This is a genomic window from Cribrihabitans pelagius (assembly GCF_048820915.1).
Lineage (GTDB): Bacteria > Pseudomonadota > Alphaproteobacteria > Rhodobacterales > Rhodobacteraceae > Cribrihabitans_A > Cribrihabitans_A pelagius.
The window spans coordinates 1-57,397 of record NZ_JBMERR010000006.1; the positions used below are offsets into that span (position 1 = coordinate 1).

The window sequence follows — 57,397 nt, forward strand, 5'->3', positions numbered from 1 at the left end:
ACCGCTTCCGCAGCCGGAACACCTGGCGGCGCGTCAGCCCCAGCAGGTTCGCGCCATGCGCACCCGTCAGCCGGCCGTCATCGACCTGTGCCAGCACTTCCACGCGGCACAGTTCGCGCTCGCTCATCGTTACTCGTCCCATGCCTGCTTCCGCAGCCTGTTCTCATTGCAGGCGAGTGTGCATTACAGCTTTGCGGGTACAGGGCCAGGAAGTCATAATGGGAGTTATGTTAAGACATCGGAGTGCGTGAACCCCGGGCGCGCTTGCGGCCCCGCCGCCGCTTCACCGCAAGGCCTTCTTTCCGATAGAGGCGGTAGAATGCCCCGCCCTGCAAAAGGTCTCCCGGACCTTTTGCTAAACGGGCTCCGACGTGGTGCATGATCATGCCTTTGCGCTCAATCAGCACCCCGATCCGCCCCTCTCGGCGTCGCTTGCGTCGCCTGCCGGGCAACGGGATCGTCGAACCGGCGGCGTTTGCCAGCGATCTCCGGCATCTCCTTGCGATCCCGGGATGGTCAGGCGGGCCTTCGCGCCGGACCGTCTTGGGGGCGGCACCGGCAAGCCGGCAGGCCCGGCGCGGCGGGATGCCGTGATTCTGCATCGCCCTGAGCGCTGCCTCCCGCCGCTTGGTCAGCGTCGTCAGTTCTTTCCCGGAAGATCCTTCAGAGCCACCCTCGCCATTGTCACTCGGACCAATGGCGTTCCAATGGCTCGATCCAGCACCGTATCCGGCAACAGCCGCTCCAGCTTGGCGTTCTCGTCCTCCAGGGCCTTCAGCCGCGCGGCCTCCGACACCTCCATGCCGCCATACTTGGATTTCAGCTTGTAAAAGGTTGCCGGGCTCAGGCCGTGCCGGCGGCACACCTCCGCTGTCGGCATCCCGGCCTCCTGTTCTTTGATCATCCCCCCTCTCGGCAGATTGCTTCGCAATCGCCTGCCGGGCAGCGGATGATTTGCGCCTCGGTGAAACGGCTCTTACGCCTTCGTCTGCTCCGGCATTAGCAGGGCAGACTCTACTTCATGGTGAGGGATTTTGCGGGGGGGGCAGATCACAGGCAACCTACTGTTTGCTCATTGAAAGCGCACGTCTGAACAAGGTCAACCGGCGCAGCTGCCTGAATTGGGTGGTGCAGGAAACCGAGCACATTCGCGGCGAGGTCGACTACGGTCAGCTGATGCCCTGGTACTGCCCGGTCGACCGGGTCGACGACTGAGGGGCAACTGCCGCCCCCGTTAACGGGGCGGTGACGCATCTCACACAGCTGGAATCCATTGCGGGGTTCCGGCCCAATGCCGTGTCCGGACAGTCTCCCGGTGAAACTTGCCAGTCTTCATAGCCTTAATCCGTGTTGCCCCGCGCCCGTCTGTTCGGGCTTAGGCAGAAACTGGAACGAGTTCAGCCGCAAGCTCCAGCACAAACCCGCTGACCGCCTCCCGGGCTTGATCCTGCGATTTCTTCCCCCGCAGCTTGCGGGCAAGCGCGGACCCGCGGGCGGAGGCTGCCTGCGCCAGCAGCAGAAAAGCAATTTCCCGCAGTTGATGCATGGCCAGATCGGCCTCGTCCTGCCCCAGCAGCCCTTCAAGCTCAGCCGGTGCCGCGCCTTCGGCCAGCAGGCGCTTCAGGGCGGGCCCGTATTTTGACGCCTCGGCCCGGGCAATGCAAATGTCGGTCATGCCTGCCATTTCGGAGCAAAAATCCGCCACCGGCAAACAGGCTGTCTGCCTGGAGTAGCCGGCCTGCCGCGCGACATGGAGGTCCCGCCGCGCCGGGTTATAGGACATCTCAAGCCCATGAATTGACACCTCCGACGCAACAGGGTGCCCGAAGCGCTTGCGCAGGCTGAGCGCTTCCGCGAAGAGCACCAGCTGCAGAAGGCCGGCCTTCGGCAGATCGCAGGAAATACGCTGGATGCCGCTGCGGCCGGCGTGCTTATAGTTGAGCGCGAGCCGGGCACCGCCGTCCTCCCGCGCCTCCATCGAAAATATCTTTGCAGGCATGGCGGGGGTTATATGGAAGGCTGGCGGACCTTCAAGCTGCGTCCGGCAAGTCCGGCGATGCTAGGCGGCTATGCGCAAAAGGTAAGGCGCGAATGGAGGGGACGCATCTGCAAAGGGAGTAACTTTGGCCATTCCGGAACTATTCAAGCCGCCCAGAATTACGAATGCGGCAAGGGGATTCGCCCAGGCCGTCATTGATGGAAAGGATGGTCTATTGCAGGCCTGCCAGCAAAAAATTCAGCGGACCAGTCTATTTCCGGGGTCGATACTCCGCTTGCGAACAGCTTATTTGTCACTGCCGGTCAGGTCAGCGATTATTTCGGCGCACGTGCATTGGTGAACAGCCTGCCAGGTGCCGATTGGCTGCTGGAAGATCGCGGCTGCGGCGCTGATTGGTACAGAGAAGCGCTGAGAGACAAAAGCATACGTGCCCGAATACCTGGCCGGAAACAACGAAAGACATTTACCAGATACGGCAAGCGCCGATACAAACGGCGCAACCGGATCGAAAACATGTCCGGCAGGCTCAAGGATTGGCGCCGGGCCGCAACCCGTACGACAGGTGTCCAAAGGTGTTCTTGTCTTCCATCGCTCCCGCCGCAACCGTCATGTTCTGGCTATGAAACAAGAACGAGGCCTGACCTTAGGTCAGGGGACAAGACGTTTGAAATTGCTGCAAGCGCACGGTTTACTCTGCGTTCCTGAAAAGCCGCCCTTTAATGAAATACAATTGCCGCTGTGCCTTCGGCCGGCATGGGTGCAAGAAGTCTCAGTCAGCTCTCCCGGGCCAGCGCCGCCTTCAGGCAGTGGCAAGAGGGATACTGGTTAAACTTTTCGTTTCAGCTAATTAATTGATTTTCAATGCGTGCTGTTCAGGATGGGAATTCAGTTCTAGTCTGCCGGAACTTGCCGCAAGGACATGACGCAACAACAAAACTCCGGACGCCACATGACCACGCAGCGTGTCACTCGAAGTTATCTCCGGCTGCGCAGCGGCATCGCGCTGGCAATCCTGCTGGCTGCCGCTGTGGCCGCTTTCTGTGTCACATTATACGGGCAGAGGAGCGTGGCCCAGCGGGCAGAAAACACCAGAGTGCTTGACCAGCTTCTGGTCTCCCTTGCCGAGCTGTCGCTGGCGTTCGATGAGTTGAAGGACGATCCGGGCAGCCAGAAGGCGTTGATTGCGCGCGGGCGTATCCGGCGCAGCGCAAGACCCGCCGCAGACTCGCTGGCAGAACTCACCGGCGCCGGCGCGCTTGCGGCATTTTCTCAGCCAGCGCAGCAGATCCTGTCCCAGCCAACGCTGAACCCAGTATCCGAACTCGAAGACATCATGTTTCTGACGAAGGTTCTGACAGACCCCGCTGGAAACCGTAAGGCCGCCGATTCAAAGGCGGCGGCGCTGGCGTCGAACCTGTCCAGGCGGCTGCTGCCGGTATTCATGAAGGCAAAGGAGGCCGAGGCCCGGACCGGCCGGAATGCTGCGGAAACGCAGCTGATTTATGCGCTGGTGGCTGTCGCCATCGGCGCGGTTGGCGTATATGTCGCCGCCCGGTTCGTGCATGTGCCAATGGAACGCTTTATCATCTCCGCGCAGTCTGAGATCGAGGCAAGCCGGCGCAAGGCGGAAGCCGCATCAGAGGCGAAATCGGTGTTTCTGGCGACAATGAGCCACGAAATCCGGACACCGCTGAACGGTGTGCTGGGCCTGGCGGAGCTGCTGAGCGATACCGAGCTTGATGACAAGCAGCGGCACATGATCCGCATGATGATCATCAGCGGCAAGTCACTGCTGAGCATCATCAACGACGTCCTGGACCTGTCCAAGGCCGAGGCCGGCAAGTTGGAAATGGAGGCAGAGGCGTTTAATGTCCGCGCGCTTTGCCTGGAGGTCATAGACCTGTTCTCCGCTCGAGCCCAGAATGCGGATATCGAGCTGAAGTTGCATGAAAGCACCGCGGTGAGCAACTGGCACGTTCTGGGATACAGCACGGCGATCCGGCAGATTGTCGCTAACCTCATCAGCAATGCGCTGAAGTTCACCGAAAACGGCTCGGTCGAAGTCAAGCTGCAGGAACTACAGTCAGCCCAGCACGGCACCCGGGTGATCCGGATTGCCGTCCAGGACACCGGAATCGGGATCCCGCCGGAAGCGCAGGAACGGATCTTTGAACAATTCGCGCAGGCCGACGCGACCACGACCACTCGGTTCGGCGGAACGGGGCTGGGCCTTGCCATCGCAAAAAACCTCGCCGGGGCGATCGGCGGCAGGATTTCTCTGCAAAGCGCGGAGGGCGAAGGTTCCGAATTCACCGTGGAGTTCCCGGTCGAAAAGGTTCCGCCCCCCGCCGAAGTTTCCGAGCCCGAACCGGCCGGCGCCTCGTTCTGCAAGAAGGTGCTTGTCGCTGATGACAATCGGGTAAACCAAATGGTAGCGGGCAAGATGCTGGAGCGTTTGGGGTGCACTGTGATGACCGCAGGAAACGGCGTTGAAGCGGTTAAGCTGGCCCGCAGCTGGGCGCCTGATCTGGTGCTTATGGATGTCCGGATGCCGGAAATGGACGGGCTCGACGCCACCCGGGCGATCCGGGCGCAGGAGCAGGACCTGGACCTGGCGCCGGTGCCGGTCATCGGCCTGTCCGCCAACGCAATGAGTGAACAGTGTTCCGAAGGCCTGTCTGCGGGCATGAACGACTACCTTTCGAAGCCCGTCAGCAAAGCGGCGCTCGCTGCCGCCTTGACCCGTCTCTGGCCGGCGGAAGCCGGCACCACCGCCGATGGGAGCACAAAATGCGCCTGACAACGAAGATTGCCGCAGCCCTGGCGGCCCTGGCGGCCCCGGCCGCAGCGGACCCCGGCCGGGTGTGGCTGTACAACTGGAGCGGCTATTTCGATCCGGGAACCGCCGAGAGTTTCCAGCAGGCCACGGGCACCGAGCTCGTCCTGGAAACCTATGGCGAAGCCGATGAGGCCGAAGCGCGGCTGGTTGCCCGCGGCACCGGTTACGACTTGGCGGTGGTGTCCTCGGAAACCGTGGGCCGTCTGGCGGCGGCCGGGGCGATCCGGCAATTCGGCTTGGCCGAAATTCCGAACGCGGCTGGCCTCGACCAGCGGCTGATGCAGCTGTACCTGGAAACCATGCCGCAGGCGGAGGGCTACGCGGTGCCGTATCTCTGGGGCACGACCGGCATCGCCTATGACCGCAGCGCGGTGCTGGAGCGCTTGCCGGATGCGCCGCTCGACAGCTGGGCGCTGGTGTTCGACCCCGACAATGCCAGCAGGCTCGCGGACTGCGGCATTACGATTGTTGACTCTGTTGAGGAGGTTGTTGCCGCCGCACTCGCGTATCTAGGCCTGGATCCGCAGTCGGAAGCGGAGCAGGATCTCGACGCTGCATTTGGCGTGCTGTCGGCGATTGCGCCTTATGTCCGCTCGTTTGATGCAGACCAGTACGATGCCCTGCTGGGCGGCGAAGTCTGCCTGGCCGTTGCTTGGAGCACGGACGGGCTGGCGCCGCTGCTGGAACAGGAAAGTGACAGGTATCACTACGTGGTGCCAAGGGAAGGCACCAATTTGTGGGCGGACCTGTTTGTTATACCGAGTGATGCCAGCAATTTTGAGGTGTCACACCAGCTGGTGAACCACGTGCTCCAGCCTGAGGAGATGGCTCGGGCAACGCTTTTCACCAATGCCACCAGTGGCGTGCCGGCCTCCCGTGCAAAAATCGGCGATCCCAGTTACGATATTCCTGCGCTGAATTTGCCGCAAGAGACCCGGGACAGGCTATACTTCGTTAAACCCCGCAGCGGTGAGGAAAAACGGGAACTCGATCGCCGCTGGAGGCTGCTTCAGATCGGGCTGTAGTGGCATCGGGCGCAGCATGGTTCGCTGGCAGCCTTTACCAAAACGAACATGGCCACGGCGGGGCTGCCCCGCCTTGATGCCGTTGACATCTAGGAGATGCCGTAACAGGGCCTGCGTCACTCACTGCCCGTTCCTGCTTGCCAGATCAGGGCAAAGCGGCTGCCGTTTCCGTATTCTTTCAATTTTGAGGACGGCGGGATAAGAGTAACCGCTGTCCGGGCCTCTCGTTTTGGGAGGGGCGAGTTCCTGGGTGGTGATACCCGTCACGTGATGGGGAGCGGTTTTCGCAATCTGGGCGGCAAACTCGGTTCTCAGATCGCTGGGGGCGAGATCTACGCGCCGGGGCGCCGGCGGTGCGGCCGAGTACGCCCTGCAGCTTGCCGGGCTGACGAACCAGCACCGTTCCTGTTTGCCGATATCGGCAAACAGGAAATGGCCGGAACCAAGATCTTCCGCATGAACGATCTCGCCCTGCCAGGTGTCCTCCGCCCCGGGCACGATCTCCATGCGCCTGCCTGTTCCACCGCGCCGTCGCGCAACACGAAGATCCGGTCGGCAAGCGTCATCGCCTTGACCCGATCATGGGTGACATAATTCATCGGCACCTCCCGCATGTCGTGGTGCAGCTGGGCGATCAGGAGGCACGGCATAATCCGCCAAGTGACCCGCCGGCAGGATCGCGGCGCGGATCAGGACGCGCTGGCCAAACTGTCTGCCGTCATGCTGCTGCCTTTCAGAGGTTCCAATTTCCTTTACCAGGGCGAGGAGCCGGGCCAGACAGGACCCGGGCTGGACTGCAGCGAGGTGACCGATCCCCAGGGGCTGCAGTTCTGGCGGCAGGACAAGGGACGCAACGGCGGACCCCGCCGACGGCTTGGGATCCAGAGGCGCCCAATGGCGGCTTTTCCACCGCCAGCCGCACCTGGCTGCGGATCAAGGATCCGCAACCTTCCCGCGCCGCCAGGGGACGGGACGGCCGCGGGCGTTCTGCAGGATAGTGCTCGCTTTGCGCCGCAACGAACGCGCTCTGAGCGAGGGGTAGACAGAGTTCCACGACACACCGGAGCACGATGTGCCGCTGTGAATGGCACCCGCTTGCATCTGCAGGGCAACCGGGTCCTGATCGGGGAACTGGCCGCCCGGTGTCCCGACCTGCCGTGCGACGCGAGGAACCAGTGCGCATGCCCGGCGTGCAGCCAGAACGGGGACGCCGCTTGATTTCCTGACCGGGGCAGCAGGTGAGACGCTTGCCGCGCCGTCCTTGCGTGCCGGACCGGGTCCGGGGGTGCCTTCAATCCTTCTGCCGCAGACGCGCTGCCATCCCGGAAAATCCGCGCCGTTCGGCGTGCTCGAGCGGAGCGAGGCCATTGGGGCCGGGCAGCGTCCGGTCCGCGCCGGCCGACAGCAGCGCGTCGAGCACGGCCTGGTGATCGGCGCCGCCGTCGCCCAGCACCACCGCTTCCATCACGGCCGTCCAGTGCAGGCTGTTGACGTGATCCAGCGGCGCGCCAGCCGCAATCAGGCGGCGCACCACCTCCACGTGCCCCAGATGCGCCGCGGCGATGAGCGCCGTCCCTTCGTAGGGACTGGTCACCAAACCTGGATCGTTGCCAAGCGTGATCGCGAGCGACATCAGCTCGGGGTCGTCCGCCACGGCGGCGATCGTCACCATGTCGTAAGCCTCGCCTTCAAGCGCGTTCATATCCGCGCCGGCCTCGGCCAAGGCGGCCAGCGCCGCGTCCTTCGAGGCGAAAGCCGCGGCATGGGCCGGGGTGCGCCCTTTCGGATCACGGGCATCGACATCGGCGCCCGCCGCGATTAGCCGCTTAATCTCCGCCACATTTCCCTCATGCGCTGCGCGGAACAGCGGGCCGGAGGCGGCGATCTCGCCGCTGGTGGGCGCGGTCTGGGAGGCGGCGGCCGTCGCGAGGCCGAGAAACAAGGCAAGCAGGGAAAAGCGAAGCATGGGAGGCCCCCGGGCAAAAACCTGAGAAAGGCGGGGGCCACGCGGCATCGCGCGGCCCCGCGAAGATCATTCGGCGCCGATGGCGTCGAGGCCACTTCGGGCGCACTCCGCGTCGGTCGCGCCGGAGGGCGCACCGCCGACGCCGATCCCGCCGACGAGCGCACCGCCGATCCGGATCGGCAGGCCGCCGGCCTGAACGACCAGACGCGGGTCCATGTCCCGGAGCCCGTTGTTCTGGGGATTGCCGGCGATGAACTCCGCGAGACCGGCGGTGTCGCGACCGAGGCTGGCGGCGGTGAAGGCCTTGCCGGTTGCACTCGGCCCGGTGTGTGGGCCCGACATGTCGGCCTTCAGGAGGACCTTGGTGGCGCCGTCCCGGGCGACGATCGCCACGCTGGCATTGTGGCCTTCGTCCGCACAGGCGGCGCGGGCGGCCTCCGCGGCCTCGACCGCGGCCGCGAGCGGCAGGTAGGGGCTGGTGGGAAGGTCCTGGGCCGCCGCGGCCAGGGGCGCGGCGAGGGTGGCGGCGATTGCAGTTGACCGGAACATCTCGGCTCTCCTCTGAGATTGACTGCAGGCAAGATAGATGCCGCGCCGCGCCGCCGCTATTCGTAGGGCCGCCGCGGCCCTGCGTAGTTCTACGGAGAGCCCTGCGCCTCGAGCCAGAGGCGGGTCATTTCCACCGGCGACGTGGTGCCGAGCTTGGCGCCGATCGCGGCCCTGTGGCTCTCCACGGTGCGGGGAGACAGGTCCAGGGCCGCGGCGATTTCCCGGGTGGTGAACCCGTGCGCGACCAGCGCGAGCACTTCGTTCTCCCGCTTGGTCAGGGCCGCAAGCAGCGCCAGAGTTTCCTGCCGCTCCGCCGCGGCCGCCGCGGATGACGCGAGCGCCGCCTGGCCCTTCTGGATCGCATCGATCAGATCCTGTTCGTCGACAGGCTTCGACAGAAAATCGACGGCGCCATTGCGGAATGCCCTGCGGCAGGCCTCGATATCGCCATGTCCTGAAATCACGACCGTCGGCCAGTCGATTCCGGCTTCGGCCAATTTCTCTTGCAGTTTCAGGCCCGAGATTTCCGGCATCCGGATATCGAGGATGAGACAGGCCGGCGGCAGTTTCGGAAGATCCTTCAGGAAGGCTTCCGGCCCGGAATAGGGCGTGGCCTCGATACCGACGGTCGAAAGCAGCAGGCACAGCGCCTCCCGCACGGCCGCATCGTCGTCCACCAGGTAGACACGCGCTGTCATTCCGCGGCCTCCGGCACGGCGTCCGCCAGCGGCAGGCTCAGGCGGAACCTGGCGCCTCCCGGCCCTTCGGCCAGCACCAGATCGCCGCCGGCACGTTCGGCGAGCCTGTGGCTCAGCGCGAGGCCAAGACCGGTGCCCCCGTCCCGCGTGGTGACGAAGGGCGTGAAAAGCCGCTGCCGCACATCGGGCCGGATGCCGGGGCCGGTATCGTTGACTTCGAGCCGCGCTGTGGCTTGATCCGCCGAGAGCGTGACCGTGACCGCTCGATCGCCCGCCGTGCCCGCCACCGCGTCCAGGGCGTTCCTTACCAGGTTGAAGATCACCTGTTCGAGTTCGACCTGATCGGCCAGAACCTGTACCGCCGCTTTCGGAACCTGAATGCAGAGGGCGGCGCCGGCCTCATCCGCGGATCGCTCCAACAGGCTCTGCGCCGTTCGGACACAGTCCCGCAGGTCTACGGGCCGCGGATGGCTCGAGGCGGGCCTGGTCCAGTTGCGCAGACGCTCGAGGATCGCAGAGGCGCGCCTGGTTTGCCCGACCACATCGCCGAGGATCGCCACCAGGCGGTCGGTCTCCCCGCGCGCCGCAAGATGCCGGGCGGCCTGCGTCTGGGCGAGAATGGCGGTCAGGGGCTGGGTGAGTTCATGGGCCATGCCACTGGCCATCTCGCCCAGGGCGTTCACCCGGCTGGCGTGGCCGAGGCGGGTCTCAAGGTCGCTGAGCTCGGCCCGTCGTTCCGCCGCCCGGACCCGCGCCCGCTGGCGCAGCGCCACTTGCGCGCCAAGGGCCGCCAGCGTGATCGCGGCCAGGATCAGCGCCACCCGGCCGGGAGGCAGGAGCGCTGCGGGAGTGATGGTGACGGCGCTTTCAAGCCGAAGCGGCTGGGTCCCGCTGTCGAGCGGTGCGGAGAACATCGGCGCGGGAAGGGGCGCGCTGCCCTGGGCGATCACGGTGCCATCCGGCATCGTCAGCCGGACGCTCGATGTCTCGCGGAGCCAGAAGTCGCTGTCTCCGGCCATGAGGGCGGCGCCGTCGATCACCAGTGCCAGGCCGTAGCGGGCCGACTCCTTGCTGGGGCTGCGCTTGACGATCAGATAGGCCCCCCGGTCGGACGGATGCCGCAACAGCACTGGCGCTCCGGCCGAGCTGCTGGCGGCGCGGCGCACGGCCGCGCCGATGTCCGCGTTTCCCTTCCCGGCGCTCAGGGAGGCCTCGGCCGGGTCGAGCGCCACCAGCAGGATACGCGTGATCCGCGGATAGAAGCGCATGATTGTTGCGGCGACCTCCCCGAACAGATCCGGGCCATCGCCCGCGCTTGCGATGGCCACCGCGGAGAGCGCCGTGAGATGGGCGTCGTGCTGGTCCGCGCGCTGGCTGACGGCTACGCGCAGGCGCTCGCTCTCGAGCGTCAATTCGGCAATCCGCGCGCGGTGCTCAAGAAACCAGATCAAGGCCAGCGCGACGCAGCAGGCGAGCATCCAGGCGCCGAGGCCGAGGCGGCGCGCGGGTCCATGTCCGGGTGCTGTGATGGTTCGAATCTTCACACGTTCGTTCCGGTTCTCCTAGGTCCGCCAAAGGTATCATGCCGCTGGCCGCATCATAGGAAAACAACCGGGGCCGGAAATCCGTAGGACTACCGGGCCGGACGGGACCGCCGGCAGCGCCCGCGGGGCAGAGCATGGGCATGGCTGCCGCCCGTCACCGTGCGCGCGATTTGCGGCACCCTCAGGCCCGAAAAGCCGGTCCTCCCGGAGGAGGCCGCCATCCCGGCGGCCACAAAAATTCCGACGCGGCACCGTGCAGCGGCGATCCCGGGGGCCGTGCCGGTCGGGTCACCGGTTGTCATCGCATTGACGGGCCGGCCATCAGGTTGCCCCGGGCCACCGCAGACGTAACGCTCGCGGACTTTCATCCGGCTGCGCACATGGCCGATACAGGCACGGCCGCGCGCAGGGCTGGGACGTTTGCCGCGGTGGCAAACACGGATGCCGTTCGAACCTGTGCTGCGCCCGGGATCGGAACCCCGCGGCGGATTCGCAGGAGGCAATTTCCCGCCGGAAAGCAGGCCCCCATCGCCCAGGCTGCGGTGCTTGTGGCGCAAGCCGGGCCAGCGGATGAACCAGGTTGAGCCTTCAGGGGCATATCGCGCGCATCCCTGGCCCCGGGAAGATCACCCTCTCCCTCGGGCTTCGTTCACGCTGATACGGCCATGGAGGTTTCCCGCCGCGAGCACGGAGGCGGGTGAACCCGGAAGCCGCCCGGCACGCGCTTGCAGGGGCATTAGAATATATGAAAAATCAACAAGTTAACCGCAATCACCCTTTCGCGATCGGAGCCCGCCCGCAAAGGCCAGGGTGTCGCCGCCGTGCGGAAATTTTATCTGATGGAACACACATTTTACCGCAAAAATATAAGGCCGGGTAAAGGAGAAAAATGCGCTCCTAATTGATTGTTGAACCATTTCGCAACCTTTGTCGGGCAAGAAAAATGCGTTCCACCAGTTTCGCCGTTTAGGAGGCGCATGTTATGAAATCAGGGCATTCAACTAATGAGAGAAATGGCCGCTGGCTTTTCTCCAATTGGAATACCAAGACAAAAGTTTTAGTGGCGACAGCAGCGCCCTTGGTGCTGACGCTCGGAATTGGAATCGTCGCGCAAACAAATCTCACGAAGATGTCGGAAACCTCCGGCCGGGTCGATCATACCGTGAAGGTCCTGAAGCAGGCCGACACCATCGTCGCAGCGGCGCTCGACATGGAGGCCGGCATGTGGGGCTATATGCTGGCAGGTGAGGAACACTTCCTGGCGCCCTACCAGAGCGGGGATGCGCGCGCCTTTTCCACGCTTAAGGCGCTGCGCCAAACGGTCAGCGACAACCCGCCCCAGGTAGACCGTCTGGCGCAGGCGGAAAAAGTCCTGAAGGAATGGCAATCGGAAGTCGCCGAAAAACAAATTTCGATGCGCCGTAGTATTGGAAATTCGAAAACTATGGTCGACCTTGCGCGCCAGATCCAAAACGCCGAAGGGAAAGCCTACTTCGACAATTTCCGGGGTTTGGCGGCCGAATTCATCGAAGTGGAAAAAAATCTCCTGGAACAGCGCAGCACAGAATTTTACCGGCTGCTCGACCGCGGTGAAAGCACGGCGGTGTCCATACGGAATGCCATGGGCATGGTGGATCATACCCATGAGGTGATCGAACAGGCGATGGGTATCGTGGCCGCCGCTGTCGACATGGAAACCGGGATGCGCGGTTTCCTTCTCGCCGGGAAGGATGAGTTTCTTGAACCCTACGAGGCAGGCCAGCAGTCGATTGAAACCCTGATCGGGGATCTCTCCCGGACCGTGAGCGATAACCCCGCCCAGGTGGAGCGTCTCCGCCAGATGCAGGACGTGATCGCGGAGTGGCGTACAAGGATCGTGGAACCTATGCTGGAGCTGCGCCGCGCCATCGGAAATGCCGAAACCATGGACGATATCGCGCGACTGGTCGGTGAAGAGCGCGGCAAGCAATTCTTCGACCGGTTCCGCGGCATCATGGGCGACTTCACGGCGATCGAGCAGGAGCTGATGGACGCCCGCAAGCAGGCGAACATCGAGACCTCCTCGGACACCAAGACCATGATCCTCGGCGCGGTAGCTGCCGCAGTGGTGATCGGGGCGATCGTGGCCTTGTTCATCGGCTCCAGCATCGGCAATGCGGTGCGTTCGGTTACCGCCGCGATGGGGCGTCTGGCCGAAGGGGATACCGGCGTGGAGATCGAGGGCCAGAGCCGGGGGGATGAAGTCGGCGCGATGGCACGTTCGCTGGATGTGTTCCGCCATTCCCTGATCCGCGAAAAGGAGCTGGAGGCGGAGCAGCGCGAGCGTGACAAACAGCAGGCCGAGGTCGTGCGCGAACTCAGCGGGCACCTGTCCGACCTGGCACAGGGGGACCTGACGGTGAATATCAGCCGGACCTTCCCCGAAGACTACGAACAGCTGCGCAAGGACTTCAACGGCACCGTTGCCACTCTCAGCCAGACCATGGCCCAGGTCATCACTGCCTCGGCGAGTATCAAAAATGGCGCGGCCGAGATCAGCCAGTCTTCCGAAGATCTGTCGAACCGCACCGAAGGGCAAGCGGCGACTCTCGAGGAAACCGCCGCGGCCCTGGATGAACTGACTGCAAGCGTGAAGTCCGCGGCCGAGGGCGCCCGCAGTGTCGAAGCCATCATGGGTGAAGCCAGGGCAGAGGCGGAGAACAGCGGCGTCATCGTTCAGAATGCGGTCTCGGCGATGACCGAAATCGAGGAGTCCTCCTCGAAGATCGCTCAGATCATCGGCGTGATCGACGATATCGCCTTCCAGACCAACTTGCTGGCTCTCAACGCGGGTGTCGAAGCGGCCAGGGCCGGAGAAGCCGGGCGCGGCTTCGCCGTCGTGGCGTCCGAAGTGCGCGGCCTGGCTCAGCGGTCGGCGGATGCAGCGACGGAGATCAAGACGCTGATCAACGACGGCAGCAAGCAGGTGACGCACGGCGTCGACCTGGTCGGAAAGGCTGGCCTGGCCCTGAACAGTATCGTCGACAGGGTCAACCACATCTCCCAGCTGGTGTCCGATATTGCCGAGGGTGCGGCCGAACAGTCCACCGGCCTGGGTGAGATCAACACCGGTGTGGTCCAGCTCGACCAGGTGACTCAGCAAAACGCAGCCATGGTGGAGCAGTCCTCGGCGGCCGGCCACATGCTCAGCGGCGACGCAACCAAACTCGCGGAGCTGGTCGCCCGCTTCAAGATGCCCGGGGCGGGCAGGCTGCAGGAGCCGTCCGGAAACCAGCCCTGCGCACCTTCTGCGCACGGGAACCACTGGGAGAACCGGGAGAACCCGCCCTTGCGTGCCCCGGTGAGTGTCGAAGGCAACCTGGCCAAAGACCAGTGGCAGGATTTCTGACGGCAAACTGCCAAGTCCCTGCCCGGCGGCGCGCCCCTGGCGCGTGGCTGGGCGCTGCTGGCCGCGCCCGCCTGTGCCGGCGCGGCCAAGGCAGCCCGGATCAGCGGGGAATGCCCCGAAGAGCCGGGCCAGCACCGAACGCTTCATAGAGGCCGGCGGCTGGCTGGTCGGGCAGCTGACGGGCCGCAAGGTGCGCAGCCTCGGCTTTGCCGCCTGCAAGGCGCGACCGGAGGCCGCGGCCGGCTATCTCCGGAGCATCGCGCCGGAGCTTGACGCGCGGCTGGACCCGCCTCAGCCGGCCGGCACCAGAGCGGGAAGCTGGCCGATGGCCGGATGTCACGCAGCGGAATCATCGGTCACTGCGCCGACGTGCTCGGCACCTTGGCGGTGCCGCTCTCATGCTGGCCCGCGACTACCGGCCCCTGCCCAAGGGCGTCGAAGGCTGCGTTCGACGGATCCATCCGCGGCCTGTGGTGTCATGAGGCCAGTCAGGCCAGTTCCGGCGAACTGCTTAGCCCGCTTGCCGAGGCCTTCCCGCGGGGCAGGACCGCAACGCCAAACTTTGCCTTCTGCACCGCGGCGGCGGCAAAGCTGCAACCGGACGAAGGCCGGCGTCTGGCGCTTGACTGGCGAAACGGAAACCGTGTGCTGCACGCAAACTCGGTGCTCAGCGTGTTGCTGGTCGCCTTGCCCCATCGGACCGGCCCGGTGGACATCTTCCGGGCTCCGCTCGAAGCGCATTGTTTCAACATGCGGCAAGTGTTCAACCTGCTCGAAACCGGCAGGTTCAGACCAACCGCGCCGTCATGACCAGCGGGCTGGCCTCGCGCAACCCGCTGCTGGTCCAGATCATGGCCGATGTGCTGGCCGCGATGTCCCCGGTATTGCCAACCCGACAGCTGCCGGCGCAGCGATACACGGCGCGGCGGCGGCCGGTCTGGCGGCGAATTTTGCCGAAGGTGCCGCAAGGTGCCGCAAGGTGCCGCAAGGTGCCGCAAGGTTCGGCGCGAAGGCCAGCCTGGTCAACACTCATGATCCACAAGCCCACGCGGACTATTCCCGGATATTTGGCCGTTGCGAACTGGGCGCGTCCTCTCGCAATATTGGCCAGACTAAGGCGTTAGCGGGCTGCGGCAACCTGACCATCGCGCCGAATCTGCTGGACGAATTGCAGAACGGCATCGTCGGCCTGCCCCGCATTTTGACACCCGGCATGACCAGCGGCGTATCGCCGAGCGAAGCGGTCCCTGTTTTCTGGACAGGTTAGCGGCTGATCTAGGTCATGTTGACAAATGGCGAAGCCAAAGGCGGATCGAGACGATGTCGACGAAACCGAGGAAATTTTCCGCCGCTTTGTCGTAGCGAGGTGCGGCACGGCGGGCGTTCTGGATCTTGTTGAAGCAGCGCTCGACCAGATTGCGCAGGCGGTAAAGCGAGCGGTCTACGGTAACGCGGATCTTTCGGGATTTTCGCATCGGGATGACCGGCAGAACGTGGCGCGCATCCATACTCACCGTGAAGCTGTCGCCGTCATAGCCGCGATCCGCAAGCAAAACGCTGGAAAGGGGCAGATTGTCGGCCATGACCAGATCGAAGCCCAGGGAATCCGACTTCTGGCCGAGGCCTTCAAGGCGTGGGCTGAGGCTTAGCTGGTGCGCATTCCGGGCACGGGCGATCTTGCCAAGGCCTTCCATTGTGGGGCGCCCCGCTGGCCCTCCTTCGAGCTCTTCTGCGAGGACGGGCGCATCGGTATCGACAGCAACCCGGCCGGGCGGGCCATGCGCCCAATTGGCGTCGGAAGGAAAAATTGGCTCTTCGCAGGTTCCGGCAGCGGCGCGGAAACCCTTGCCCGCGCCATGACGCTTGTTGAGACCGCGAAGATGAGCGGCATCGATCCGCAAGCCTGGCTGGCAGACGTGCCCTGCCGCATCCACGATTACTAGATCAATCGGATCGGCGAGCTTCTTCCATGGAACTCGGCGCCACAGTCATTACCCGCGGTATCAACCGGCCGGTTGCGGATGACACTTTGAAGATATGTAACGTTTGGGTTGGCCGCACTCGGACGTTCAATAGCCCTCGAAACCCGCCAACACGTTTACCGCATTCACTCCGATTTCTTCCACATCATATCCTCCCTCCATCACGAACAATGCCGGGAAGCAGTGTTTGGCAATATCCGCGCCACAGTGCGTGAAATCTGCCGTCTTCAGCTTGAAAAAGCTGATGGGATCGTTTTTGGATGTATCCACTTCGAGCGAGACGACCAGCGCGTCGGCGCCAAAGGCATCGATACGGCTCAGTCCTTCTGCAAGTGCCTGCCGCCAGACGCCAAAGGGGGTGCCGGGCGGTATCGGCAATTTCACGTTGAAGCCTGTTCCCCTGCCTTTTCCGATTTCGTCCGAATGGGTCAGGAAACGGGGATATGTGCCCATCGGGTCGCCATGCAGCGACACAAACAGAACATCATCGCGTTTATAAAGATATCCTGGGTACCTTTGCCGTGGCGGAAGTCCACATCCGGGATAGCGACTCTGTTTGCACCATTGTCCAGCTGGGATTGCGCTGCGACTGCCGCGATGGTCAGGAATCAGAAACCGCCGAACATGTTACCGGTTGCGTGGTGCCCCGGCAGATGGCACAGCGAAAAGACACCTTTTGACCTGCTGCAAGCGCTGCGCCCCGGTCAGAGCGGCCCGCGCGCTGGCATAGGCCGCCTCCCCAGCGCCTTCTGAAAGGCTGGCTTCGATTGCATTTGCGTAATTCCCCGGTATTCCCTCAATAATGCGGGGGCATTTTTTGCGTCATGCGCCGGGCTGGCAAAGCAGAGAGGATTGCTTCGCCCTTGAAGCCTTCGGCCGTCCATTCTGGCCAGGCAGCACGCAGGAAGCTGACGAATTCCGTGCGATGAATCGTGTGCTTCGGCTCGAGCCCGAAATCAGCAGGTTCTGAAACGTGACTTAAGCCCTCAGCATTGACACGGTCCGGAATGTACTCAGCCCGGCTTTGCCCCTCGCGGGGAGGGTCCAGCTCTCCGCCAAATAGTTCGGTTTCGGCGTCACGCAATTTGTGCTTTTCGGTATGGGTCGTTTCCATTGAACCCTCCGCAATGGGATGCGGACAGGTTGCGGACAGCACCGCAACCTGCGCCCCGGAATTCACTTCTTGAGGTTGGTCCAGATCCGGTCGTAAATGGACTGCGTTTCTTCATCGCAGACTTCAATAAAGACGCTGGCCCCTGCCTCCGCTGGCGGGTTGTTTTCAGGCTGAACTTTCAGATCGGCATCAAGGAATTCTTCCGCTCCCACGACGGCATTATTGTAGCGAGCGAAATTGGAAACCGCCGCAATATTTTCCGGCTCCAGCAGGAAGTCCACGAATCTCAGCGCGTTTTCCCGGTTCGGCGCGTCCTTCAGAAGCACCACATTGTCCATCCAGACCACATAGCCCTCCTTGGGGAAGGCATATTCCACATTGGCCCCCTCTGCTCGCGCCTTGGCGGCGAAGCCGTCATAGATCATGCCTGCGGCGGCGTCGCCGGAGACCAGCACCTCCTTGACGGTGTCGGAGTTGAACGAGGCCCAATGCTGCTTGGCGCCCTGCAGCATCGCGTTCAGCGCCTTCAGCTGGTCGCGGTCGGTGGAGCACTGCGGGATGCCCAGGTGCAGCGATCCCAGCGCCATTATCTCGCCCTGGCTGTCCAGCACGTTGATCTTGCCCGACAGCTCTGCCGGGGGCTCATTTGTTGCTGTCGGATTTACTGACGAAGTAGCTGATGGTGACCATCACGATTGAGACGCTCAGCAGCATGGTCGAGATCGCCATGATGTTGGATTTGATGCCCTGCTTGACCGAGCCGAAGATCGCGGTGGGCAGGGTCTCGACGCCCGCGCCCTTGACGAAATTGGTGATGATGAAGTCATCGAGCGACACGATGAAGGCCAGCAGGAAACCGGAGATGATGCCCGGCGCCATCAGCGGCATCAGGATCCGGGTGAAGGCCTGCCGCCGAGTCGCGTAAAGGTCCATCGCCGCCTGCTCGAAGCTGTCCTCGATCCCATGCATCCGGGCCGAGATCGGCAGATAGGCAAAGGGGATGCAGAAGGCGATATGGGCGACCAGAACGGTCAGATAGCCGCGGGTAAAGCCGATGGCGTTGAAGAAGATCAGCGTCGCCACCGCGGTCACGATCTCCGGCACCATCAGCGGGAGGCTGATCAGGCCAAAGGACACCGTGCGCAGTTTGAACTGGCCGCCGCGCACCATCGCCGTGGCCGCCAATGTGGCGATCATAGTGCTGGCGGTCGCCGCCATGATGGCAATGGTGAAGCTGTTGAAGGCCGCGCTCTTGAACTTGGCGCTCTCCGGACCGGTGAACACATCGGCGTACCAGCGGAACGAGATCCCTTCCCAGTTGGTGATAGATGGGGAGGCGTTGAAGCTGTAGATGGTGACGATCACCAAGGGGGCGTACAGGACCGCCAGACAGAGCAGTGTGATCGCCGGAAGCCCCTGTAGGTTTTGATGCTGTCATTCACATGCGCCATGACTCAGCCCCCTGCCTTGTCTGCCTTGGCCTGCTGGCGGGCGGAGAACATCAGGATGATCAGCACCATGGTCAGCAGGATCATCGAAGCAGCGGCCCCAAACGGCCAGTTGCCCGCGTTGCCCTTGAACTGCTCCTCGATCAGCGAACCGATCATGAAGTTCTTGGCCCCGCCCAGAAGATCCGGCGCCAGGAAGGAGCCCATTGAGGGCACGAACACCAGGATGCAGCCCGCCACCACACCCGGTTTCACCGCGGGCAGCACGATCCGCCGCAGGGTGGTCCATTTGCTGGCGTAAAGATCCGCGGCCGCTTCGGAGAGCGAGAAGTTGTAGCGCTCCACCGCGGCATAGACCGGCAGCACCATGAACGGCAGGTAGGAGTAGAACAGCCCCAGCTGCACCGCAAAGTCGGTGTTGACGATATGGAGCGGTGAATCGATCAGCCCGGTGCCGATCAGGAAGTCATTCAGCGGGCCTTGGTCGCGCAGCAGGAACTTCATGCTGACGGTGCGGATCAGCAGGTTCACCCAATAGGGAATGGTGATCAGGAACACCCAAAGCGGGCGCACATGCGAGGGCCTTGTGGCGATGAAATAGGCAGTCGGGAAGCCGATCAGAAGGCTCAGCAGCGTCGCCGCGCCGGCCTGCCAGATGGAGCGCCAGAAGATGGCGATATAGGTCCATTCGACGGTGGGCAGCTCATCCCCGAACAGCCCGCGGTCAAAGAAGAACTGGTCATAAGCCGCCAGAGAGAACTCCCAGATCACCCCACCGCGGAATTCCTTGGTCAAGAAGGAATAGACCAGCATCATGCAGACGGGCCCCAGCACAATGATGCCGAGCACCGCCCAGGACGGCAGCAGCAGCCAGCCGCGGGCTTCCTTGTATGTGTCTGCGCGGGCTGAGCCGCCGGTCGCTGCGCCTGCTGCCATCAGTCCATCAGGAGGCGCCCGGCCCCCAGCTCCATGTTGACGAAAATCTCGCTGCCCGGCTCAAAGATCCGCTTGTTGCCGCGGTCGGAATTGGAGGTGCGCACGATGAACTGCGGCCCCTCGGCCAGATCGACCAGCGTGCTGATGTCGGTGCCGGCGAAGATGTTCTCGGCGACCCGTCCCTTGAGGCTTTCGGCCTCCACCGGTGCGTCGGACATGAACAGCCGCTCGGGGCGCACCGACATATGCACTTTGGCGCCGGTCCCGACGCCCTCGACCGAATTGCAGGTCAGCGCCTGGCCGCCGCCCAGATGGCAGGTCGCGCGGCCGTTCATGACCTGATCCACTGAAACCTCCAGCAGGTTGGTCTCGCCGATGAAATCCGCCACGAACATGTTGCGCGGCTGCTCATAGATCTCGGCCGGCGTGCCCAGCTGCTGCATCTCGCCCGCCGACATCACCGCGATGCGGTCGGACATGGTCAGCGCCTGTTCCTGGTCGTGGGTCACGAAGATGAAGGTGATCCCGGTTTCGCGCTGCAGGTGCTTCAGTTCCAGCTGCATCTGATTGCGCAGCTTCAGATCGAGCGCCGACAGCGGCTCATCCAGCAGCAGGACTTTTGGTTGCGGCGCCAGCGCACGCGCCAGCGCCACACGCTGCTGCTGGCCGCCTGAGAGCTGAGACGGCTTGCGGACAGCGAATTGCGACAACTGGACCAGTTCCAGCATCTCCCCCGCGCGCGTGCGGGCCTCGGATTTGGACTTGCCGCGCATCTCCAGGCCAAAGGCGACGTTTTCCAGGATCGTCATATGCGGGAACAGCGCATAGTTCTGGAACACGGTGTTCACCGGCCGCTGATGCGGGGGGAGTTTGGCGATCTCCTCGCCAAACAGCAGGATCTCGCCTTCGGTCACATCCTCGAACCCGGCGATCATCCGCAAAAGCGTGGTCTTGCCGCAGCCCGAAGGCCCCAGCAGGGTGAAAAACTCATTGTCCGTGATGGTCAGCGAGATGCGCTTGAGGGCGGTGAAGTCTCCGTAACGCTTGACTGCGCTGCGCACATCAATCGCATTTGTAGTGTTGCCGGGCACTTGCGCCTCTCCTCTGCCGCATGACGTTTGATCCAGCATAGGAAGGTCCTGCGAAGGCGCTAAGAATTGTCTCCCTCAGCAAATGTTAGTCTTTGCCTAATCTTAGAAATACGATTAATTTCAACGATTTTCACGGCATCTCCCGCACAGGAGTGGCGCCCTTGTTCAGCCCGCCAGATCGTCAAGCAGGCGGTCCATCATCGCAGCGCACAGGTGCAACTGGCTCAGCTCCAGATATTCGTCCGGCTTGTGCCCCTGCCCCGCCATCGACCCCGGCCCGCAGACCACGGTGGGAATGCCCAGCTGGCCGAAAAATCCGGCCTCGGTGCCAAATGCGACCTTGGTGGTAGTGCTGCTGAGGGCGAGCTTTCCGGCGTAGGTGATAACCGGGCTGTCCGGCGGCACGAGGCCGGGATAGGCATTGTATTGCTCTACCTCGACGTACGCCTCCGGCGCCGGGAAACGGGCACTGACAGTTTCAGCCGCCGCTTGGATACGGGCCAGGATATCCGCGCTCCGGTCGGCGGCCAGATGGCGGTACTCCACTGTCAGATCGGCCCTGTCCGGCACGATGTTGAGCGCGGTGCCGCCGGACATTTTCCCTGCATGGACAGTGGAATAAGGGATGTCGTAGGCCGCGTCCCGCGCGCCATTAGCGGCGAAATCCGCCTGCAGCGCCCGCAGTTCATTCAGAAAATCCGCCGCCAGATGCATCGCGTTGGTGAACTCCGGCGCCAGGGCCGAATGGCCGCTTTGACCGTGGCAGATGGCGCGCAGCGCCGCCTTGCCCTTGTGGCCGGTTGCCACCTGCATTTCCGTCGGCTCCCCGACGAAGCAGGCGCGCGGGCTGCCGGTCAGCGGCACAAGGCGCTCCAGCATCTGCTGGATGCCAACGCAGCCGACTTCCTCGTCATATGAGAGGACAATCTTCAGCGGTTCTTGCAGCTCCGCCTGAGAGGCCCTGTCCGCCAGCGCCAAAATGCTGGCCACATAGCCCTTCATGTCGGTGGTGCCCCGCCCGTAAACACGGCCGTACTCGCGGGTCAGGCGGAAGGGGTCGCGGGTCCACTCCTGGCCGTCCACCGGCACCACATCGGTATGCGCCGACAGCAGAACCCCCGGCCCGGCCGGGCCCTTCTCGGCATACAGCCGGGTCTTGCTGCCATCCGGCGACGGCAGCCGCGTAACCGCAAATCCGCGGTCGGCCAGGAAGCCCTTCGCATAGGCGGCCAGGCTCAGATTGGAGTTGCGGCTGACCGTGTCGAAGGCGACCAGCCGCTCCAGGATCTCCAGCGTCCCGGCAGTGTCAGTCAAGCCGGAACCCGATCTTGAGCCCGACCTGGTAGTGCGCCACCTTGCCGTCTTCGACATGGCCGCGGATTTCGCCGACCTCGAACCAGCTGATGTGGTCGATGGTCTTGGAGGCCCTTGCAATCGCCCCGCTTACCGCGTCCTCGATGCTGCTGGCGGAGCTGCCCACCACATCAACCGTCTTGTAAATTGCGTCACTCATCACTTTTCTCCTCACTCTGCGGCCAGCTCGGTGATCTCGCGGCGGAACGGCAGCGCATCGCCGAGGTCCGGCCCGTCCAGCTCCCGCGCATAACGATGGCCTGCGTAAGTAGCCCACGCAATCGGCCCCGGCGCGTTCGCATCGCCAATCAGTTTGACCGATTTGATGCCTGCGTCCAGCCATTCCGCCTGGCGGCTGAGGAGATCTTCATAAAGGGCGTCGTTGCCGATGCGCGAGGCAACCATCACCACCGCGTCCGCCTCAATATTCCAGGTGCGGTCCGTATAGGTGCAGTTGCTGACCACGTGACCGGCGTGGATTTCGGTAATGCCCTGATTGAGCACGATTTCCACCCCGGCCTCGACCAGGCGCGGATGGATTGCCACCTGCTCCAGCGTGTTGTTGGTCCAGTCGCTGACATAGGCCGACGGCGTGACCAGCGTCACCTGCGCGCCTTTGGAGGCCAAGAGCTCGGCCAGAACCCCGCCCATGTAATAGTGGTCATCGTCATAAATCACCACGCGGCCCTCGGGGATTGTGCCGTCCATCAGGTCGTCAGGGGTATAGACCTTGGCGCCGTCTGCAATCGGCATCGGCACCACGTGCTGGCGGGAAACCCCGTCGCGGCGCCAGGCGGAGCCGGTGGCGATGCAGACGTTCTCAAACCCGAACTCCAGGATGCTGTCTGCGTCCAGCAGGCTTCCGTGGTAGATCTCCACATTCGAGCGCTGGCTCAGCTGGTAGTCGCGGTAGTCGACCACACGGCCCCAGGCGTTCAGCCCCGGCAGCTGGCGTTCGCTGGTCACACGCCCGCCGATCACATCCTTGGCCTCGGCCACCGCCACGTCGTAGCCGCGGCGGCAAAGCGCCCAGGCGGCTTCCAAACCGGCAGGGCCGGAGCCGACCACCAGCACATTGGAGCTGCCGCCCTTGGTGTTCATCTTCTCCGGATGCCAGCCCTTGCGCCATTCCTCCATGAAGGTCGGGTTCTGGGTGCAGCGGCTGATCGACATGGTCATGTCGCCGGTGATGCAGATGTTGCAGCCGATGCATTCGCGGATGTCCTCAACGCGGCCTTCCTCGATCTTTTTCGGCAGGAAGGGGTCGGCAATCGAGGGCCGCGCGCAGCCGATAAAATCGAGCGTGCCGGTTTTCACCATCTTGGCCATCACGTCCGGGCTGGTGAAGCGGCCAACGCCGACGATGGGCTTCTCCGTCAGCTCATGTATGCCGCGCACCAGCTGCTCCTGCGCCGCCTCCTCCTTGAAGCGGCTGGGGCCGGAGCAGTCCTCCCAGCTGCCTTGCGCCAGGTCCCACAGGTCCGGCAGGTCCTTGTTCATCTCGATATAATCGCGCACCTCGGCGTTGGAGAACCCCAGCTCGCCAATCGTCTCATCCAAGGAAACCCGCAGGGTGATCGCCATGCTGTCGCCCACCGCGTCGCGCATATCCCCGATGACTTCCTGGCTGAACCGCGCCCGGTTCTCGAGACTGCCGCCGTATTCATCCGAGCGCTGATTGGTGGCCCGGCTCAGGAAGTGCTGGAAGATGCCGAACCCATGCGCGCCATACAGGCAGATCAGGTCGAACCCGGCGTCCTTGGACCGCTTCGCCGCATTCACAAACCAGCGGCGCAGGTCCTTGATATCCTGTTTGTCCAAGGCACGCGCCTGCACCGGGTCATTGGTAAAGGTGCGGATCGGCAGCGCGGAGGGCGCCAGCGGCACCTCCTTGGAATAAAGGTTCGGACCGTTGATCCCGGAATAGGCCAGCTGGATACCGGCCAACGCGCCGTGCGTTTTCATCTTCTCCGACATCTTGCGCAGCTGCGGGATGTCCTTGTCCTCCCACAGGCGCAGCTCGATGAAGGGGGTGATCTCGCTGGTGTGGTGCATCTCGCACTGTTCGGTGAAAATCACGCCCCAGCCGCCTTCGGCCTTGATGCCCCGCATCTCAGCGGCGGCAGAGGGGTCACGGTAGCCGCCGCCGTTGCAGTGCGGTACCTGGTAAAACCGGTTCTTGGCAGTAAGCGGGCCGATCCTCATCGGCTCGAACAGAATGTCATAGCAGGGATCGCGCAATTTTCCTCTCCTTCGGTGCAACAGCCTCCAAAGGGTACAGGATTGGCCCGGGCGCTAAAGGTCAGCTTGCGGAAGCATTGATTAGCCTGCCGCTAAGCCGGCGGCCTGGCCCTTGGGCGCGGCGTTCAAGCCCGGCAGCGCGCCCGCCTTCACCAGCTCCGCGCAATGCTCGACAAAGGAGCGGATGGTGATCGAATTCTCCGAATCCGGCGCCATCAAGAGCCCCATCCGCATCGACCGCAAATCGCCCTTCAGCGGGATGAACTTCAGCGTCTTGCCGTCGGGGGACTGGTCGTTGAGGGGGCGGATATTGGCAATCGAATAGCCGTAGCCATTGGCCACCAGGCTGCGCATCACCGCCATGTCGCGGGTGCGCTCGGCCACATTGGGCTTGATCCCGGCCTCATGGAAGAACGACAGGAAATATTCCGCGCTGAACGGCAGATCCAGCAGCACCATCGGATGCTCGCGCAGCTCCTGCACCGTGACCTCCGGCAGCTCCGCCAGCGGATGCTCCTCGCCGACCAGCGCATAGGGCGGCAGCTCCGCCAGGGTGATGAACCGCAGATCCGCCGGGATATCCAGATTGTAGGTCAGCGCGATATCAATCTCCGCCCGCCGGATGCCGCTGAAGATCGCAGCCTGGTCCAGCTCGATCTGGCGCACATGCACATCCTTGTAGCGGTCCTCGAACACGCGCCGCACAGCGGGCAGCACCACCTGGGCAAAGGTCAAGAGGCAGCCGATGGCCAGCGGCCCCCGCACCTGGCCGGAGATGTCGCCGGCAATGTCCATCAGCCGGTCCGCCTCGCGCAGCACGGTGCGGGCCTGCTCCAGCATCACCCGCCCCGCCTGGGTCAGCGCCAGGCCTTGCGCATGCTGGCGCACAAATAGCGCCAGCCCGAACTCCTGCTCCAGCTGTGCAATCGCCGCCGAGATCGACGGCGACGACACGTTCACCTTTTCCGAGGCCAGCGCGATCGAGCCCACCTCCCCCACCGCCACGAAATACTCCAGCTGGCGCAGCGTGTATCGGACTGGCAAAGGCAGGCTCTCCCGGGTCTGGCGGATCAGGTTTGTACTTGATCCAGGTGGTTTTCAGGGCAGTGTACTTCTCCAGCGAGTGCAAGGACAGATCCCGCCCGAACCCGGACTGCTTCATGCCGCCAAAGGGCGTCTGCGCCGACAGCGCGTCCACCGTGTTGACCGAAACCGTGCCCACGTGCAGCCTGTCCGCCACCCGGCAGGCGCGGCTGAGGTTATCGGTCCAGACCGAGGCTGCAAGACCATAGATCGAGTCGTTTGCCATGGCGACGGCCTCTTCCTCGCTGTCAAAGGGAATGACCGACAGGACGGGGCCGAATATCTCATCCCGCGCCAGGGGGTTGTCGTGGCTGACATCATCAAAGACCGTCGGCTGCACAAAGCACCCCTTGCCATCGACGGTGACGCGCGCGCCGCGCGCCACCAGACTGGCCGACGCCTTGCCCGCCTCGACTAACCGCATGATGCCCTCAGTCTGCTTCTCATCGACGATGGCGCCCATTTTCGAGGCCGGGTCCAGCGGATCGCCGGGCTGGGTCGCCTCGGCGCGGGCGATCAGCTTTTCGACAAATTCCTGCTGAATGGAGCGCTCCACATACAGCCGCGAATTGGCCGAGCAGACCTCGCCCTGATTGAAGAAGATCCCGAAGGCGGCCATATCGGCGGCCGCGTCCAGATCCTCGCAATCGGCAAACACCAGGTTGGGGCTCTTGCCGCCGGTCTCGGGCCAGACCTGTTTCAGGTTCGACTGGCCGGAATACTGCATGAACTTCTTGCCGGTGGCGGTCGATCCGGTGAAGGCGAGGCAATCCACATCCATATGCAGCCCCAGCGCCTTGCCCGCGGTGGCGCCATAGCCCGGCACCACGTTGAACACCCCGTCCGGCACCCCGGCCTCGGCCGCCAGCTCCGCCAGCCGCAGCGCGCTGAGCGGCGACTGCTCGGCCGGTTTCAGCACCACGGAGTTGCCCGCCGCCAGCGCCGCCGCCGCCTTCCAGGTCGCCATGTCCAGCGGGAAGTTCCAGGGCGTCACCGCCCCCACAACCCCCAAGGGCACGCGGCTGACCAGCGCCAGGTCGCCCGGCCCGGTGGGTGCCATCTCGTCATAGACCTTGTCGATGGCTTCGGCATACCACTGGAAGAAATGCGCCGATCCGGGCGCATCCACCGTCACCGCATCGGTGACCAGCTTGCCCATGTCCAGACTGTCCAGCAGCGCCATCTCTGCCAGGTTCGCCCGGATCAGCTCGGCCAGCCGCAGCAGCACCGCCTTGCGGCCGCCCGGCGCCATCCGCGACCAGCGCCCGTCCTCAAACGCCCGACGCCCCGCCGCCACCGCCCGGTTCACATCCTCCTCGCCGCATTCCGCAACTTGAGCCAGAACCTCTCCCGTCGCCGGGTTCACACTTGTAAATGTCCTGCCCGAGGCCGCATCCGAAAACTTGCCGTCAATGAATGCCTGCGCCCTAAAGGACAGCGCCGCGGCGCGGGATTTCCAGTTGTCGTAGGTGTAGTCCAGCATGTCTTTCTCCCTGCTCCGCCGCGCTCATTCGTCGCCGGGCACGCCGTAGGACGGCGCCGCGCGCGGGTCGAGCGCGCGCTGCACATAGGCGTCCAGCTGCGGCTTGTAGATTTCCCAGACGGTGGCCACGGCCTCGATCGGGCACTCTTCGGTCCAGTCGCAGCGCAGATCCGCCACCGGCCAGCTCACCTTGTCGACGAGCTTTAGCCCTGCCGAATGCACCGGCCCGGCCTCGCCGCCCGCCGTCAGCCCGGCCCGCATCGCGGCAATCAGCCGGTCGCCGAGATGGCCCTCAAGTGCCTGAAACCCATCCACAATCGCCTGGCACACCCCGTCATTGGCCAAAAGATTGCCGCCCGAGGCCACATCCTTGCCCTCCGCCTGCGTCCAGATCCCCAGTGAATTCGGCCCGGAATGGATCGCGGTGCCGCCAATGCTGTCCACCGCCAGCACCTGCCGGAAGTCGATGAACCGCCCGATCTCGCGCACCTTGGCGACCGCGGCGGCAGCAGTCATGCCCTGCTCCATCAGGTCCAGCGCCAAGGGGCCAAGGCTGGGATCGGTCACATTCTGGCTGGCCACCGCGCCAACCCCCGCGCGCGCGAAGGAACACCGCGCCGCCACCGCAGGCGAGGAAGACGATATCGCCACCCCGAACATCCCTGTCTCCGCGCAGCGTGCCACCAGCGAAAATGTCATTGTCTTCCCTCCACATCAGCCGCAGGCGCTGGATCCGCTCTTCTTCCTGCCAAAAATATCCTCGGGGGAGCGCGAGGGGGCAGACAGCCCCCTCGTTCCCGCCCTTCAATCCTGGGCTCAGTCCGGAATGACGGCAGTGCCGTCGATCTCCACCAGCCACTCGGGCCGCGCCAGCGCCTGCACCACCAGCCCGGTGGACACGGGATGCACGCCTTTGATGTACTCGCCCATGGTGCGGTAGACCGCCTCGCGGTGGCGCACATCGGTGATATAGACCACCACCTTGACCAGATGCTCCATCGAGCCGCCGCATTCCTCGATCAGCTGCTGGATGTTCTGCATCACCTTATGGGTCTGCTCGGCGGGATCGTGGCTCTCGATGTTCTTCGCATCGTCCAGGTTCTGCGGGCACTGGCCGCGCAGGTAAACGGTCTTGCCGCCGGTGGTCACCACTGCCTGGCACAGGTCGTTGTCCAGGTTCTGTTCCGGATAGGTGTCAGACGTGTTGAACTTGCGGATGCGGGTGTGGGCCATGGTGTCCTCCTGGCATGGCGGGATGGGGGGCCGCCGGGCGGGATGGCCCTGCGGTGCAGCGGTTCAGGCCTGGTCCGCGCGGCGCCCGGCCGGGCCGCGGTAGGCCTCGTAATCGCGCTGGATGGCAATCTGGTCGGCCACATGCCTGGCATCATGCCAGACCCCCCAGATGAAGGTGGAGCCGCGGCGCGACTGCCAGGGCAGGCCCAGGAAATAGATCCCCGGCTCCACCGACACCCCGCGCTGATGCTGCGGGCGGCCCTGCGCGTCAAAGGCATCGACCTTCATCCAGCTGAAGTCCTGGCGGAAGCCGGTGGCCCAGAGGATGGTGGTGATCCCGGCCTCCGCCATATCCAGCGCCCGGACCGGACGGGTCAGGCTTCCGGGGTCCGGGTAGGCCTCACGCGCCTGCGGCTCCTCGGGCAGATCAATACCGGTGCGCGCCACATAGGCATCGGCCAAATCCAGCATCTTCAGGTAATCGGCGTCGCCTCTGGCGATGTTGTCCTGCAGGTCGCCGGCAAAGTTCAGCACCCCGTCCTCATAAGACTCGGTCAGGCCCAGCAGGGTCACGCCTTCGCTGCCCAAGCGGCGGAAGTCCATGGTCCGGCCGCCATAGGCGCCGCTGACCGAGATTGTCACATGCTCCCTGCCCGGCTCCATCGCTGCCTGGTCCCAAAGGCCCAGCACCCCCAGCCACCAGACAAAGTCGCGGCCCCGGTACATCCGCGGCGGCCGGTCGTGCGGGCCCACCGACAGGTAGACCTTGCGGCCCGCGCGGTTCAGCTCGTCCGCGATCTGCGCGCCGGAGGAGCCTGCACCCACCACCAGCACTGCTCTCTCGGGCAGCTGATCGGGGTTGCGGTAATGGAAGGAATGCAGCTGGTTCACCGCCGCGCTCTCCGGCACTACCGGCGGGATCACCGGATGCTGAAAGGCGCCGGTGGCGGCGACAATCCGCTGCGCCTCGATCACCCCGTCCGAGGTCTCGGCCCGGAACCCGCCGGCGCCATTGATGCGCTCGGCCTTCAGCACCTCAACCCCGGTGCGGACCGGCGCCTTGATGCGTTCGGCATATTCGGTAAAGTAGTCCGCCACCCGCTCCTTGCCGGCAAAGGCCTCCGGATCGGTGCCGGTGAATTCGAGGTTCGGGAAACGGTCGTGCCAGGCCGGGCCGTTGGCCACCAGAGAGTCCCAGCGCCCGCTGCGCCAGGCTTCGGCGATGCGGTTCTTTTCCAGCACCAGATGCGGCACGCCGTTGTTGCTCAGATGCTCGCTCATGGCGATGCCCGCCTGGCCCGCACCAACAACCAGCGTGTCTATCTTTTCGATCGCCATTCCGAAACCCTCTCCTGGCCCTGCGGCGCAGGCTGCCGCCTTGCCGCTCTTCCCCGACAGGAATTCCACATCCCCGGAACAGGTGAAAGAAATCTATGGCTTACCTCTGCTTCGCGTGGAGCTAAGCAGGGGATTTGCGATTGATTGCAGGGGTTTACTCAGCGGCGTCTGGCAATAGCAAAGCCGTCTTTCCTGGCGGGGGGCAGACCGGCAGCGTGCGCGCCCGGTATTGAGAACCGGCGCCAGGAGGGTTAGCGCATCACAACGGGATCCAGGATCGGATCACCGCCGCTGCGCACCCAGACGGCCTTGGCCTTGGGATCGTCCAGCCCCGCCTGCAGCCCGCCCTCCCCGCCGTGGCCAAACCGCCCGTGGCCGCCAAAGGACGCGATTGGGCGAACCGCTGCGAAACGGCAAGGCCTGCCTGACGAACACTGCCGCGGAACCCGGCGCCACGGAGCGTCGCCCTTGGCCGCAAGGCATGGCACTTCGCCTGTTCCGGGCGCGGCCGCCGTTGCGCGGTCGGAACGCGCAACGGGCACCAGCAGCCCAAACCGGTCATGGAGCCGCTGATCAACGGCCTGGCGCCCCTGCCCGCCGATGGGCGTCAATCAATCACCGTCGGCGGCGGCATGGAGTTTTTGCAGGATCGCGGAAAGGCGCAGCAGCTGTTCCTTGGTCAGCTCACCGGAAAAGCCCGGCTTCCGTGCGCGCTTCCCTGTTCTCTCCGCCTACTTTGCCGCAGCGATGGCCAACGCCTCGATACGATAATGCGGCTGCGCCATGCGGGCCTCCACACAAACCCGTGTCGGCGGCGTCACCGCCGAAACCCAATCGTCCCAGACCGCGTTCATGCCGTCGTAATCCGCCATGTCCGCAAGCCAGATCTGTACCGAGATCAGATCGTCCCGGCTGGACCCCGCTTCCGCCAGCAGGGCATCGATCTTTGCGAACACATCGCGCGACTGCGCCTCGATGCCGCCGTCCTTGAGTTGCGACACCTGCCCGGCGAGATGCACCTGGCCGTTGTGGATCGCAATCGCGGAGAAGCGGGGCGAACCGCCGATTTTTGTGAGGGTGTCAGTCATTGGATGCTCCTTGCAGTTACCTGGTGGTCTTGTAGACAACCGACGCGCTTTCAGGCAAAATGCATTATCTGAAATCCACTTCAGGAAATCTGAATTTGGCCATCAAGATCGAGATGCTGCGCTGCTTTTGCGCGGTTGTGCAGCAGGGCAGTCTGAACGACGCCGCGAGCCAGCTCGGGCGGACGCCCTCGGCGGTCTCCATGATGCTCAAGCAATTCGAGGAACACGTCGGCGCGGCGCTGTTCGAGACGGCGCGAAAGTCGCGCCTGACACCTCTGGGCGAGATGATCTACGGCGAGGCGCGGCGCGGGGTCGAGCATTTCGGGGGGACCGTTGCAGCGATCGAAGGGCTGTCACGTGCCGAGGAAGGGCAGGTGCGGCTGGCTGTCACCCCATCTGTCGCGACGGCGATCCTGCCCGCGGTCATCCGGCGCTTCCGCCGCGATCACCCGAAGGTCCGCATCGACATGCGCGATATGGACAGCGCATCGGTACAGCGCGAGATGGAGGCCGAACGCGCCGATATCGGATTGGGCAGCATCGCGGCCGGACTGGGATTCGAACGCAAGCTGCTTTTCTCGGACCCGTTCGGCGTGGTCTGCACCCCCGGTGATCCGCTCGCGCGGCCCGGCAGTCCGGTGGGGTGGCGCGATCTGGAGGGCCGCGATTTCATCACCCACGGGCTTTGCCTCCTGATCGAGGAGCCGGAGTTTGCCCCGATCCTGGAAGCAGCCCAGATGTCGGTGCCCAACACCGCCTCGCTTCTGGCGCTGGTGCGCGGCGGCGTCGGCCTCACGCTGCTGCCCCGCCGCGCCGTGCCGCAGGAAGATGAGGGGCTGGCCTTTCTGCCTCTTGCCGGGAGCGGGGCGCAGCGGCATCTCTACCTGGTCTCCCAGCCGCGCCGCCTGCTGCCTCCGGCCGCCCGCGCGTTTCTGACCGTGCTCGAAGCCGAAACGGTGGCTCACAGAACCGCGTAAATTCAATTTCGCTGAAGTAAATTCAATCCATTCGAATTTGATTGAAGGCGCTGTGTCAGGCCTACTGTCTCCAGCCACGTCCGGGACGCCCCGGTGCAGACAGGAGACAGCCGATGAACGTCATGACCGACCTCAACCGCAATTACATCGCAGGGGCCTGGGTCTCCGGCAGCGGTGAAATTGAAAACCGCAACCCTTCGGATCTGAGCGAGCTGGTCGGCCGTTACGCGCAAGCCAGCGCGGCACAGCTCGACGATGCTCTCGCGGCGGCGCGGCGGGCGCAGGCGGTCTGGGCGGGCTGCGGCCCCGAACGGCGCCACGACGTGCTGATGGCAATCGGGACCGAGCTGATGGCACGCTCGGCCGAACTCGGCGAGCTTCTGTCCCGCGAGGAAGGCAAGCCTCTGGCCGAAGGCAAGGGCGAGGTCTACCGCGCCGGCCAGTTCTTCACCTATTACGCGGCCGAGTGCCTGCGCCAGATTGGCGACACCGCCGACAGCGTGCGCGCCGGGGTCGAGATCGACGTGCGCCGCGAACCCGTGGGGGTGGTCGCCGTGATCAGCCCCTGGAATTTTCCCACCGCCACCGCGAGCTGGAAAATCGCCCCGGCGCTGGCCTTCGGCAACGCGGTGATCTGGAAGCCCGCCAACCTGACCCCGGCCTCGGCGGTCGCGCTGACCGAGATCATCTCGCGGCAGGATATCCCCGAAGGGCTGTTCAACCTGGTCATGGGCGCGGGCCGCGAGATCGGGCAGAAGCTGGTCGACAGCCCCGCGCTCGACGCGATCTCCTTCACCGGCTCGGTGCCGGTTGGCCGCGGCATCGCCGCCGCCGCCGTTCAGAACTTTACAAAGGTCCAGATGGAAATGGGCTCGAAGAACGCGCTTGCAGTGATGGACGACGCCGACCTCGACCTCGCCGTCAGCCTCGCGCTCGGCGGCGCCTTCGGCGGCACAGGGCAGAAATGCACCGCCTCGTCGCGGCTGGTGGTGCATGAGGCCGTGCATGACGCCTTCGTCGAGAAGCTGGTCGCGGGCGCCAAGGCGATGAAGGTTGGCCACGCGCTTGCGGAGGGCACGCAGATCGGCCCCGTTGTCAGCGAAGAGCAGCTGGCGGCCAATCTCGCCTACATCGAACTGGGCAAATCCGAAGGCGCGGCCCTGGCCTGCGGCGGCGAGCGGCTGAGCCTCGGAACCGAGGGCTGCTACATGTCTCCGGCGGTCTTCACCGGCACCACCAACCAAATGCGCATCAACCGCGAGGAGATGTTCGCCCCCATCGCCTGCGTGATCAAGGCGGGCTCTTATGCCGAGGCGCTCGAAGTGGTGAACGATACCGAATTCGGGCTGACCTCAGGCATCGTCACCCGCTCCATCGCGCGGGCCACGCATTTCCGCCGCAACGCGCGCACCGGCTGCGTGATGGTCAACCTGCCCACCGCGGGCACCGACTACCACGTCCCCTTCGGCGGCCGCGGAAATTCGTCCTACGGCCCCCGCGAACAGGGCTCCTACGCCGCCGAGTTCTACACCACGGTCAAGACCGCCTATATCGCGGCCGGCACACCGGAGGAGCTGGCGTGACTTACCGCATCGATTGCCTGCAATATGCCAACTGGTCGGAGAAAATCTTCCGCCAGATGCGCGAGGGCGGCGTGGATGCGGTGCATGTAACCATCGCCTACCACGAGAATTTTCGCGAGACCGTGCTCAACATCGAGCGCTGGAACCGCTGGTTCGAGCAGTTCCCGGCCCTGATTTTCCAGGGCCGGACCGGCGCCGACGTGCGCCGCGCAAAGGCGGAAGGCCGCACGGCGATCTTCTTCGGCTTCCAGAACCCCAGCCCGATCGAGGACGACATCGGCCTCGTCGAAATCGTTCACACGCTCGGCGCGCGCTTCATGCAGCTGAGTTACAACAACCAGTCGCTGCTCGCCACCGGCTGCTACGAGGCCGAGGACCCGGGGCTGACCCGCATGGGCCGCGAGGTGATCGGCGAAATGAACCGGGTGGGCCTTGTCGTGGACATGAGCCATTCCGCCGATCGCTCGACGCTGGAAGCGATCGAGCATTCCTCGCGCCCGATCGCGATCACCCACGCCAACCCGGCAAGCTGGGCCCCGGCGCTGCGCAACAAGTCCGGCGAGGTGATCCGCGCGCTGGCCGAAAGCGGCGGGATGCTCGGCTTCTCGCTTTATCCGCACCACCTGAAGGACAAGAGCGCCTGCACGCTCGAAAGTTTCTGCGAGATGGTCGCACGGACCGCCGAGACGGCCGGCACCCGCAGCCTCGGGATCGGATCGGACTTGTGCCAGGACCATCCCGACAGCGTGGTGGAGTGGATGCGCATGGGCCGCTGGACCAAGCGGACCGACTATGGCGAGGGCTCGGCCGCGGCGCCGGGGTTCCCGGACATGCCGGACTGGTTCCGCGACAACCGGGATTTCAACCGCATCGAGGCCGGCCTGCGCGCCGTTGGCTTCGACGCCCGGGAGGTGGCCGGGATCATGGGAGAGAACTGGCTGCGCTTCTTTGACGAAAGCTTCGGTGCCGCAGGTGCGGCGCAGGCAAGGCAGGCGGCGGAATAACCCGCGCGCCAGACGGCGAAATTCCTTCAGGGAGGATGGAATGACGGACCAGACCCAAAGCCCGGTGGCGGAGACGCCAGGAACCGGCCATATCAACAAGCCGCTTTTCGCGATAACTGGCGGCTTCATCGCGGTTTTCTGCCTGATAGCGCTCGCCGACCTTGAACTGCTGTCGGCCCTTGTCGACAGCAGCTTCGCCTTCTCGGCCAAGTATTTCGGTCTCTATTGGCAGGTGCTGCTGCTTGCCACCTTCCTGATCGGCCTCGTGCTGACCGTCCTGCCAGGCGGCCGCGCGATCATGGGCGGGCTGGCGCGCCCCGAATTTTCGGTCTTCCAGTGGGGCTCGATGATCATGTGCACCCTGCTGGCCGGGGGCGGCGTGTTCTGGGCGGCGGGTGAGCCGATGGCGCACTTCCTGTCCTCGCCGCCGCTCTTCGGCGCCGAGGCCGCCACGGAGGCAGCGGTCGCCCCGGCGCTGGCGCAGAGCTTCATGCACTGGGGTTTCCTCGCCTGGGCGATCCTCGGCGCGCTCAGCACTGTGATGCTGATGCATTACCACTACGAAAAGGGCCTGCCGCTGGCGCCGCGCACGCTGCTCTATCCGCTGTTTGGCGAGCGCGCCATCAAGGGGCCGATCGGGCTGATCGCCGATGCCTCCTGCATTATCGCCGTCGTCGCCGGAACGGTGGGGCCGATCGGCTTTCTCGGCCTTCAGGTGAGCTACGGGCTGAACGCGCTGTTCGGCATCCCCGACAGCTTCGCCACCCAGGCGATGGTGATCGCGGGGCTGGTCGCGCTTTACACGGTCTCGGCCATGTCCGGTCTGACCCGCGGCATCCAGCTCCTGAGCAAGATCAACGTGATCCTCGCCGCGGGACTCCTGCTGTTCATGCTGGTGTTCGGACCCACCGCCTTCATCTTCAAGAGCTACTTCGCAGGGTTTGGGTCCTACCTCGGCAACTTCTTCGGCATGGCGCTCTACCGCGGCGAGGCGGGGCTGTTCGGCGAGCCGGGCTGGCTGGGCTGGTGGACCGTGTTCTTCTGGGGCTGGTTCATGGGCTACGGGCCGCTGATGGCGATCTTCATCGCCCGGGTGTCGCGCGGGCGGTCGATCCGGTCGATCGTGATCATGCTGTCGCTGGTGGCGCCGGTCATCACCACCTTCTGGTTCACCATCATCGGCGGATCGGGCATCGCCTTCGAGATCGGCAATCCCGGATCGGTCTCGGCGGCCTTCGAAGGGTTCAACCTGCCCGCCGCGCTGCTCGCGATCACCCAGCAACTGCCAATGGGCTTCATCGTGTCGCTGCTGTTCCTGGTGCTGACCACCATCTTCGTGGCGACAACCGGGGACTCGATGACCTACGTGATCTCGGTTGCCATGTCGGACGAAGACCGCTCGTCGATGCCGGTCCGGGTGTTCTGGGGCATCGGCATGGGGCTGATGGCGGTGATCCTGATCTCGCTCGGGTCCGGGGGCGTCAGCAAGCTGCAAAGCTTCATCGTCGTCACCGCAGTGCCGGTGTCGCTGGTGCTCCTGCCCTCGCTCTGGGACGCGCTGCGCATCACCCTGGCGAAAGGCCGCGGAGAAGCCTGAAGAGGCCGCCGGGCGGCCCGCAACGGTCCGCCCGGCACGGAAACGTGGTATCATGCAAGAGGAGGCGCGTGATGAAATATGATCAGCTCAACCCCGACAGCCTGGCATTGCGCCCCGCCAAAACCGTGATGCGGCTGGCGCGGATGGGGTCGTTCCACCAGTCGCGCCTGTCCTTCATGCGGGTGCTGCTGCGGCGGCTGAAGGCCGAGAACTGGCGCTTCGAGCGCCGCGCCTTCGAGATCGGCGCGCAAGGCGTCGGCCATGCCGTCTACACGATGCACGGACCCGCCCGCAGCTACAGCCTCGTGGCCTTCGCCCACGACCTGCCGCCCGAACAGCGCTCTGACCGGGTGATCGCAACCGCCTGGGACACGACTTTCACCCTGTTCGATGGCTTGCCCACGGCGGCGGACATCGAGCGCCTGTCGCGCAACGTGCCTCTGCAAGAGGCCGGCCGCGTTACCGCCTCGGAGCTGACCGTCTCCCGCGCCAACCGCTCGGTCCGGCTGTTCGGCCAGGTGGTCGACTGCCTCAGCCGGGGCGAGCAGCCCGATGCGGCGGATGTCGACGCCGTGGGCTACCTGATGCGCACAACGGCGGTCTACGGCTCCGGCAAGCTTGGCGCCGCCGACCGCGAGAGCATTGCCGGGCGCCCCGAATTCGCAGCACCGTTCCAGGCCGAGATGCTGACCGTCTTCCTGATCCGGGGCTTCGTTCTGGACCTGGTGGAACACCTCGCTGCGCTTCGGGGCGGCGCCAGGGCGGTGGCACTGGACCCCGCGCTGCGCCGCCGCTTCGGCATCGGCAACTCCACCGGGCTCGGCATGGCGCCTTTCCTGCTGAACCACCCGATCCTTCTCAACAACTGGATCGAGGCGCGGGAGACCGCACTGGCGCGGGTGCGGGCCCTGCCCGCGATCTCGCCCGGAGAGGCCAAGGCGTTCCGGATCATGCTCCGCCGGGGGCGGCGCAACGTTGACGAGTGGCATTCCGAGCACCCGCTCCAGTGCCACAAGATTGCGGAGCTGACGGCCGATCTCGACCGGCTGGAGGCGCATCTGGAAACCGGAGCCCTGGAGGCGCCCTTGCCCTGGGACGCGCTCTACCGCTGGTCAGAGACCGCGCTGAGCCTCGAGGGGCAGGAACTTCTCGTCGCCCTGATGATGGAGCCCTACGACGCGCTGGTCGATGACCTTCCGGCGCGCATGAGCGCGGACGAAGGTGAAGGCTTCCGCATCGACGGCGGCATGACCGTGGCGCGGCTGCGGGAAATCCTCGAAGACACCTACGCTTGGGCCCTCAAAATAAATTGGAGCAGCCCCGGCAGTCAGGCCCGGGTTTGGTATGTCTCGGCGGAAAAGCTCGAGCCGCGTCTCGGCGACCGCCACCTGGAGCCGGTCTCTGCCTACGAGCAGCCGCTGGCGCCCGGGCGCGATGCGGCGCTGCTGTTCGACGCGCTCAAGGAAGCGTCCGCTGAAACCCGGGTTGCCGATTTCCTTCTGCGCCACCCTGAGCACCGTCACATCTTAAGGCGGGTGCAGATTGCCGCCCGGTACCCCTATGCCGAGATCCGCGACAATACGGTCGGCGCCGACGTTCTGCCCATCGACCTGTTGCGCGCAAAGCTGTCCTTCTTCGGCGCCTGCCACTTCGACCCGCGTTCGGACCGCTGGGTGCGGATCAACATGTTCCGCAATGCGCCGTTCCCGCACGAGCTGGCCGGGATGGATTTTGCGGGCTGGACTTATCCTGCCCTGCCAGAGGTGACGCCATGATCTATTCGCTCAACGAGATCGAAGCCCTCGCCCGGAAGGCCGCCCGCGGGGGCGGGATGAGCTGGGGCCTGGCCGAGGAAACCGGCAAAGCCGTGCGCTGGCTCAGCGAAAACGGTCTTCCGGGGCCGCGGCTTCTGGTGGATCTGCTCCGCCTGAATGACGGGACAGCTTATGCCGATCTCGCACCGCGGCAGGCGGACGGGATCTGGCGCGCCCGCAGCGGCCTGCTCTGCCCGATCATCGCCGGTGCCCTGATCTGCGACCGCGCCGATGAGCTGACGGCCGGCGAAGGATTGCGCCTGGGTGAGGTTGCGGTGCCTCTGCTGCTTGCCCCCTTTGCATCCGCGGCCGCCCGGTCCGCGGGAGTGGCCGTCGCGCTCGAATGGCGCGGAGTGTCGCTTCTGCTTGATGGCGGAACGCTAAAGGCCGACGGCAATGAAGCGGCTCTGCTCGCCACGAGAACGGAAACCGCAGGTTTGTTCCAGACAGATGCAGGAGCATCGCGGCCGGTCCGGACCGGCACTGGCCGTCACGTAACCTTCGAAACCCTTAACGCCCTGGAGAGCTTTGCGCTTCGCACCTGCGCTCCGGCGACCGAGGCCAGCCGAGCGGGGGCAGGAGCCAGGCAGGAAACGGACTGAGGACGGCTCTTTTCCGGCGCCGTCCCGCATTGACGCCAGCAGTCAGTCCGAACCGCGCCAAAAAGCAAGCGTGCAAAAGGTCTTTGAGCCGGCGCAGCGAACCCTTAGGCAGTTAAGGCAGAACAGCACGATCGGGGCAGCCTTGCCGGACCTGCGGGCGCCGCGCGCAGACAACGACATGGCGGCCGAACGGTAAATTCGGCCTTCATGCCCTCTTGCGGCAGAGCGGCCCAAGCGGGGCACCCTCAGAGGAGCGAGCCCGGGCCCGTACGGCGGCGCGGGTGAGAGCACTCAGTTGAGGCTGTGTGGAAACTCGCCGTTATCAGCAGCCCAAGTCCCGTTCCCGAGCAGCCGCGGCGTGGATCTCGCAGATGGACGAGCAGGTTAAGCTGTCCCTCAGGACAGGATCGTCTTCATCAGCCCGCGAACACCGGCCAGAGCGATCATTTGCCTCATGTTGCAGGCAAGACGCTTCGATGCCATCACCGTTCGGTCGTTCCGGAACCGCCGCAGCAGGAAGTGCGTCGTTCCCATCCAGGATTTTATCATGCCGAATAGGTGTTCGACCGTACTACGGCGTAGCATCGTTGGATCGTCCCCGCCGCCGAGGCAAGGCCGCATCTGACCTATCAGATGTTCGTGCAGCCAATGCGAGACGCTTCGTTCCTTGCCGGCCGTGCAGCGGCGCTTGACCGGGCAGCCTCCACAGTTTCCCCTCCAGCAGCGCCGGATCAGCCTCGAGATGGGCCAACCGGCTTGCAAACTTGGGCTTTGTGAAGTTCCGGGCACCGGTTTTTGAAAGTGACCGGCCGCCCGGACCAGAGGATCCTCGCAGATCCAGTCTTCAGGCCGTTCCGGCAACAGCGTTGCCTGATCCCGGTCCGCGCCCTCTATAGAGCCTGCCGTGATAATTGTCCGCTGCCCATCTGGAGGTTGCCAAGCCAGGGAGTTTCCACACAGCCTCGGCCCAGAGCGGACCTGCGCCACCTCCAGTGGAGACCGCCGTTCGCTGCGCCCTGTATCAATGCCCGGACTGCTCAGAGCATATCCTTTGGGCGGCACCTCACCACCGCGGTAAAACCGCTGCGGAAAACTCCGGCCCGGATCGGGGGGGTACTTTTGGCGATCCCGTCATTGACGGCCCCCAAAGCGCGGCCGGCCCGATCCGGACACTGGAACCCTGCCGGGGACAACCCGAAGTGACGCCATTGGGGCCTTGCGGTGATCTGGCGTTGCAAATCGACAGACAGGGAACCTACTGCGGCATCCGGAGCTCGAATACAGGCGTGAATGCAGCGGGGGCCAGAGACGATTCAAGGATGTCCGGATCTTTGGACTGCTGGCCGAAGATCAGGATCTCTGGACCTGCATGTGAAAACCGCAGCTGCTTTTCGATTGCGCGCACGGCCATTTCTATCGCCAGGCGGCCCTGCAGCACCGGTAGATCCGTGGGGGTGGCGATGATCCGTTCCCTGAGAACACCGCGGTAGACGGCGTGTGTCATATAGTCTGACACGATTTGAACCCGATCCTGCAAGCCGCGGGCGCGCAGCACCGACACCGCCGCTTCCGCCGCGGGTGCGGAGCCGGCGATGTAATCGAGGTCCGCCACTTCATCCAGCGCTTCCTCGACCAGCCGGACCTGGATTTCCCGGCCGGTGTCGCCGTATTTCGTCACCGCGATCCCGGCGGAGCTGCCGGCCAGCGCGGCTTCAAACCCCTGCTCGACAAACTGCACCCAGCCAGCCTCGGCCGGGCCCGGAAACCAGGCGACCTTTACCGGGGGAGACCCTTCCGGATGCCGCCCGGCTATTATCCGGGCCGCCGAGGCTCCCATTTCCGTCCAGGAGACACCGACTTTGGCCGTGATTCCCGTGTCGGCGATGTCGTTGACCGCGGCGATGACCGGGATGGAGGCTGCAATGCGCTCCACCGTGCTGCTGAGGCCGGCATAAGACACCGTTCCGACCACAAAGGCATCAGCGCCTTCGGCAACGCAGCTTTCGGCCTGCTGGATCTGGCGCTGCAAGTTCGGATAGCCGCCGGCCTCGACCAGCTTGAACGACACGCCCAGCCGGCGCGCCTCCGTCAGCATGCCGTAATTGACGCTCAGCCAATAGGCATCCTTCAGATGCGGGTAGGAAATGCACAGCCGCCAGGGCTGCGCTGCCCTGTCCAGCGGCTGATACTCGACGGTTTCATACCCGCTGCCGTAGTCGAACGGGACCCGGGGCACTTGCAAGCGCCAGGTTTCCGCCGCGGCGCCGGAGCAAAACACCGTCAGAAAAATGAACCAGATGAAGCGCATGCCTTTCCTTTCCTGCTTCCGACGATAGGCCTGCGGCGGCGAACAGGGAAATTCAAAATTGCGAAACCTGCCGCGCCGCGCGAAGGTCGGACATGTTCAGAAACTTCGGGCTAGGCGGAAAACTGAGCCTGGCGTTCATCGTGATCGCCGGGCTGCCCACCATTGCGGGGGTTTTGGGGGTGATCGAGCTGCGGGCGCTGGCCCGCCGCCAGGCCGAAGTCATCAGTCAGACCATCCCCGCCATCGCCGAGGTGCGCGGCATGGCAGAGGAGAGCACCCGGATCATCGCAATCGCGCCGGAACTCGCAGAGGTGGAAACGCAAGCCGCCCGGGAAAACCGTGCTGTCTTCCTGCGGGACCAGATCGGGGCGCTGACAAGCCGGATCGACACGCTGAACCTCGAAGCGAGCTCGGGAACCGCGCAGTTGCGGGCGACGGTGTCGGATGCCGCCCGGGCGCTGGATGAATTGAACGGGCTGGTTGAAACCCGTATCGCGCTGCATGGCGCCTTCAAGGCGCTCGCCGAACGCAATCTGGCGGCCGCCAATGAACTTCTCGGCATGGCCGATACGCTGGTGGCAAATGCGGAAATGGGCACGACGGCGGTCATCTCCAGCCTTTATGCGCCACCGGAATCCCGCCTGGAGGAAACGGCGCGCACCGATACGCTGGACAAGCTGATCGAAGTAGATCTCTTCCAGCTTGGCCTGATGTTCGAGCTGCGCTCGCAATCCGGTGAAATCGGCCTTCTGATCAACCGTATCGACGAGGCACAGGGCGAAACCGCACTGGGCGAAATCGAGGCTTCTCTGGCCAGCCGTCTTGCGATCGTGTCGCGCAGGGTGAAGGCGATAAGGGATCCGGGGCGGCGCCAGCAAGCGGAAGCCCATGTCGCACAGCTCCGGTCCGTTACCGGCGGAGACCCGGGTCTGTTCGCCCTCAGGAACCGGATCCTGGCAACCACGGCCCGGATCACCGCGCTGAAACTGGAACTTCAGAATACGGCCCTCCGCCTCGGCCGGGAGGCCGCAGCGGTGGCCGATCAGGCGCAGGCAAAGGCGCTCAGCGCGGGCAATCAGGCTGCGGTCGAGATGCGCCGGGCGCAATTGAGAAACGGCATCGCGGCGGTGGCCGGCCTGCTTCTGTCGCTTGCTGTCGTTTGGTTCTTCGTGCGCGGACACGTGACCCGGCGGCTGAACCGGCTGGCCGGAACCATGGCCGCGCTTATGCGCGGCCAGCTGGACCGGGAGGTGCGGCCGAGGGGCCGGGACGAAATCGCCCGGATGGAGGAGGCTGTGGAGGTCTTCCGCCAGCAGGCCATCGAGAAACGCACACTGGAACGACAGCGGGATCTGAACGAGCGGGAATTGCGGGATCACCGGAACAACCTGCAGAACATGGTCGAGGAACAGACCGAGCGGCTGCGCCACGAGGTAAAGGCCCACGAACAGGCACGGCAGAAAGCCGAAGCCGCAGATCTCGCCAAATCCGAATTCCTGGCCATGATGAGCCACGAAATCCGCACGCCGATGAATGGCGTGCTCGGGATGCTGCGCAGCCTTTGCGAAGACGACCTGGCGCCCCGGCAGATGGAGCGCCTGAAGACCGCCCTCGCCTCCGGCCAGAACCTGTTGAAAATTCTGAATGATATCCTGGACTACTCCAAGATCGAAAGCGGCGGCCTGACCCCCGAAAACGAAACCTTCTCCCTGCGCGAACTGGTCACGGGCATTGTCTTTCTCATGCGCCCAAGTGCGGATGAAAAAGGCATCCACCTGTGGCTGGACGCGCCTGACACCCTCCCTGACGCAGTGGTCGGCGACATCGCAAAACTGCGCCAGATCCTGTTCAACCTTCTGTCCAATGCGCTGAAGTTCACGGAGGACGGAGAGGTTATCCTGCGGGTGCGGGCAGCTGAGGCAGGCGCGGGCCGCCATTTGGTTACATTCGAGGTCAGCGACACCGGAAAAGGCGTCTCCGACGAGGCCAAATCCCGGGTCTTCGAAGCGTTCGAGCAGGAGGATTCCGACACCGCGCGCCGTTTTGGCGGCACAGGTTTGGGACTCGCGGTCAGCAAGCGTTTCGCCGAGGCAATCGGCGCGCGCCTGTCGCTGGAAAGCACGCAGAACGTGGGCTCGGTCTTTTCACTTTCTGCCGAACTGAAAGCCGGTGATCCGGAGGATCTGGCACCCCGGGAAAGCGAAACGGCACTAGGCCCGGCGGATGTCAGCCTGTCCATCCTGGTGGTCGAAGACAACGAGATCAACCAGATGGTCGCCCAGGGGTATCTTGAGCGCATGGGGCATGGCTGCGTGTGCGTCTCCAGCGCCGAACGCGCGCTCGAGCTGCTGCCGCAGAGCCAGTTCGATCTTGTTCTGATGGATGTGAACCTGCCGGGGATGAGCGGCACCGAGGCAACCCGCCGGCTTCGGGCGCATGCGGATCCGAAGCTGGCCAATCTGCCGGTGATCGGCATTTCCGCGCATGTGCAGGAGGATCAGATCGAAGCGCATCTGCAAGCTGGCATGAACGGGTTTGTCGCCAAACCGGTCTCGCCGGAACGGCTCGCCAAAGCCCTGGCGAGCGTCTGTGAGGGGCGCTACGGCGAGGTGTATCTGTCGGCGCGCCAAGCTGCCCCGTATGCGCAAACCGCCGCGGATACAACGGGGCGTGCCGCTAGCCTGCGCCGCCTGTTCCGCGGCAATATTCAGGATCTCGGGGAAGCCCAGGCGTTCGAAATCGCCCGGCTGTTTCTCAAGGAGCTGCCGCAGAGCGTTTCCAGGATCGAGGCGGCTCTGGCGGCGCAGGATATGGGCGTTCTGGCCAAAACGGCGCACCGTGCCAAGGGAGCGGCAGGCACTTTTGGCCAGAACGACCTCGCGGGGCTGCTTGCGGAACTGGAACACTGCGCCGCCGGGAACAACCACAGGCGCGCCGGGCAGCTGGTTCAAGACCTGGCAGACCTGGTACCGCGGGTTCTGAGCGAAATTACGGACGTTATGCGCGAATTCGAGGCTGTCAGCGCAAAGGCGCGGTGAAGACATAGCCCTCGCCATGCACCGTTGTAATGATGCGCGGATGCCCGGAGTCCTCCTCCAGCTTGCCGCGCAGCCGCCGTATCAGAACATCCACGGTGCGCGGATTCACCCCGTACTGCCGGTGGGTTACCCGGCTCATCAGCGCATCGCGCGACACTACCTCGCCTGCCCGGCCGACCAGCGCCTCCAGCACTTCGAATTCCGCGCGGGTGAGCGAAACGGTCTCGCCCTCCGCCGTTTGCAGATGCCGCGCAGCCACGTCGAACCGGAACTTCCCGAAATTGTGGATGCGGCGGGACAGCCGCCGGATGTCCTGTGTCCGCCGCAGCAGATTCTTGAGCCGCGCCAGCAGTTCGCGCCGGTTGAAGGGCTTGCAGACATAGTCATCCGCGCCAAGCTCCAGCCCGACGATCCTGTCGATCTGATCATCCCGGCCGGTCACCAGAATGATCCCCATTTCCGACTTTGCCCGCTGTTCACGGGTAATCTGCAGCCCGTCCTTTCCCGGCAGGTTGATGTCGACCAAAAGCAGATCGACCTCCTGCTCCTCCAGGGTTTTCTCCGCCTCTTCCGCAGTCTCGGCCTCCGAGACGCGGTAGCCTTGCGCATTCAGGTAGCTGGCGAGTGTCGCCCGGGTGACCGGCTCATCCTCGATAATCAGAATATGCGCCATGAATGAGGGAACCTCTCGCGGTATTTTCCTGCTGGTTAACAAATTTTAACATAACCGGCCAGCCCATTCATCCCGCCGGGCTGACCTGTTCACATCCGCCTCCTAGCCTCTTTCCCGAAAGCGGCGCTTTCACAGAGCAAAAAAGGGCTCAGGCCATCAGGACCGGGGCTGCGGCAACAGGGAGATAAACATGGACTACCGGCAATACCTACTGGCCAGTGCAGCGGCCATGACATTGGCAACCCCGATGGCGATGGCGGAAGATTCCCCGGACCCCATCATAATCCCGGTCCACAACTGGTCCAGCCAGATCGTGATGAGCCACGTCGTCGGCCAGATCTTCGAGACGATGGGCAACAACGTCGAATATGTCTCCACCGACAGCCAGGCGGTGTACGAGTCCGTACGCCTCGGGGACGTGACGCTGGAACTGGAAGTCTGGGAAGGCGCCTTCGGCAAATCCTTCAACGAAGCCGTGGCCAAGGGCGGCCTGCATGATGCCGGCGGCCATGACGCCATCACCCGCGAAGACTGGTGGTATCCCGCCTGGACCAAGGAAGCCTGCCCCGGCTTGCCCGACTGGGAGGCTTTGAATGACTGCGCCGCCGCCTTTGCCACTCCGGAAACCGGGGACAAGGGCCGTTTCCTTGGCGGGCCGGTCGACTGGCTCAAACATGACGCCGAGCGGGTTGAAGCGCTGGATATGAACTTCACGGTGGTGAACGCAGGCTCTGCTTCCGCGCTCTGGGCCGAAGTGGCGGCGGCAGAGAAGACCAAACGCCCGGTGGTGATCTTCAACTGGACCCCGAATTTTGCCGAAGCTGTCTGGCCGGGCGAGTTCGTCGAGTTTCCCGCCTGGGTGGATGGCTGCGACACCGACCCTGCCGTCGGCCCCAACCCGGATGCCACCTATGACTGCGGCAACCCTTCCAACGGCTACCTCAAGAAAGCCGCCTGGGACGGCATGAAGGACAAATGGCCGGCCGCCTATGAAACCCTCACCGAAATCAGCTTCACCAACCCGCAGATCGCCGAGATGGCGCGGCTGGTCGATGTGGACGAGATGGAGCCCGAAGACGCCGCTGCCGAATGGCTGGAGGCCAACGAGGACGTCTGGAAGCCCTGGACCGAATAATCTCCCGTGTTCTCCAAACTGCCGGGGCGGCACGCTGCCCCGGGCTTTTCCGCCAAAGGAAGTTGACCCATGACCGCCCGCGCCCCCGTCATTTCGTGCAAGAACGTCTGGAAACTGTTCGGAGCCCATCCGGAACAGTACCTGAAGTCGCTGACCGGAAATCCGGGCTTCGAGGAAATCCGCCAGGCGGGCTACATCGCCGCTGTGCGCGACGTCTCCCTGGACATCGCCAAGGGGGAAATGCTGGTGATCATGGGGCTGTCGGGCTCCGGCAAATCGACCTTCGTGCGCTGCCTGTCGCGGCTCATCGACATCACCGGCGGCGAGGTCCGGGTCGAGGGCCAGGACATTGGCGCCATGTCCGAGAAGGAGCTGATCGCCCTGCGCCGCAACAAGATGGGCATGGTCTTCCAGAGCTTTGGCCTGCTGCCGCACCGCACCGTGCTGGACAACGTCGCCTTCCCGCTGGAGATGCGCGGCCAGGACCGCCACGCGCGCCGCGCCCGGGCGCTGGAAGTGATCGAACTGGTTGGCCTGTCCGGGCGCGAGGACTACTTCCCGCGTGAACTTTCGGGCGGCCAGCAGCAGCGCGTCGGTATCGCCCGCAGCCTGGCGATCGAGCCCGACATCTGGTTCCTGGACGAGCCCTTCTCGGCGCTCGATCCATTGATCCGCCGCGAGATGCAGGATGAGTTCCTGCGCCTGCAGGCGATGCTGGGCAAGACCATCGTCTTCATCACCCACGACTTCGACGAAGCGCTGCGCCTCGCCGACCGCATCGCCATCATGAAGGACGGCATGGTCGAGCAATGCGACACCCCCGATCAGATCGTGCTGAACCCCGCCACCGGATATGTCGCCAAGTTCACCGAGGAAATCGAGAAGTCCCGCGTCGTTCATGCCGGAGTGCTGGCGCACGGGGTGAACGGCCACACACTGACCGGCAGCCCGGTCGGAGAGAAGCAGACCATCTCGGAACTGGCCCGCCTGCTGGTTAATGACAACCGGGAATTCCTGCCGGTCGCCAATGCCTCCGGCACCCTCACGGGCGCCTTGAACCGGCAGGAAGCGCTCGATGTGCTACTGGGAGAGGCGTCATGACCGACCAGACAATGACATTTGCCGGAAGATCCCGGAACTGGACACGCGCCAAGACCGGGTGGGCGATCTTCGCCGCGGCCTGCCTGCTGGCCGCAGGCAACTCCGTGCTGCCAGCCGGGCTGGTACGCCCGCCGGAATGGCTGATCCTGCCCTTTGCCGACTGGATCAACGCGATTTTTGCCTTCGTCCGCGATGACCTGGGCCTTCTGTACCTGACCCGTGCCTTTGCCGGCGGGGTGGAATGGCTGCTCGATGTGACCGCGAACCTGCTTTATGGCAAGAACCGCTGGCCCCGCGTCGGCCCGATCCCGTGGACCGTGATTGCCAGCATTGGATTTGTCACCGGCTACGCCTTGCAAGGCTGGCGGCTGTCGCTGCTGACCGGCGGCACCTTTGTCTGGATCGCCGTCATGGGGCAGTGGAAATGGGCGATGGAGACGCTTTCGGTCATCGTCGTCGCCGCGCCCTTCTCGATCCTGTTCGGCCTGGTCATGGGCATCCTCGCCTGGCGCTCGAAGACCTTTGAGAAGATCCTGAACCCGATCCTCAACATCGCGCAGAGCCTGCCGCATTTCGCCTATATGATTCCGGTGGTCGTCTTCATCGGCGTCGGCCCGAAGGCAGGCGCCATCGTCACCATCATCTTCTCGGTGCCGCCGATGATCCGCATGTCATTGCTGGGCCTGCGCAAGGTCCCGCACGAGGTGATCGAAAGCGGCCACATGTGCGGCTCCACCCGCTGGCAGCTTTTGCGCCATGTGCGCATACCCACCGCCCGGACCGAGATCCTGGTCGGCGTGAACCAGGTCATCATGCAATGCCTTGCCATGGTGGTTCTGGCCAGCTTCATCGGCATGCCCGGCCTCGGCCAGAAGCTGCTGCAGCTGCTGCAGGCGCTGAAGATCGGCCGCTCGGCCGAGATCGGCATCACCATCGTGCTGCTGGCGGTCATGCTCGACCGCTGCACCAAAGCCTGGGCCACGAAACAGCCCGGGCATTATGAGAAGGGCACCAGCTTTGCGGTCCGCAACAAGTTCCTGCTGCTCGCCATCGGCCTGTCCGCGGCCTGCTGGCTGCTGGCGCAGTTCCTCCCGCTGATGGACCAGATCGGCCGCCGCGACGCCTTCACCATCTCCAAGCCGATTGACGCGGTTGCCGACTGGTTCATTGTGCTGATCGACCCGGTCACCCAATGGCTGCGCTGGTTCCTGATCACCTGGGTGCTGATCCCGATCCGCGATGCCTTCCTGTGGATGCCCTATGCCGCGGTGCTGGCGCTTCTGGCGGCCGCTGGCTGGGCCATCGGGGGGATACGTTCGGCACTGGTGTGCCCCGCCTTCTTTGGCCTCATCGCCATGTCCGGCTGGTGGGACCGCGCGATGATCACTGTCTATACCGTCGTGGTCGCCGTCTCGATTGCTGCCGTGCTGGGCTTTCCGCTGGGCATCTGGGGATCGTTTCAGGAGAAACGGGCCGCCTTGGCGCTGCTGATCTGCGACACACTGCAAACCTTTCCCAGCTTCATCTATCTGATCCCGGTGGTGATGCTGTTCGGAGTGAATGACGTGGCGGTGATCGGTGCTGTTGTCCTCTTCGCCGCCGTGCCGCTGGTGCGCTACACCATCGAAGGATTGCGCCAAGTGCCCGAAACCCTGATCGAGGCCGCGGACATGTCCGGCGCCACCCGGCTGCAGACCCTGTGGAAGGTCCGCCTGCCGATGGCGCTGCCCACCATCATGGTCGGAGTGAACCAATCGGTGATGTTCTCGCTGTTCATGGTGATCATCGCCGCCTTCATCGGCACCCAGGACCTGGGCCAGGAGATGCAGCGCGCGCTGTCCTCCACCGATGTCGGCAAGGGGCTGGTGCTGGGTCTTGCCGTTGCCTTCATGGGTCTGATGGTGGACCATCTGGTCATCACCTGGGCGCGGGCCAAGAAAGAAGCGCTGGGGCTGGAGTAAGACCATGACCATCCATTCAAACGACTTCGGCCCTGCCCCAATCACCCGCATCGGCTTTCTGCTGTTTCCAGGCTTTCCCATGGCCTGCCTGACCTCGGCAATGGAGCCGCTGCGTGCCGCCAATGAGATCGCCGGGCACCAGGTGTTTTCCTGGTCGCTGGTGACCGAAACCGGCGCGGACGCCGCGGCTTCTGCCGGGGTCTTTTTCCCTGCAGATTGCAGTCTGGCGGACGCCGAAGGCCTCGACTGCCTGTTCCTGCTGTCGGAGCCGGACGCCGGATTTGAGAACCCGGTCTCGGCCCCCGGACGCCTGCGGTACCTCGCCCGGCACGGCGTCGCCCTGGGCGCGGCCGCCGGAGGCATCTTTCCCCTGGCCCGCAGCGGTGCTCTGTCCGGGCGGCGCTGCGCTGTGCATTGGTGCTACCGCAGCGCCTTTGAAGCTGCCTTTCCTGAGTGCACCGCCGTGGACCGGCTGATCGTGCGGGACGGTAATATCCATACGGTCTCCGGCGCCGCTGCCATGTTCGACCTGTCATTGGAGCTGATCGGCAGCACCCTCGGCGAGCCTGTCATGAACGAAGTCGCCTGCCTGTTCCAGCACCCGCTGATCCGCAGCGGCAGCGCCCGCCAGAAAGTCCCCGTGCTGCACAGCGGCCGGACCGTCGACCAGATGCCTCCCGCGGTGAACCGGGCGATGTCGATATTCTCCAGCAACATCGAGATGCCGCTCTGCATACGCGATGTGGCGCGGATGTCCGGCGTGTCGCCGCGCCAGCTGGAACGCAGTTTCCGCGCGGCAACAGGGTCGAGCCCCGGGGAATACTACCGCAGGCAGCGTCTGAAAGCGGCGCGCCAGATGGTGCTGCTATCCTGGGATACCATTTCCAGCATTGCCAACGCGGTTGGGTATGCCAGCTCTTCCACGCTGACGCAGCACTACCGGAAACAATTCGGCATCACCCCCGCCCAGGAGCGCAAGGCCAATCTGACGCATTCAAACAGCCGGATCGCGGAAATCAGGTAGAGGCGGCCCGGGACTATCCGGAAACCGGCAGCTCAAGGCCGGGGAACAGCGCTGTTCCGGTCCGGCCAGCTCGTAAAACTGGCCGGAGGGGTTCCTGCGCTGCCGTCAAACACTCAGGCAGCAATACTTCAGCTCCAGGTAATCCTCTATCCCGTATTTGGAGCCTTCCCGGCCGAGACCGGACTGCTTGATGCCGCCGAACGGTGCGGCTTCGGTGGAGATGAGCCCGGTATTGACCCCGACCATGCCGTACTCCAGCCCTTCCATCACCTGGTAAATCCGGCTCAGATCGCGGCTGTAGAAATACGAAGCCAGTCCAAACTCGGTGTCGTTGGCGGCGGCCAGGACCTCCTCCACCTCCGAAAAGCGGAACACCGCCGCGAGCGGGCCAAATGTCTCTTCGCGCGCCACCGCCATTTCCCCGGTGGCCCCGGCAATCACCGTGGGCTGGAAGAAGGTGCCGCCGCGCTCATGCTCGGCGCCGCCGGTAACGACTTTGCCGCCCTTGGCCTCCGCATCGGCGATGTGATCGCGCAGTTTCGCCACCGCGGCTGCGCTGATCAGCGGGCCGATGGCGGTACCCTCGGCAAAGCCATCGCCCACGGGCAAGGCCGCAACCGCCGCCGAGAGCTTCCCGACAAAAGTGTCATAGACCGCATCCTGCACATAGATCCGGTTGGTGCAGACACAGGTCTGGCCGGCATTGCGGAACTTCGAGAGCATCGCGCCCTCGACCGCCGCATCCAGATCGGCATCGTCAAACACGATGAAGGGCGCGTTGCCGCCCAGTTCCAGCGACAGTTTCTTGATCTGCTCGGCCCCCTGGCGCATCAGGATGCTGCCAACCCGGGTGGAGCCGGTAAAGCTGATCTTGCGCATCGCAGGGTTTTCGCAAAACTCGCGCCCGATGCCCTGGCTGTCGGTCGAGGGCAGCACCGAGAAAACCCCCGCAGGAACGCCCGCCTCTTCCCCCAGTTTCGCGATGGCCAGCGCCGACAGCGGCGTCTCGCTTGCAGGCCGCACCACCATGGCGCAGCCAGCTGCCAGCGCCGGGCCTGCCTTGCGGGTGATCATCGCGTTGGGGAAGTTCCAGGGCGTGATCGCACCAACCACGCCGACCGGCTGTTTCATGACCATTATGCGCTTGTCGCGCTGGTGGCCGGGAATGGTGTCACCGTAGACCCGCTTGGCTTCTTCCGCGAACCACTCGATGAAGCTGGCGCCATAGATGATCTCGCCCCTGGCCTCGGCCAGCGGCTTGCCCATTTCGGCTGTAAGGATGGCCGCCAGATCATCGGCATGGGCCACCGTCAGGTCGAACCACTTGCGCAGCACCGCTGCGCGTTCCTTGCCGGTGCGCTTCGCCCAGTCCTTCTGCGCGGTTTGCGCCGCTGCAATCGCGGCCTTGGCATCTTCGGCCGAACAATCGGACACCTGGGCCAGAACCTCGCCGGTGGAAGGGTTGCATACCGCAAAGCGGGCGGCGCGGCCCTGCCATTCGCCGTTGAGATAGGCTTCGCTCAGCAACAGATCGGGGCGGGAGAGAGAGAGCATTTGCTAAACTCCTGTTCAGTCAGGAAAAGGGCGGGGTTGCCCCCGCCCGGTTTCGGGTTTGTCCGGGGCAGGATCAGGCGTGCAGATCGCCATCCAGTGCGGTGCCGTCCGGCGCGCGCGCAACCGCGCTGGAGACCGCCGCCGGATCCTCCATCAGTGACTTGAGCACGCCCCAGGCCATCAGCACGACCAGAACCGAGATCGGCAGGGCGGCCGCGATGGCCGCGGTCTGCAGCGCCGGCAGCCCTCCGGCCAGCAGCAGCACAGCTGCAACAAGGCCCTGTGCCGCGCCCCAAATCACCCGGTGCACCCTGGGCGGATGCGCGTTCCCCATGGACAGGATCGTCGTTATCACCAGGGTGCCGGAGTCCGAGCTGGTGATGAACCAGGTGGCCAGCAGGAAGGTGGTCAGCGCCGAAATGACCCAGGCCAGGCTGCCGCCATCTGCCAGTCGGTCAATGGTGCCGAACAGGGTGCCGCCCAAATTCCAGCTGTTGACCATGTCAATCAGGCCCGCGGTGCCAACGCCGCCCTCCGCGTTCAGTTCCAGGAACAGCGCGTTGCCGCCGAAGACCGAGATCCAGATAAAGGCCATCGTGCTGGGCACCAGCATAGCGCCGAACATGAACTCGCGGATGGTGCGGCCCTTGGAGATACGGGCAATGAACATGCCGACAAACGGGGCCCAGCTCAGCCACCAGCCCCAGTAGAAGATGGTCCAGCCGCCCTGCCAGGCCACGTCGCCCTGCGCGGATGCGGTCCAGAAGCCCATTGACAGAAACTGGGTCACGTAGTCGCCGGTGGCGTTCAGGAAAAACCCCGCCAGCCATTGCGTTGGCCCTGCAAACACAAAAAACGCAATCAGCGCAACGGTCAGCACGATGTTCCATTCCGAAAGGATCTTGACGCCGCGGCCTATGCCAGAGACTGCCGACAGTGTGGCGACAATCGAGATGGCAATGACCAGAGCAACCTGAGTGCCGGCGCCCGGGTCGATCCCGAACAGCACGTTCATGCCGTGCGCCATCTGGTTCACTCCCAGCCCCATCGACGTGGCAATGCCGAAAACGGTGCCGAACACCGCAAGCAGATCGGCCGCATGGCCTGCCGGGCCGTAAATCCGGTCACCCAGGATCGGGTACAGCGCCGAGCGGAAGGTCAGCGGCAGCTTTTTGCGGAAGGCAAAATAGCCAAGCGCCAGGCCTGTCAGCGTATAGATCGCCCAGCCATGCAGCCCCCAGTGGAAATTTGTCACCCGCACCGCGTCCACGGCGCGCTGCCCGTCCATTTCCGTATGCCCCGCCGCGTCGGCGAACGGGTTGTTGGGATAGCCCCAGCCGGCCGAATTGTCGAAGTAGAACAAAGGCTCGGCAACACCGAAGAACATGATGCCGATCGACACCGATGCCGAGAACAGCATGGCGAACCAGGAAAAGCGGCTGAATTCCGGCCTGCTGTCATCATCGCCCAGGCGGATCGATCCGAACCGGCTGAACATCAGGAACAGGCAGGCAAACAGGATGATGATCACCGAGCTGATGTAGTACCAGCTCAACGCGCCTTCGACCCAGGAGCGGATGCCGCCAAAGATCTTGCCTGCGTACTCCACGTTCAGGACCGTGAATACCACAAACGCTGCAACCATCGCCTTGGAGGCGATGCTCATGCCGTTGTGAAGCCCTTTGAATAGACCGGTGCCCGAGACCAGATGGTCCCCGCCTCCGGGCTTGTAGTCTCTCGCCATGATGTCCTCCCTGTGGCAGTGGCAACGATCGGGGTAACCGGCCGCGGAACCCGCGGCCGGGGGGGGTGAAACGAACTCCGGATAGGATCGGCTTAGCGCATCACGAACGGGTCAGGGATCGGCTCGTCGCTGGTGCGCAGCCAGACCGCCTTCACCTTGGTATAGTCCAGCACCGCCTGCAGCCCGCCCTCGCGGCCGTGGCCGGACAGCCCATGGCCGCCAAAAGGCGCGATGGGGCTGACCGCGCGGTAGGTGTTGACCCAGACAATGCCCGCCCGGATGCCCCGGATCATCCGGTGCGCCCGGGTGAGGTTCTGCGTGAACACTCCCGACGCCAGCCCAAAGGCAGTGTAGTTGGCGATCTCCATCGCCTGCGCTTCGGTCTCGAACTCCGCCACCGACAGGACCGGGCCGAAGAATTCGTTCGACAGGCACGGCGCCTCGGGCGCGTCAGAGCAATCCAGCACCGTGGGCGGGAAGTAGAACCCCTCCCCTTCCGGCACCTTGCCGCCGGTGACCAGCTTGGCGCCCGCTTGAACCGAGGCTTCGATCAGCCGCACCGCGTGATCGCGCTGTTTCAACGTGCACAGAGGCCCCACTTCGGTGGCCATATCCTGCGGCGCGCCGATGACCACCGCTTCTGCCTTTTCCTTCAGCCGGGCGAGGAAGTCCGCCTTGATCCCCTTCTGGATCACCAGCCGGGAGCCCGCGACGCAGCTTTGCCCGGTCGCCGCAAAGATTCCCGACACCTGCGCATTAACCGCGCTTTCCAGGTCGGCGTCGTCAAACACGATGAAAGGCGACTTGCCGCCCAGCTCCAGGGAGGTCGAGGCGAGGTTCTCCGCCGAGTTGCGCACGATGTGGCGCGCGGTCTCCGGCCCGCCAGTGAAGGCGACATGCGCGACCGAGGCGTGTCTGGTCAGCGCCGCCCCCGCCTCCGGCCCGCCGGTGATCACGTTCAGCACGCCGGGCGGCAAGCCCGCCTGATCGAAGATCCGGGCAAATTCCAGCATCGGCGCCGGGCCTTCCTCAGACGCTTTCAAGACCACCGTGCAGCCCGCTGCCAGAGCCGGGGCGATCTTCACAGCGGACAGGAACAGCTGTGAATTCCACGGCACGATGGCGGCGACCACGCCCACCGGCTCGCGGCGCAGCCAGACCTCCATGTCCGGCTTGTCGATCGGCAGATGCGCGCCTTCGATCTTGTCGGCCAGCCCGGCGTAATAGCGGTAGTATTCCGCCACATAGGCGATCTGGGCCGAGGTCTCGCGGATGATCTTGCCGGTGTCGCGGGTCTCTAGCTCCGCCAGCCGCGGGGCGTTCTCCGCCACCAGGTCGGCCAGCCGCATCAACAGCTTGCCGCGCTGGGTGGCACTCATCCCGGCCCATTCAGGCGAGAAGAACGCAGCCTCTGCCGCCGTGACCGCCCGGTCCACATCCGCAACTGAGGCAGCGGGCATCTGCGCCCAAGGATTCCCGGTGGCCGGATCGAGGCTCTCAAACGTAGCGCTCGCGTCCTCAAACGCGCCGCCGATATACTGCTGGAAGGTCTGCATGTTTCGGCTCCCTTACTGAAACGCGGGCATGACTTCAGTGATGAACCGCTCTAGCGAGGCTTTCTTGCGCTCAAAACCCATGCTGCTATCGATCCAGAACGCGTATTCATCGTAACCCAGAGCCTCATATTTCTTCAGCCGCTCGATCACCGCCGCCGGTTCGCCGATCACCAGATCGCGCTCCATGGCTTCAGGGCTGTAGAACGGATGCGCGGCGATTTCCTCGTCGCTCAGCGGCTCGATCAGGCCCTGAGAAACTTCCCGCTTGTTCATGAACCAGGCACCGAAGTAGCAGTAGAACCGGTTCAGCTCCTCCGCCCCGCGTTTCACATCCGCGGCGCTGTCCGCCACATAGGTGTGCTGCAGCAGCATGATCCTGGGGCGCGGCACCTCCGGGTGCTTCTCGCAGGCGGCATTGAACTTGCCCATCAGCTCCTCGATCTCGCCGTCGCCTTTCCACAGCGGCGTGACCTGCACGTTGCAGCCATGGGCCACCGCAAATTCGTGACTGTTGGGATCGCGTGCCGCCACCCAGATCGGCGGGCCGCCGTCCTGCAGCGGCTTGGGCGAGGCGGTGGTTTTGGGGAAGGAATGGAATTCCCCCTCCTGCGCGTAATCGCCCTGCCACAGCCCCTGCACCGCCGGGATCAGCTCGCGCATCCGCTGGCCGGCTTCCCAGGCATCCATGCCGGGCATCAGCCGTTCGTATTCGTAACTGTAGGCGCCCCGCGCGATGCCCAGATCCAGGCGGCCATCGGTGATGATATCGGTCATCGCCGCCTCGCCCGCCAGACGGATCGGATGCCAGAAGGGCGCAATCACCGTGCCCGTGCCCAGACGCACGTTCCTGGTGTGGCGCGCCACGTCAATGAGGTTCAGGAACGGGTTCGGCGCGATGGTGAAATTCATCCCGTGATGCTCACCCGTCCAGACCGCATGCATACCGCCGTCATCGGCGATTTTGCACAGCTGAATGAACTCGTCATAAAGCTGCTTCTGATCCTGATCCGCCGAGATCCGCTCCATATGCGCAAAGAGAGAAAATTTCATGCGCTCTTGCTCCCTGTCCCGACCCGGCGGACCTGGCCGCTGGTCTGGTTTCCATAATACACCCCGAAATTGCCGATCCGGCTTTCGCTGGCAAACCGTTCCAGCATGGTGCAGACCGCCGCGTCGGCGATGTCCATCAGCGTGGTCTGGCTGAGCTGGGTAAAAGCGCCCTTGGCCGGCGTGCCCCCGGCGGATTGGCATAGAAACGAGATATGCTGATGTTCGCGCGCTTCGTCCTCGAACACCGAGTAGATGAACCCCGGCTCCGCCTCGACTCCGGTCTCAGAAATCAGCCGGGCCAGCGCGGCAGAGGCGCCCTCCTTGCCCACCCGGGTTTCCGGCAGGGTCAGCTTGCCCTGATCGTTGCCCAGCAGCAGCACCTTGCCCTCGTGTTCGATCAGGGCCGAGACGATCAGCTTGGCACCCTGGCTGAGGGCTTCCGCTTCGGCAGCGGCGGTCACATAGGCGCCGCGGGCATAGCCCAGACCCGGCGCGGGCGAGGTCTCAAACGCCTTTACCCTGCCGATCAGGATCAGGTGGTCGCCCGCCTCTACCCTCTTGTGCATCGCGCAGTCGAACCAGGCGGAGACACCCTCGAACACCGGGCTGCCCTGCGGACCCTTCTGCCATCTGACTGCAGCAAAGCGGTCCTCGACAGGGCGGGCAAAGGTGTTGGAGACGTCCTTTTGGTCCTCCGCCAGCACGTTGATCGCGAACCCGCCCGACTGTTCGAATGCAGCGTAATTGCTGGAGGAGTTGGCGATGCACACCAGCACCAGCGGCGGGTCCAGCGACACCGAGGTAAAGGAGTTGGCGGTAAAGCCAATTGGATTGCCCTCGGGGTCATGCGCCGTCACCACGGTGACGCCGGTCATGAAGGTGCCAAAGGCGTTGCGCAGCGCGCGCGGGTCGATCCCGGTCATGACGGCTCCTTTTCTGCTGGAGTTTCCTCTGGCGTGTGCAGCCACTCCCGCAGGGCGGCGTTGACCGCGGCGGGGGCAGTCAGGTTGACCATATGCCGGTGGCCTTCGATGACAACCGCCCGGCCTCGCGGCGCTGCCTCCGCCATCATCTGCGCCATGGCGGGCGTCGAATTGGGGTCGCCGTCGCCGGTCAGCGCCAGCAGCGGGCAGCGGATGCCGCCAAACCCCTCCGCATAGGTGCTGTCGCCGCGGGCAAAGGCCGTATAGGCGGCGGCGTAGCCTGCCGGATTTGCCGCCGAGAGCCATTCGGCCACCTGCGCCCGCGCCTGCTGGTCGGCAGCGCTGCCGCCAAACCAGCGGGCCAGCGGCGTTTCCAGATCAAAGCTGCCTGCGCGGATTTCGGCGGCGCGGGCTTCAACCGCCTGCCGCGCCCCGGCGGATCGTTGGAACACCCCGTTCAGCAGCGCCACGCGGGAGACGTTCCCGGGGTGACTGACCGCATAACCGGCGGCAATCAGCGCCCCCATCGAATGTCCGGCCAGCGAGACCGGCCCCAGATCCAGCGCGTGCAGAACCTCATGCAGCCAGGCCACGTAATCCGGCAGTTCGGCGCCTGCCGGCAGCGGCGCACTGCCGCCGTGGCCGGGCATATCCACCGCGATCACCGCATGGGCCGGGGACAGCGCCTCGATCTGCGGCGCCCAGGCCGCCGATTGCATGCCCACCCCGTGGATCAGCACCACCGGGGCGCCCCGCCCTGCCCTTTGGCAGGACACCGGGCCATAGGGCTCAGACAGCTGCAGGGTTGCCGGCGTCATGCCCCAGTTCCTTCAGATCCTGATAACGGTCACCGATGCGGTGGTGAGGGCGCCCGCCGATGGAGGCTCCGAGCGCCACCACGATCTCATCCGGGCCCGGCGCGTCCGCCACCGACAGCTGGATGGTCAGGTAATGGCTGCGCCGGCCGCCGTCGTTCTTGTCCATCAGCGGGATCTGCAAAGGCGCATTGGCCGGTCCGCGGGTGTTGGTGAAGGCCAGATAGGATTTCGCCCCCACCGCCTCGCGGAAGTGGTTGCCGAAGCGCAGCGTGTGGATCAGGGCGGAGGCATGCTCGACCTCGCCATTCACCCCGACGATGGCGGATTTGCCGTAGCCCTCGACCCTGCCGCCGCCGCCGGCCGCCTCCAGGATCATCGCCGTCAGCTTCTCGCCCAGACCCGGCGCGCAGTCGTGGATCGCCGGGCGCAGGTCTTCGACGAACCCCTGCCCCGCCCAGGGGTTTTTGATCACCGCCACCGCGGCAATCATCTTGAGCGTTTTCTCAGCTGCCTTGCCCCCCTCGATCAGGGTCTCTT

Annotated in this window: 47 protein-coding genes and 6 pseudogenes (1 of these 53 cut by a window edge); 20 read left to right on the top strand and 33 right to left on the bottom strand. The window is 64.5% G+C overall.

Annotated features, from left to right (window positions below):
• Positions 1–236: 236 nt before the first annotated feature.
• Positions 237–954, bottom strand: a pseudogene (locus ACOHX0_RS06675) (transposase); the annotation flags it as partial.
• A gap of 114 nt (positions 955–1,068) precedes the next feature.
• Between ACOHX0_RS06675 and ACOHX0_RS06680 the strand changes: the two are divergent.
• Positions 1,069–1,215: a hypothetical protein gene (locus tag ACOHX0_RS06680; RefSeq protein WP_420675913.1), complete on the top strand. Its 147-nt coding sequence runs from the start codon at positions 1,069–1,071 to the stop codon at positions 1,213–1,215.
• A 160-nt stretch (positions 1,216–1,375) separates the two neighbouring features.
• Here the strand turns inward: ACOHX0_RS06680 and ACOHX0_RS06685 are convergent, their stop codons facing one another.
• Complete coding sequence (locus tag ACOHX0_RS06685) at positions 1,376–1,978, bottom strand: hypothetical protein (protein ID WP_420675914.1); 603 nt, start codon at positions 1,976–1,978, stop codon at positions 1,376–1,378.
• A gap of 309 nt (positions 1,979–2,287) precedes the next feature.
• Here ACOHX0_RS06685 and ACOHX0_RS06690 point away from each other — a divergent pair.
• From ACOHX0_RS06690 to ACOHX0_RS06700, 3 genes and pseudogenes are all read left to right on the top strand, one after another.
• Positions 2,288–2,622 (top strand): annotated as a pseudogene (locus tag ACOHX0_RS06690) (transposase); the annotation flags it as partial.
• Between the two features lie 326 nt (positions 2,623–2,948).
• Positions 2,949–4,799 carry an ATP-binding protein gene (locus ACOHX0_RS06695; RefSeq protein WP_420675915.1) on the top strand — a complete coding sequence of 617 codons (1,851 nt, stop codon included), beginning with the start codon at positions 2,949–2,951 and terminating at the stop codon, positions 4,797–4,799.
• Positions 4,790–5,863 carry an extracellular solute-binding protein gene (locus ACOHX0_RS06700; protein ID WP_420675916.1) on the top strand — a complete coding sequence of 358 codons (1,074 nt, stop codon included), beginning with the start codon at positions 4,790–4,792 and terminating at the stop codon, positions 5,861–5,863. The genes ACOHX0_RS06695 and ACOHX0_RS06700 overlap by 10 nt, the downstream gene beginning before the upstream one ends.
• 120 nt (positions 5,864–5,983) lie before the next feature.
• Here ACOHX0_RS06700 and ACOHX0_RS06705 read toward each other — a convergent pair whose 3' ends face one another.
• Positions 5,984–6,370: a hypothetical protein gene (locus tag ACOHX0_RS06705; RefSeq protein WP_420675917.1), complete on the bottom strand. Its 387-nt coding sequence runs from the start codon at positions 6,368–6,370 to the stop codon at positions 5,984–5,986.
• A gap of 105 nt (positions 6,371–6,475) precedes the next feature.
• On the opposite strand from ACOHX0_RS06705, the gene ACOHX0_RS21890 reads away from it, so the two are divergent.
• The gene (locus tag ACOHX0_RS21890) at positions 6,476–7,081 is read left to right on the top strand and encodes an alpha-amylase family glycosyl hydrolase (RefSeq protein WP_475682710.1); all 606 of its coding nucleotides are present in this window, start codon (positions 6,476–6,478) and stop codon (positions 7,079–7,081) included.
• Between the two features lie 73 nt (positions 7,082–7,154).
• On the opposite strand, the gene ACOHX0_RS06710 is transcribed toward ACOHX0_RS21890, so the two are convergent.
• The 4 genes from ACOHX0_RS06710 to ACOHX0_RS06725 form a co-directional block, all read right to left on the bottom strand.
• Positions 7,155–7,829, bottom strand: a complete 675-nt coding sequence (locus ACOHX0_RS06710) for an ankyrin repeat domain-containing protein (RefSeq protein WP_420675918.1) — start codon at positions 7,827–7,829, stop codon at positions 7,155–7,157.
• A 66-nt stretch (positions 7,830–7,895) separates the two neighbouring features.
• Positions 7,896–8,378 (bottom strand): GlcG/HbpS family heme-binding protein, encoded by a 483-nt coding sequence (locus tag ACOHX0_RS06715; protein WP_420675919.1) that lies wholly within the window; start codon positions 8,376–8,378, stop codon positions 7,896–7,898.
• Positions 8,379–8,467: 89 nt separating this feature from the next.
• Entirely contained in the window at positions 8,468–9,076 is a 609-nt protein-coding gene (locus ACOHX0_RS06720; protein WP_420675920.1) for a response regulator transcription factor, read from the bottom strand.
• Positions 9,073–10,620 carry a sensor histidine kinase gene (locus tag ACOHX0_RS06725; RefSeq protein WP_420675921.1) on the bottom strand — a complete coding sequence of 516 codons (1,548 nt, stop codon included), beginning with the start codon at positions 10,618–10,620 and terminating at the stop codon, positions 9,073–9,075. The genes ACOHX0_RS06720 and ACOHX0_RS06725 overlap by 4 nt, the downstream gene beginning before the upstream one ends.
• A gap of 982 nt (positions 10,621–11,602) precedes the next feature.
• Here ACOHX0_RS06725 and ACOHX0_RS06730 point away from each other — a divergent pair.
• The 3 genes from ACOHX0_RS06730 to ACOHX0_RS06740 all read left to right on the top strand — a co-directional run bounded on the left by ACOHX0_RS06730 (position 11,603) and on the right by ACOHX0_RS06740 (position 15,275).
• Positions 11,603–14,008 carry a CHASE3 domain-containing protein gene (locus ACOHX0_RS06730; protein ID WP_420675922.1) on the top strand — a complete coding sequence of 802 codons (2,406 nt, stop codon included), beginning with the start codon at positions 11,603–11,605 and terminating at the stop codon, positions 14,006–14,008.
• 333 nt (positions 14,009–14,341) lie between these two features.
• The gene (locus ACOHX0_RS06735; RefSeq protein WP_420675923.1) at positions 14,342–14,818 is read left to right on the top strand and encodes a hypothetical protein; all 477 of its coding nucleotides are present in this window, start codon (positions 14,342–14,344) and stop codon (positions 14,816–14,818) included.
• A 169-nt stretch (positions 14,819–14,987) separates the two neighbouring features.
• On the top strand, positions 14,988–15,275 hold the full coding sequence (locus ACOHX0_RS06740; RefSeq protein WP_420675924.1) for a hypothetical protein: 288 nt from the start codon (positions 14,988–14,990) through the stop codon (positions 15,273–15,275).
• 13 nt (positions 15,276–15,288) lie between these two features.
• Here ACOHX0_RS06740 and ACOHX0_RS06745 read toward each other — a convergent pair.
• Positions 15,289–15,627, bottom strand: a pseudogene (locus ACOHX0_RS06745) (transposase family protein); the annotation flags it as partial.
• On the opposite strand from ACOHX0_RS06745, the pseudogene ACOHX0_RS06750 reads away from it, so the two are divergent.
• Positions 15,628–15,948, top strand: a pseudogene (locus ACOHX0_RS06750) (IS66 family transposase); the annotation flags it as partial.
• Between the two features lie 129 nt (positions 15,949–16,077).
• Here the strand turns inward: ACOHX0_RS06750 and ACOHX0_RS06755 are convergent.
• From ACOHX0_RS06755 to ACOHX0_RS06825, 15 genes and pseudogenes are all read right to left on the bottom strand, one after another.
• Positions 16,078–16,464, bottom strand: a complete 387-nt coding sequence (locus ACOHX0_RS06755) for an arginase family protein (protein WP_420675925.1) — start codon at positions 16,462–16,464, stop codon at positions 16,078–16,080.
• 322 nt (positions 16,465–16,786) lie between these two features.
• Positions 16,787–17,104 (bottom strand): hypothetical protein, encoded by a 318-nt coding sequence (locus ACOHX0_RS06760; protein ID WP_420675926.1) that lies wholly within the window; start codon positions 17,102–17,104, stop codon positions 16,787–16,789.
• Positions 17,105–17,166: 62 nt separating this feature from the next.
• Positions 17,167–17,745 (bottom strand): annotated as a pseudogene (locus ACOHX0_RS06765) (extracellular solute-binding protein); the annotation flags it as partial.
• A 1-nt stretch (position 17,746) separates the two neighbouring features.
• Positions 17,747–18,469: an ABC transporter permease gene (locus ACOHX0_RS06770; protein WP_420676094.1), complete on the bottom strand. Its 723-nt coding sequence runs from the start codon at positions 18,467–18,469 to the stop codon at positions 17,747–17,749.
• 89 nt (positions 18,470–18,558) lie between these two features.
• Entirely contained in the window at positions 18,559–19,488 is a 930-nt protein-coding gene (locus ACOHX0_RS06775; protein WP_420675927.1) for an ABC transporter permease, read from the bottom strand.
• A complete protein-coding gene (locus tag ACOHX0_RS06780; protein WP_420675928.1) occupies positions 19,488–20,618 on the bottom strand; it encodes an ABC transporter ATP-binding protein in 1,131 nt (376 codons plus the stop codon). The genes ACOHX0_RS06775 and ACOHX0_RS06780 overlap by 1 nt, the downstream gene beginning before the upstream one ends.
• Positions 20,619–20,744: 126 nt before the next feature.
• Positions 20,745–21,893: an acetylornithine deacetylase gene (argE, locus tag ACOHX0_RS06785; protein ID WP_420675929.1), complete on the bottom strand. Its 1,149-nt coding sequence runs from the start codon at positions 21,891–21,893 to the stop codon at positions 20,745–20,747.
• The gene (locus ACOHX0_RS06790; protein ID WP_027233974.1) at positions 21,886–22,092 is read right to left on the bottom strand and encodes a dodecin; all 207 of its coding nucleotides are present in this window, start codon (positions 22,090–22,092) and stop codon (positions 21,886–21,888) included. Before ACOHX0_RS06790 ends, argE begins: the two co-directional genes overlap by 8 nt.
• A gap of 11 nt (positions 22,093–22,103) precedes the next feature.
• Positions 22,104–24,173, bottom strand: coding sequence for an oxidoreductase (locus tag ACOHX0_RS06795; protein ID WP_420675930.1), 2,070 nt, complete (start codon positions 24,171–24,173; stop codon positions 22,104–22,106).
• A gap of 81 nt (positions 24,174–24,254) precedes the next feature.
• A complete protein-coding gene (locus tag ACOHX0_RS06800) occupies positions 24,255–25,178 on the bottom strand; it encodes a LysR family transcriptional regulator (protein WP_420675931.1) in 924 nt (307 codons plus the stop codon).
• Positions 25,179–25,248: 70 nt separating this feature from the next.
• Positions 25,249–26,739 (bottom strand): annotated as a pseudogene (locus ACOHX0_RS06805) (aldehyde dehydrogenase); the annotation flags it as partial.
• Positions 26,740–26,763: 24 nt separating this feature from the next.
• A complete protein-coding gene (locus ACOHX0_RS06810; protein WP_420675932.1) occupies positions 26,764–27,438 on the bottom strand; it encodes a DUF1028 domain-containing protein in 675 nt (224 codons plus the stop codon).
• Between the two features lie 117 nt (positions 27,439–27,555).
• Positions 27,556–27,972 carry a RidA family protein gene (locus ACOHX0_RS06815; protein WP_420675933.1) on the bottom strand — a complete coding sequence of 139 codons (417 nt, stop codon included), beginning with the start codon at positions 27,970–27,972 and terminating at the stop codon, positions 27,556–27,558.
• Positions 27,973–28,035: 63 nt separating this feature from the next.
• Positions 28,036–29,310 (bottom strand): flavin-containing monooxygenase, encoded by a 1,275-nt coding sequence (locus ACOHX0_RS06820; RefSeq protein ID WP_420675934.1) that lies wholly within the window; start codon positions 29,308–29,310, stop codon positions 28,036–28,038.
• 731 nt (positions 29,311–30,041) lie between these two features.
• On the bottom strand, positions 30,042–30,398 hold the full coding sequence (locus tag ACOHX0_RS06825; protein ID WP_420675935.1) for a RidA family protein: 357 nt from the start codon (positions 30,396–30,398) through the stop codon (positions 30,042–30,044).
• Positions 30,399–30,493: 95 nt separating this feature from the next.
• Between ACOHX0_RS06825 and ACOHX0_RS06830 the strand changes: the two genes are divergently transcribed.
• From ACOHX0_RS06830 to ACOHX0_RS06855, 6 genes are all read left to right on the top strand, one after another.
• Positions 30,494–31,375 carry a LysR family transcriptional regulator gene (locus tag ACOHX0_RS06830; RefSeq protein ID WP_420675936.1) on the top strand — a complete coding sequence of 294 codons (882 nt, stop codon included), beginning with the start codon at positions 30,494–30,496 and terminating at the stop codon, positions 31,373–31,375.
• A 122-nt stretch (positions 31,376–31,497) separates the two neighbouring features.
• Complete coding sequence (locus ACOHX0_RS06835) at positions 31,498–32,958, top strand: aldehyde dehydrogenase family protein (RefSeq protein WP_420676095.1); 1,461 nt, start codon at positions 31,498–31,500, stop codon at positions 32,956–32,958.
• Positions 32,955–33,962 (top strand): membrane dipeptidase, encoded by a 1,008-nt coding sequence (locus ACOHX0_RS06840; RefSeq protein WP_420675937.1) that lies wholly within the window; start codon positions 32,955–32,957, stop codon positions 33,960–33,962. The genes ACOHX0_RS06835 and ACOHX0_RS06840 overlap by 4 nt, the downstream gene beginning before the upstream one ends.
• Positions 33,963–34,002: 40 nt before the next feature.
• Entirely contained in the window at positions 34,003–35,559 is a 1,557-nt protein-coding gene (locus ACOHX0_RS06845; protein ID WP_420675938.1) for a BCCT family transporter, read from the top strand.
• Between the two features lie 71 nt (positions 35,560–35,630).
• Positions 35,631–37,334 carry a hypothetical protein gene (locus ACOHX0_RS06850; RefSeq protein WP_420675939.1) on the top strand — a complete coding sequence of 568 codons (1,704 nt, stop codon included), beginning with the start codon at positions 35,631–35,633 and terminating at the stop codon, positions 37,332–37,334.
• The gene (locus ACOHX0_RS06855) at positions 37,331–37,975 is read left to right on the top strand and encodes a DUF3726 domain-containing protein (protein ID WP_420675940.1); all 645 of its coding nucleotides are present in this window, start codon (positions 37,331–37,333) and stop codon (positions 37,973–37,975) included. Before ACOHX0_RS06850 ends, ACOHX0_RS06855 begins: the two co-directional genes overlap by 4 nt.
• 396 nt (positions 37,976–38,371) lie before the next feature.
• Here ACOHX0_RS06855 and ACOHX0_RS06860 read toward each other — a convergent pair whose 3' ends face one another.
• Entirely contained in the window at positions 38,372–38,509 is a 138-nt protein-coding gene (locus ACOHX0_RS06860) for a hypothetical protein (RefSeq protein WP_420675941.1), read from the bottom strand.
• A gap of 721 nt (positions 38,510–39,230) precedes the next feature.
• Positions 39,231–40,283 (bottom strand): TMAO reductase system periplasmic protein TorT, encoded by a 1,053-nt coding sequence (gene torT, locus ACOHX0_RS06865; protein ID WP_420675942.1) that lies wholly within the window; start codon positions 40,281–40,283, stop codon positions 39,231–39,233.
• A gap of 92 nt (positions 40,284–40,375) precedes the next feature.
• On the opposite strand from torT, the gene ACOHX0_RS06870 reads away from it, so the two are divergent.
• The gene (locus tag ACOHX0_RS06870; RefSeq protein ID WP_420675943.1) at positions 40,376–43,321 is read left to right on the top strand and encodes a response regulator; all 2,946 of its coding nucleotides are present in this window, start codon (positions 40,376–40,378) and stop codon (positions 43,319–43,321) included.
• Here ACOHX0_RS06870 and ACOHX0_RS06875 read toward each other — a convergent pair.
• A complete protein-coding gene (locus ACOHX0_RS06875; RefSeq protein ID WP_420675944.1) occupies positions 43,302–43,994 on the bottom strand; it encodes a response regulator in 693 nt (230 codons plus the stop codon). The two genes, ACOHX0_RS06870 and ACOHX0_RS06875, sit on opposite strands and share 20 nt — an antisense overlap.
• 190 nt (positions 43,995–44,184) lie before the next feature.
• Between ACOHX0_RS06875 and ACOHX0_RS06880 the strand changes: the two genes are divergently transcribed.
• The 4 genes from ACOHX0_RS06880 (at position 44,185) to ACOHX0_RS06895 (ending at position 49,215) form a co-directional block, all read left to right on the top strand.
• Entirely contained in the window at positions 44,185–45,129 is a 945-nt protein-coding gene (locus ACOHX0_RS06880; protein ID WP_420675945.1) for an ABC transporter substrate-binding protein, read from the top strand.
• 69 nt (positions 45,130–45,198) lie between these two features.
• Complete coding sequence (locus tag ACOHX0_RS06885; RefSeq protein WP_420675946.1) at positions 45,199–46,230, top strand: quaternary amine ABC transporter ATP-binding protein; 1,032 nt, start codon at positions 45,199–45,201, stop codon at positions 46,228–46,230.
• Positions 46,227–48,191, top strand: a complete 1,965-nt coding sequence (locus ACOHX0_RS06890; RefSeq protein ID WP_420675947.1) for an ABC transporter permease — start codon at positions 46,227–46,229, stop codon at positions 48,189–48,191. The genes ACOHX0_RS06885 and ACOHX0_RS06890 overlap by 4 nt, the downstream gene beginning before the upstream one ends.
• Before the next feature lie 4 nt (positions 48,192–48,195).
• Entirely contained in the window at positions 48,196–49,215 is a 1,020-nt protein-coding gene (locus tag ACOHX0_RS06895) for a GlxA family transcriptional regulator (RefSeq protein WP_420675948.1), read from the top strand.
• A 105-nt stretch (positions 49,216–49,320) separates the two neighbouring features.
• Here the strand turns inward: ACOHX0_RS06895 and ACOHX0_RS06900 are convergent, their stop codons facing one another.
• The 7 genes from ACOHX0_RS06900 to ACOHX0_RS06930 all read right to left on the bottom strand — a co-directional run.
• A complete protein-coding gene (locus ACOHX0_RS06900; RefSeq protein ID WP_420675949.1) occupies positions 49,321–50,769 on the bottom strand; it encodes an NAD-dependent succinate-semialdehyde dehydrogenase in 1,449 nt (482 codons plus the stop codon).
• 73 nt (positions 50,770–50,842) lie between these two features.
• A complete protein-coding gene (locus ACOHX0_RS06905; protein ID WP_420675950.1) occupies positions 50,843–52,513 on the bottom strand; it encodes a BCCT family transporter in 1,671 nt (556 codons plus the stop codon).
• Positions 52,514–52,605: 92 nt separating this feature from the next.
• Positions 52,606–54,069 (bottom strand): aldehyde dehydrogenase, encoded by a 1,464-nt coding sequence (locus tag ACOHX0_RS06910; protein WP_420675951.1) that lies wholly within the window; start codon positions 54,067–54,069, stop codon positions 52,606–52,608.
• Between the two features lie 12 nt (positions 54,070–54,081).
• A complete protein-coding gene (locus ACOHX0_RS06915) occupies positions 54,082–55,119 on the bottom strand; it encodes an LLM class flavin-dependent oxidoreductase (protein WP_420675952.1) in 1,038 nt (345 codons plus the stop codon).
• Positions 55,116–56,042 (bottom strand): flavin reductase, encoded by a 927-nt coding sequence (locus ACOHX0_RS06920; RefSeq protein WP_420675953.1) that lies wholly within the window; start codon positions 56,040–56,042, stop codon positions 55,116–55,118. The genes ACOHX0_RS06915 and ACOHX0_RS06920 overlap by 4 nt, the downstream gene beginning before the upstream one ends.
• The gene (locus ACOHX0_RS06925) at positions 56,039–56,860 is read right to left on the bottom strand and encodes an alpha/beta fold hydrolase (RefSeq protein WP_420675954.1); all 822 of its coding nucleotides are present in this window, start codon (positions 56,858–56,860) and stop codon (positions 56,039–56,041) included. Before ACOHX0_RS06925 ends, ACOHX0_RS06920 begins: the two co-directional genes overlap by 4 nt.
• Positions 56,832–57,397 carry the 3' portion of an amino acid synthesis family protein gene (locus tag ACOHX0_RS06930; protein WP_420675955.1) on the bottom strand. Its footprint extends 37 nt past the window's final position, so 566 of the gene's 603 nt are visible here — the last part of the coding sequence; the start codon falls outside the window, past its right edge; it ends in the stop codon at positions 56,832–56,834. Before ACOHX0_RS06930 ends, ACOHX0_RS06925 begins: the two co-directional genes overlap by 29 nt.

Coding starts and splice junctions, on each gene's coding strand:
- ACOHX0_RS21890 (WP_475682710.1), top strand. CDS start 6,476: ATGTCGTGGTGCAGCTGGGCGATCAGGAGGCACGGCATAATCCGCCAA.
- ACOHX0_RS06775 (WP_420675927.1), bottom strand. CDS start 19,488: ATGGCAGCAGGCGCAGCGACCGGCGGCTCAGCCCGCGCAGACACATAC.
- ACOHX0_RS06835 (WP_420676095.1), top strand. CDS start 31,498: ATGACCGACCTCAACCGCAATTACATCGCAGGGGCCTGGGTCTCCGGC.
- ACOHX0_RS06820 (WP_420675934.1), bottom strand. CDS start 29,310: ATGGCGATCGAAAAGATAGACACGCTGGTTGTTGGTGCGGGCCAGGCG.
- ACOHX0_RS06890 (WP_420675947.1), top strand. CDS start 46,227: ATGACCGACCAGACAATGACATTTGCCGGAAGATCCCGGAACTGGACA.
- ACOHX0_RS06685 (WP_420675914.1), bottom strand. CDS start 1,978: ATGGAGGCGCGGGAGGACGGCGGTGCCCGGCTCGCGCTCAACTATAAG.
- ACOHX0_RS06780 (WP_420675928.1), bottom strand. CDS start 20,618: ATGCTGGATCAAACGTCATGCGGCAGAGGAGAGGCGCAAGTGCCCGGC.
- ACOHX0_RS06870 (WP_420675943.1), top strand. CDS start 40,376: ATGTTCAGAAACTTCGGGCTAGGCGGAAAACTGAGCCTGGCGTTCATC.
- torT (WP_420675942.1), bottom strand. CDS start 40,283: ATGCGCTTCATCTGGTTCATTTTTCTGACGGTGTTTTGCTCCGGCGCC.
- ACOHX0_RS06925 (WP_420675954.1), bottom strand. CDS start 56,860: ATGACGCCGGCAACCCTGCAGCTGTCTGAGCCCTATGGCCCGGTGTCC.
- ACOHX0_RS06885 (WP_420675946.1), top strand. CDS start 45,199: ATGACCGCCCGCGCCCCCGTCATTTCGTGCAAGAACGTCTGGAAACTG.
- ACOHX0_RS06900 (WP_420675949.1), bottom strand. CDS start 50,769: ATGCTCTCTCTCTCCCGCCCCGATCTGTTGCTGAGCGAAGCCTATCTC.
- ACOHX0_RS06720 (WP_420675920.1), bottom strand. CDS start 9,076: ATGACAGCGCGTGTCTACCTGGTGGACGACGATGCGGCCGTGCGGGAG.
- ACOHX0_RS06815 (WP_420675933.1), bottom strand. CDS start 27,972: ATGGCCCACACCCGCATCCGCAAGTTCAACACGTCTGACACCTATCCG.
- ACOHX0_RS06760 (WP_420675926.1), bottom strand. CDS start 17,104: ATGGAAACGACCCATACCGAAAAGCACAAATTGCGTGACGCCGAAACC.
- ACOHX0_RS06910 (WP_420675951.1), bottom strand. CDS start 54,069: ATGCAGACCTTCCAGCAGTATATCGGCGGCGCGTTTGAGGACGCGAGC.
- ACOHX0_RS06855 (WP_420675940.1), top strand. CDS start 37,331: ATGATCTATTCGCTCAACGAGATCGAAGCCCTCGCCCGGAAGGCCGCC.
- ACOHX0_RS06705 (WP_420675917.1), bottom strand. CDS start 6,370: ATGGAGATCGTGCCCGGGGCGGAGGACACCTGGCAGGGCGAGATCGTT.
- ACOHX0_RS06695 (WP_420675915.1), top strand. CDS start 2,949: ATGACCACGCAGCGTGTCACTCGAAGTTATCTCCGGCTGCGCAGCGGC.
- ACOHX0_RS06710 (WP_420675918.1), bottom strand. CDS start 7,829: ATGCTTCGCTTTTCCCTGCTTGCCTTGTTTCTCGGCCTCGCGACGGCC.
- ACOHX0_RS06895 (WP_420675948.1), top strand. CDS start 48,196: ATGACCATCCATTCAAACGACTTCGGCCCTGCCCCAATCACCCGCATC.
- ACOHX0_RS06905 (WP_420675950.1), bottom strand. CDS start 52,513: ATGGCGAGAGACTACAAGCCCGGAGGCGGGGACCATCTGGTCTCGGGC.
- ACOHX0_RS06860 (WP_420675941.1), bottom strand. CDS start 38,509: ATGGGAACGACGCACTTCCTGCTGCGGCGGTTCCGGAACGACCGAACG.
- ACOHX0_RS06810 (WP_420675932.1), bottom strand. CDS start 27,438: ATGACATTTTCGCTGGTGGCACGCTGCGCGGAGACAGGGATGTTCGGG.
- ACOHX0_RS06845 (WP_420675938.1), top strand. CDS start 34,003: ATGACGGACCAGACCCAAAGCCCGGTGGCGGAGACGCCAGGAACCGGC.
- ACOHX0_RS06790 (WP_027233974.1), bottom strand. CDS start 22,092: ATGAGTGACGCAATTTACAAGACGGTTGATGTGGTGGGCAGCTCCGCC.
- ACOHX0_RS06715 (WP_420675919.1), bottom strand. CDS start 8,378: ATGTTCCGGTCAACTGCAATCGCCGCCACCCTCGCCGCGCCCCTGGCC.
- ACOHX0_RS06920 (WP_420675953.1), bottom strand. CDS start 56,042: ATGACCGGGATCGACCCGCGCGCGCTGCGCAACGCCTTTGGCACCTTC.
- ACOHX0_RS06875 (WP_420675944.1), bottom strand. CDS start 43,994: ATGGCGCATATTCTGATTATCGAGGATGAGCCGGTCACCCGGGCGACA.
- ACOHX0_RS06730 (WP_420675922.1), top strand. CDS start 11,603: ATGAAATCAGGGCATTCAACTAATGAGAGAAATGGCCGCTGGCTTTTC.
- ACOHX0_RS06825 (WP_420675935.1), bottom strand. CDS start 30,398: ATGACTGACACCCTCACAAAAATCGGCGGTTCGCCCCGCTTCTCCGCG.
- ACOHX0_RS06915 (WP_420675952.1), bottom strand. CDS start 55,119: ATGAAATTTTCTCTCTTTGCGCATATGGAGCGGATCTCGGCGGATCAG.
- ACOHX0_RS06735 (WP_420675923.1), top strand. CDS start 14,342: ATGTCACGCAGCGGAATCATCGGTCACTGCGCCGACGTGCTCGGCACC.
- ACOHX0_RS06850 (WP_420675939.1), top strand. CDS start 35,631: ATGAAATATGATCAGCTCAACCCCGACAGCCTGGCATTGCGCCCCGCC.
- ACOHX0_RS06700 (WP_420675916.1), top strand. CDS start 4,790: ATGCGCCTGACAACGAAGATTGCCGCAGCCCTGGCGGCCCTGGCGGCC.
- ACOHX0_RS06880 (WP_420675945.1), top strand. CDS start 44,185: ATGGACTACCGGCAATACCTACTGGCCAGTGCAGCGGCCATGACATTG.